Below are 57487 nucleotides of genomic sequence, written 5' to 3'. Positions count from 1 at the left end.
ACGATGCCAGAACGGATTCGCCCTGCGCGGCACATGTCTTCGCCCTGCGTGCGCAGGCTGTCTACATCCTGCGGCAGGGCCGGGCCATAGGCGTCGATAATGTTCAGCAGCCGGTTGCAGTAAGCCTTGGTGTCACTGGTAATGATCACGGGCTTTTCCGATCCATCCCGTGCGGCGATTACGTCCGCCCCGGTGTCTGCCCCGGCCGGGGCCGCGCCACACAGGCAGAAACTCATCACAACAATGGCAGGCGCCATGGCGGGGTGCATGTTCATGGCGTTACTCTACGCTACTGTTCATGTCATGCTGATGGGGGAAAGGTGACCTTTCCGTCATGCCTGATATGTGTGGGGGAGATGGAAAATCCTCCTCGCTTTTCGAAATCGCGCAGGCGGCGATCGGCAGCGCCAGCGAAACCGTAAGTCCGGGGTTATGCGCCGACAGGTGCATCCGCCCCCCATGCAGTTGCACGATGGCCCGCACCATGGACAGCCCCAGCCCCGAACCGGGGGTGTTGCGTGCCTTTTCCGCGCGGAAAAAACGTTCCGTGGCGCGGGCCATGTCGGCCTCGCTCATGCCCACGCCTTCATCACTGACACACAGGTCCAGCATCCCTTCGCCCGTGGGGCCGATAACGCGGCCGGGTGCCAGTTCGCGCACCTGCGCGCGCAGGTGGACGGTGCCACCGGGGGGCGAGAACTTGATGGCGTTGTCCAGCATGTTGGCCACGGCCTGCTGGACCAGCGAACGGTCACCGTAAAAGCTCAGGCTGTCGGGCAGGTCCAGCGCCAGCCTGATGTCATGATCTTCCGCCACGGCTTCATACAGGTCGGCAACATCGCGCAGGACCGGCACCAGATCGAATGTCATGAAGGCGGATCGGCGGGCGCCGGCCTCGATCTGGGCAATGCGCAGCAGGGCCTCGAACACGGCGGTTACGTTGTCCAGATTACCGACCGCGCGTTCGATCGCATCGCGCAGTTCCGCGTCCGATTTCGCGTGCAGGGCCGCATCTTCCAGCTGGGTGCGCGCGCGGGCGATGGGGGTGCGCAGGTCATGGGCGATGGAATTGGATACCTGACGCACGCCATCCATCAGGCGCACGATCCGGTCCAGCATTTCGTTGATGGCTTCGGCCACCTGATCCATTTCATCGCCATTGCCAACCAGTGGCATGCGGCGGCTCAGGTCGCCATGGGCGATGGCCGAGGTCGTGCGGGCCACGGTCTTGACCATGCGGCGGAAAATGCCATGCACCAGCACCGCCCCGCTGACAGCCAGCAGCGTGACCATGACCCATGCCCATAACAGCGAATCGGTCAGCAGGTGGCGCAGGATGCCGCGCGCGCGCACGTCACGTCCCACCAGCAGGCGATAGCCGCTGTCCAGTTGTCCCGCGGTATGGCTCTGCGCCGTGCCAGGCAGGCGGTAGGCATGCAGTTCCGCCATCCCACGCAGTCCCGCCCGCGTATCAGGCAGGGAATACCAGCGGTCCGTGTACTGCACTTTCGCAGGCCATGCCGAGACATTGCCCGTCAGGTAATTTCCCTGTGGGTCGATGACGAGATAGATCGCATCGTCATCCAGGTTCTGTTCCAGCCTGTCCTCGATGGTCAGGGCCAGCGTGGGCAGGCCCCCCATTATCCACCGTTCGGCCAGGGCGTGGGCGTCGGCGTTGATGGCGGTTTCCACCTGGCGTTCCAGAAACCCGATCGTGCCCCACCACATGAAGGACATGAACAGGATGGAGGACAGGGCGAACATCATGCCATACGCCAGCGAAAACCGCAGGCTGGCCGATCGCCATGCCCGCCAGCGTGACGGGCGGGGCATGGCGCGGGGAAAACCGGTGGGCATCAGTGTCCCGCCCACAGGCAGGAATGGGGCCTATTCGGCACGCAGCATGTATCCAGCGTTGCGGATGGTGTGGATCAGCGGCGTGCCGAACGGCTTGTCCACCTTCTGTCGCAGGCGCGAGACATGAACGTCGATCACGTTGGTCTGCGGGTCGAAATGGTAGTCCCATACGCCTTCCAGCAGCATGGTGCGGGTCACGACCTGCCCCGCGTGGCGGGTCAGGTATTCCAGCAGGCGGAATTCACGCGGCTGCAGGTCGATCTTCTGGCCTGCGCGGCGTACAGTGCGCGACAGCAGGTCGATTTCCAGGTCGGCCAGTTCCAGCTTGGTCTGGGGGGCCGTTTCCGTCCGGCCACGCCGGCCCAGGGCCTCGACACGGGCCAGCAGCTCGCTGAAGGCAAATGGCTTGGTGACATAATCATCGCCCCCCGCCTTCAGCCCCTGCACGCGGTCATCCACATCCGCCAGCGCCGACAGCAGCAGCACGGGGGTCGTGTTGTTCTGCGCGCGTATGGTTTCCAGCAGGCGCACGCCATCAATGCCGCCGGGCAGCATGCGGTCGAGTATGATCAGGTCAAATTTCTCGCTTACGGCCATGAACAGGCCGTCCTTGCCGTTATCGGTCAGTTCGACCAGATGCCCGGCTTCCTTCAGGCCCTTGGCCACGAAGTTGCGGACGGTGGGGTCATCTTCAACAACAAGAATATGCACGTTGCCTCACGTCGTTTGGGGCGGGATCAGTCAGTCTTCCATGTCCTCGTCGGGGCGGTGGCCGACACAGGCTGGCAGGCTTAACGCCTCGTGGTGGCGGCGGATGTGCAGCACCACGGTTGATTGGGGTCTTTTTGCCGCGATCGAGCGGATCAGCATGCGTGACGTATCGATCGGTTCATCGTTCACGGCGGTAATGACATCCCCTATATGCAGGTGCGCCTTCATGGCCGGTCCATTCCGGTCGATGCCGACAATCTGCACGCCGTCATGTCCCGTTCCGTCCGTCAGTGTAACACCCAGCCACCCCCGGTCGATATGGCCATTACGGCGCAGTTCTTCCACAATAGGTGCCACGATTTCCGACGGAAGGCCAAATCCGATACCCACCGACCCGCCGGTGGGGGAGACAATGGCCGTATTTACCGCCACCACCTGCCCGCCAAGGTTGAAGGACGGCCCGCCGGAATTGCCGGGATTGATCGGGGCGTCGATCTGGAAGAAATCATCAAACGGGCTGGTGCCGATATCGCGTCCGCGCGCAGACACGATGCCCGCGGTAACGGATGACCCCAGCCCGAACGGGTTGCCTGCCGCCATGATCCAGTCCCCGATATTGACCAGACGGCTGTCCCCCCATGGCACGAAGGGCATGGGATGGGGTGCATGGATCTGGATGACCGCGATATCCGTCAGGTCGTCGCTGCCAACCAGATGGGCGGGGAATTCCGTGCCATCGGCCAGTGACACGGTAATCAGGTCGGCCCCGCCCACTACATGCGCGTTGGTTACGATCACGCCCCCGGGGTCGATCAGGAAGCCCGAGCCGGCCCCCAGCATTTCCTCCCCATGTGCGCGCATGCGCTCGCGGAATTTGTGTTCAAACGGTGTGCCCTTGACGCTGGGGGGCAGGGGCTGGCGGCTGCCGGTGGTGGTGTGGCTGTCCTGCGCCACCGCGATATTGACCACGGCCGGTCCCACCTGGCGCACCAGCGGGGCGAAGGTCAGCGGTCCGGTCGAGACCACCGGCGGCACGGGTGGTGCGAACAGGGAAGGATTGGGTGACACGGCGGGTGAGGGCGTAATCTCCCCGGCGTACGCCACTGTTGCCATTCCGCCCGGTCCGGGCAGGCCCAGCAGCAGCATCGGTAACAGCCGGAAAGCCGGACGACAGACCATGGCAATCCGTTTCATGCAGGGCGGGGCGAAGGAATGTTCATGATGCCCCATGTTATCTGAAAAAAGCGGCAATGCCATGGCTGCATGACAACATCGACGTAAATGCATGCGGTTTTATGGTGTGCGCCGTGGTCCTGGCGGCGGTGGACTGGTCGTGGCGGGATTTTCAGGCCAGTCATGGCGGGGATAACGACCGCGCATGTCACGGCGCATATCCGCCCATGAACCGGCCCAGAATCCGGCCAGGTCGGCGGTGATGGCCTGTGGCCTGCCCGCAGGCGACAGCAGGGCGATACGCAGGTCCACCCGGCCACCGGCAATGCAGGGTGTCTGTGTCACACCATAGAAAGTCTGCGCCCGTGCCGCCGCCACCGGCACGGGTTGCAGGTAGTCGATCGCGGCCCGCCCGCCCGGCAGGTCCAGATGGGTGGGCAGCATGCGATCCAGCCATTTCAGCGTGGCATGGTCCATCGTGGCGCGCAGCATGCCCAGCAGGTCCATTTCCGCCAGCGCCGACAGGCGGTTCACCCCCGCAAGCCATGGGGCCAGCCAGCTTTCTGTTGCCTGGGCCAGCGCCTCATCCGACAGGTCGGGCAGGTCCGGACGGTCCAGACGGGTGCGTGCCAGTTCCACGCGGGCCTGCAACTGCCGGCAGGCGTCGCCCCATGTAAATGTCGCGGCCAGGTTCTGCGCCGCCTGCGCGCATAACAGCGCACGGACTTCATCGGCACCTGCGGTCACGGTGCGGTCACGCAGCACAAGGTTGCCCAGGCGCAGCCTGCGCCGCGCCAGCACGTTGCCCGTTGTCGTATCCAGCGTGGTTTCAACCTGTTCACGTGCCCGCGCCAGCAGGCTGGCAGGCAGCGCATCACGGTCCAGCGGGACGGCAAGACAGATCTCGGCGGCCTTGCGCACATGCATTCCCGCCACCGCCAGCAGGGAACATCGCGCCAGTTCATCCGTCTTGGACAGGCGTGCGCTGCCACCGCCAGCAAGGCGGAAAGACCCTGCATCCCCACGGGACTGCGCCACCCGGTCGGGGAAGGCTGCGGCAATCAGGGCGGCGGGGTCACCACTTGCGGGAATGTCACGTCCCAGCCCCAGCCGCCTGCGATACTGCCGGGCGGCATGGCGGATGCGCGACAGCGCCGCGCGGTCTGCATCGGGATGGTCGCCACCGGCCAGCAGATCCAGACGCAGGCGGATATCCGCAGGGGCCACGGGTGGCGCGCCCCGGCTGCCACCGGCGGGGCGACGGGGACGTAGCGGGTCGCGTTCCTCCAGCAGGGCGGCGATATCGGCGGCCATGGCGCGCTCGGCAGGCGTGCGCGCGGTCAGCATCATGGCGGCAAGGCGGGGATGGGCGCCAAGGACGGCCATGCGCGTGCCCTCCCGCGTGATCCGGGCATCATCATCCAGCGCGCCCAGCGCCTGCAGCAGGCTGCGCCCGGCCTCGAACGCGCCATTGGGGGGCGTGTCGGGAAAGGGCAGGTCGGCGGGCGCCGTGCCCATCGCATCCTGCCATGCCGCCGCATCCAGCCGCAGGCCGGTCAGTTCGGCCTCCATCATTTCGGGCTGATCATGGGGTGGCATGGCGCGGGTGGTCATTTCCGTCCACAGCCGTATGGCGACACCGGGGGCGACACGTCCCGCGCGGCCCGCGCGCTGGCTGGCCGCAGCCCGCGAAATCCGCACCGTATCGAGTCGCGTAAGCCCCGTGCCCACATCCAGCCGGGGTACGCGGCGGAACCCCCCATCCACCACAATGCGCACGCCCGGCACGGTCAGGGAGGTTTCGGCAATGGAGGTGGACAGGATCACCCGCCTGCGCCCGTCGGGGCGGGGGGTAAGGGCGCGATCCTGCTCGGCGGGGGGGAGTTCACCATATAATGGCAGGATATCCGCCGCGATTCCGTCCAGCAGGCCACGTGTGCGGTGGATTTCGGCCACACCGGGCAGGAAGGCCAGCACATCGCCGGGGGCCTGTGTGATGGCGGTGCGAATGGCGGCGGCCATCGCGTCAGGCAGGTCGCGGCGGTGGACAAGGTCGCGGGTGGCGTGGCGGATTTCCACCGGAAACATCCGGCCTTCGCTTTCCACCAGTTCGGCATTCATGCGCTGCGCCAGCGCCGCGCCATCCATGGTGGCGGACATGGCGACCAGCCTTAGCTCGGGCCGCAGGCTGCGTTGCAGGTCCAGGCAGAAGGCGAGGGCTGCGTCCGCATCAACCGAACGTTCGTGGATTTCGTCAAAAATGACGCATGCCACCCCATCCAGTGTGGGATCGGACAGCAGGCGGCGCACAAGCAGACCTTCGGTAATGACCTCTATGCGCGTGCGTTCCGACGTCGCACCATCCAGCCGGGTGCGGTAGCCCACCAGACCGCCCGGCTGTTCATCCATAAGCTCCGACATGCGCGTGGCGGCCGCACGGGTGGCCAGCCTGCGTGGCTCCAGCATCACGATCCGCCCGTCCCCCCGCCACGGGGCATCCAGCAGCGCAAGCGGAACCAGCGTGGTCTTGCCCGCACCCGGTGGTGCGACCAGAACGGCGTTGGACGTGCGCGCCAGCGCGGCCTGCAGCGGTGGCAGGGCTGCGGCGACAGGCAGTGCGTTGCCGTTTTCGGACAGAAGGGTGTTGAGACGGTTTTGCAAGGTGGGGTCTAAGGCCATATCCTGATCTTATGGCGTCCGGCATGGTGGTGGGGCAATCCTTGGCATGGTACACCGGTGCGTTTTTCCTTTACCCGGTTCTTGCGGAGTACTGTCCGTGCCCTTTCTGTGGCTTGTGTCCATCCTGTCCCTGCTGGTGAGCATCCTGCCCACGGCGCGTGCCGCACAGAGTGATGCCGTGATTTCCCCCCGGGCCACCGTAACCCTGGTCACGGATGACGATACTTACATGCCCGGCAGGCCCCTGCATGTGGGGCTGCGCCTGCGGCTTGCGCCGGGGTGGCATACCTACTGGCTCAATCCCGGTGACGCGGGAGATGCGCCGACGCTGGATGTGCGGGCGACAGGCGGGGCAACAGGACAGGCCGGTACCATTGAATGGCCCACGCCACGCGTGCTGCATGACGGGCCGCTGACGTCCTATGCCTATACCGGCGATGTGCTGCTGCCGGTCATGCTGTCCCCGGTGGCCGGGGCAGGGGATGGACCGGTCACACTCAGTGCAAAGGCGGAGTGGCTGGTCTGCGCCGAAGTCTGCGTGCCGGAAAATGGCAGCTTTACCCTGACCCTGCCACGCGGCGATGTACGCCCTTCGGCGGAGGCCGCGGCCTTCGCACGTGCTGCCGCTGACAGGCCGGTGCCGTCGCCCTTTGCCGCCCGCGTCTCGCCTGCTGGTGTCCTGCAACTGGACGGGCGTGGACTGTCACCGGATGCGGTGAAGGATGCGTGGTTTATGCCCGAAGTGGCGGGCGCGATCGATCAGGACGCGCCGCAGGCTGTCACCGTGCGTGACGGGGTCGTGCAACTGGTGCTGAAACCGGGGCCGGTCTTCCATGACGGGGCGGCCCTGTCCGGTATCGTGGTGCTGCGTGATCCCATGGGGCGGGAACGCGGTTTGTCGGTCCTGCCGGTGGTGGGCGAAGTGCGCACGCTCGTGTCGCCGTCCGTGGAAGCCCCCCCCCCCGACGGGATCGTGCATGTCGGCTGGTTGGTGGGTATGGCGTTTGTGGGGGGAATGATCCTGAACCTCATGCCCTGCGTGTTTCCGGTGCTGGCGATGAAGGTACTGTCGCTGGAACGCATGGCGCGTGGCGAACGCAGGGCGGCGCTTGCCGGGGCCGGGGCCTATGCGGCGGGGGTGGTCGGGTCGTTTGTTGTATTGGGGGGGGCGATTGCCGCCCTGCGCGTGGCGGGCCAGCAGGCGGGATGGGGGTTCCAGTTCCAGTCCACCGGCTTTGTCATCGCGATCTGCCTGCTGCTGTTTGCCGTCGCCCTGAACCTGCTGGGTTTCTTTACCATCGGCCTGCGACTCATGGGACTGGGGAATGGGTTGCCTGCACATGCGGGGGATTTCCTGACCGGAGTGCTGGCGGTTGTCCTCGCTTCGCCCTGTACCGCGCCGTTCATGGGGGCGGCGGTGGCGGGTGCGCTGGCGGCACCGCCGGTGGTGGGGCTGCTGGTTTTCGTGTCCCTTGGGTGCGGGCTTGCGGCCCCTTACCTGTTGCTGGCGTGCATGCCGGGGCTTCTGGGCTGGCTGCCACAGCCGGGGCGGTGGATGGAAACCGTGCGCAACCTGCTGGCCCTGCCGGTGCTGGGCACATGCGTGTGGCTGGCATGGGTGGCGAAGCTGGAAGGTGGCATGGATGCGCTGGGCCTGCTGGCCGCAGGGCTGGTTCTGGTGCTGGTGGGGTGCTGGTGCCTGCGCCGTGCCAGCATGATGGACCTGCGTGATGCCATGGAAGGCCGCGCGGGGCTGTATCGTGCCATGGCGATCCTTCTGCTGCTGGTGGCGTTCGTGGGGGGCGGTGTGCTGCCACCCGCCAGCGTGCATGACCGCAGCCGGGGGACCGACCGGGTGACGGATGGCAGTTCCGCCTTTTCCCCCACCCGCCTGGCGGAACTGCGTCGGCAGGGCCGTCCGGTATTCGTGGACATGACGGCGGCATGGTGCATTTCATGTCTGGTCAATGAACGCGTGGCCCTGTCCACCCATGCGGTGCAGGATGCCTTTGCCCGGCGCGGGATCGTTTACATGAAAGGCGACTGGACCCTGCGGGATGCGGCTATTACCGCCTTCCTGCATGAGCATGGACGCGATGGTGTACCGTTTTACATTTATTATCCAGCCCACGGGCCGGAGGTGATCCTGCCTGAAATCCTGACACCCGGCCTTGTCATTCGTATGACCGCGCCGGAAGAGAAATAAGCATAAAGGTTTCTGGTGAAGCTTTTTTCAAAAAGCTCCGGAAGAATACCGCCTTTTTGAAAAAAAAAGGCGGTACCAAAAACTGGGAATGGAAAGATCAGTCGGTGCTGCCCGGCAGCGTCAGGTTCCCCGGTGGAGGGGAACGCAATTGCGGCTTGGCCGCCGGTGTCGCGCTGTCTCCGTCATCGGATGGATAGCCGGTGGGGAAGATGGCGTCCGGTCCCTCATTCGCGGGTTTGGGGGTGGCCTGCGCCGGGGCGGACGTGGAAGGTGCCGCGGCCGGAAGATCGGTCGGTCCGCCGCCAATGGTCATTGTGCTGGTGTCCGGGGTGGTGGGGGTGGCCTGTGTGGTCGGGGCGGGCTGAGACTCTTCGGTTCCATCCAGAGGCTGTGCGACGATGCCGCCGGGCACCTGTCCCTGTCCGGTGACCAGCCAGTTGCCCAGATTGTTGCGGATCTGGTTCTCCAGCTCTTTGTTCATGTCCACCAGCATCATGTTGGTGAGCGTGTTCAGGTTTTCCGGCGTGTCGCTGTTACCGTGCTTGCGCTTCGGGTCATAGGACCGGGTTACCTGGGCTACGGCATAGCCCGTCCGGCGGCCATCGGCCGAAGTCACGTCCAGATGCACGTTCAGTTGCCCGTCCAGTATGCCGCCGGGTTCATGCAGGATGGAGGCCCGGTCGATGGTGAACACACCCTCGCCCCCGCTACCGGCGGCAATCAGCCGGTCATGTGCCATCTGCTTGAGAAGCTGGTCAGGCGGATTGGGCGCACGGCCTGACAGGTCGCCCGGTACCAGCCCCGGCTGCCCCCGGTCCACGATCGAGATGGACGCCACATTCAGGTTCAGCGGCTGGGCATCGCCATATTGCGGTCCCTCGAACGTGGTGGGGGCGTCATTATGATGGCTGCGGCTGTAGGCAGGACCGCACAGCGGCAGCGTCAGGAACGGCAGGCTGGCCACAAGCGCCATGCGCAGGCTGCGGTGCAGGGCAGGGGCGAAAAGCGGCGAACGGTTCGGTCGCATGGATTATATCCCGGTAACGGCAGGCGCTGGCAGCGCAGTAGGTCAGGCTGGCAAGCGTGCCACGTTACGCGCTGGTGGAACAGGGGCAGGGCAGCGTCAGGCCGCCTGGCCGCCGATCTCATCACGCTGGAAGTGGAAGCTGTGGTTGCAGAACGAACAGTTCATGGTGATCGTGCCGTCCTGTGCCATATGGTCCAGGTCATCCAGCGGGAAGGTCTCCAGAATACCCGACAGGCGGGCACGCGAACAGCGGCAGCCAAACGCCAGCGCGCGCGGCTGTCCCGGGATCAGTCCTTCGGCATGAAACAGGCGGTACAGCAGGTCCCCCGATGACAGGTTGTCATCCAGCACCTCACGCGCCGTCAGCGTCGTGGCCAGGGTGACGGCGGTTTCCCATGCATCATCACCTTCTTCGGTCGTGATGTCGTTGTCCACGCCGCCATCCATGGCGATCTTTTCCATCACCAGCGCACCCGAGCGCCAGCCAGCGGGCGTCTTTTCACAGAACAGCCTGACCCAGCAGGCATGCTGTTCACTGGTGGCGAAGTAATGCGCGGCCATTTCCGACAGGCTTTCACCATTCATCTCGACAATACCCTGATGGATGTCGGTGTCTGGCCCCTGATCGACGCTGAACGCAATGTAGCCCTTGCCCAGCAGCTGGCTTGCGGTCGGGTCGGGGATGGTTTTCAGCAGTTCGGCCACCTGTTCATCATCCGAACGGGCATGGAAACGCAGCGCGCCGGAATCGGTGCAGTCGGCCAGCAGCAGGCTGACCGGGCCATCGCCCTTGGCCTGCAGGGAAAATGATCCCTTGAACTTCAGGGACGACGCAAGGGCCGCGACCAGCGCCAGCGCTTCCCCCGCCAGCCGCAGCACGGCGTCGGGATTGTCATGGCGGGTCAGCAGCGTGTCGGTCAGCACGCCGGGGCGGACAAGGCGACCGCGCACCGGTCGGTGGTCCAGATAGAATGGCACCACACCCTGCGGCACGACCAGATCGGGCGTGTCAGGACGGCTGGCGTCGAGAAAGGCGGGGGAGGAATGATTGGCAGTCATGGCAGAAACCCGCAGCATCACGCACCCCGTTGCCGGGGGGCGTGGGTCATCAGAGATTGGCGGTAATGTCCGCCTCCAGCGCGGCGAGGCGCTGGTCGAGGTCTTTCAGCTGGCCCGCAGGCAGCAGGCCGTCCGTTTCCAGCGCGGTCATGGCGCGCAGGCGGCAGCGGTCATGCTCCATATCCAGGTCTTCCGTGCGGCCAGCGCCGGCAATGCAGTCCAGATAGGCATCACGCACCGCATCAATGCGGGTGTCACGGGTGGGCAGGGCGGCAAAGATGTCGCGCACGCTTTTTTCCGCCCAGCCGGGGACTTCCGGCGTATCTTCGGTAGCGGAGGGCAGGGCGGGCTGTTCGGCCGGTCCGGTCATGCCGTGGGTTCCTTTCCATATTGCTGCCAGTCTTCGCCACACAGCGCCCAGACAAGGATGCCCTTCTGCGCATGCAGGCGATTTTCGGCCTCATCGAACACGACGGAATGCGGGCCTTCGAACACGTCTTCCGTCACCTCTTCCCCGATATGGGCAGGCAGGCAGTGCAGGAAAAGGGCATCGGGTGCCGCATGCGCCATTAAGGCTGCATCGACACGGTATGGCTCGAACGCGCTGATGCGCTGTGCCGATTCCTTGTCGGACATGCTGACCCATGTATCGGTAATGACCGCATCTGCCCCCCTGACCGCCGCCAGGGGGTCGGTTGTGACTGTAATCTGCGCCCCATGTTCGCGCGCCCACGCCACGGCAGCACCTGACGGCGCATGCGTCGCGGGGGTTGCCAGACGCAGGTGGAAGCCGAACAGGGCCGCCGCCTCGATGAAGGATGTGGCGACGTTGTTGCCATCGCCCACCCATGCCAGCGTGCGTCCCCGGATCGGGCCGCGATGTTCCTCGAACGTCATGATGTCGGCCATGATCTGCACCGGATGCGAATCCGGCGTCAGGCCGTTGATGACGGGAACGCTGCTCCACCGCGCAAGCTCGCGCAGGTTTTCCGTCCTGCCGGTGCGCAGCACGATGGCGTCAACAAAACGCGACAGCACGCGGGCGGTATCGGCAATGCTTTCCCCCCGGCCCAGCTGCATGTCGGCCGGCGACAGCAGGATCACGTTTCCGCCCAGCTGCTGCATTCCCACTTCGAACGAGACGCGGGTACGCGTGGACGGTTTGGACAGCATAAGGCCAAGCGCGCGTCCATGTACCGGCAGGGCCGGGTGCAGCGGGCGGGCGCGATGGCGCTGCATGCGCTTGATCCCGGCCGCGACATCCAGGATCGCGCGCAGGGTGGCAGCGTCAAGGTCACGCAGGTCAAGGAAATGGCGCGGGGTTACGTGGATGGGGTTCTGCAGCGCATTCATGCCACGTTCTCCGGCTTGGCGGCGGCGACATGGGCGCGCACCCGCTGGGCCGCGCGGTCCAGCATGGACAGGGCATCCACGCAATCGGCCTCGGTCACGGTCAGGGGCGGCAGCATGCGCAGCACGTTGTCCCCCGCCGTGACACTCAGCATGCCTTCAAGGATGGCGGCATTCTGCACCAGCGCCACATCGGCCTTGCATTTCAGGCCGATCAGCAGCCCAAGCCCGCGGCGGCCCGCAAAAACATCGGGATAGGCCGCGCACAGCCGGTCAATGCCCGCATCCAGCTGTGCGGCACGTGCGCGCACGCCTTCGAGGAAACCGGGGGCGAGCAGGATGTCCAGCACCGCATTCGCCGCCGCACATGCCAGCGGGCTGCCGCCAAAGGTCGTGCCATGGCTGCCTGGCGTCATGTGCTTCGCTATGGTTTCGGTGGTCAGTACCGCCCCCATGGGGAAACCGCCGGCAATACCCTTGGCGGTGGACAGGATGTCCGGGGTTATGTCCGACCATTCATACGCGAACAGGCGGCCGGTGCGGCCCATGCCGCACTGGACTTCATCCACGCCCAGAAACAGGCCGAATTCATCGCACACCGCGCGTAATTCCTGCATGAAGCGCGGGGTGGCGACATGGATGCCGCTTTCTCCCTGCACCGGCTCGATCATGATACCGGCCGTCTCCGCCCCGATGGCGTCGCGCACGGCGTTCATGTTGTTGAGCGGTACATGGTCAAATCCCTCCACCCGCGGGCCGAACCCGTCGAGGTACTTTGGATTGCCCGTGGCCGACAGCGTCGCCAGCGTACGCCCGTGGAACGCGCCGTTGAAGCAGATGATGCGCGTGCGTTCGGGGTGACCGGACCTGGCCTGCGCACGGCGGATCATCTTGATCATGCCTTCGTTGGCTTCCGCGCCGGAATTGCAGAAGAACGTGCTGTCGGCAAAGGAGTTGGCCACCAGCCGTTCCGCCAGCCGCTCGGCCTGTGGTACGCGGTACAGGTTGGACACATGCATCACGCGCTGCGCCTGCTGTGTGATGGCACCGACAAGGTGGGGGTTGTTGTGTCCGACCGAGGATGTGGCGATGCCGGACCCGAAATCGAGGAATCGTCGCCCGTCCACCGTGTACAGCCAGGCACCTTCGCCGCGCTCGAAAGCGAGGTCGGCGCGATTGTAATTCGGCATCAGGGCGGAAATCATGGAACAGCCTTGTGATTTCAGGTCAAAGAAAAAGGATCGGGGTTCAGAAACGAAAACGGCCCACCGCCATGGGGGTGGGCATATTCCGTTTTCCGATTTCTCCGGCTACTACGGGGTGGCGCCCCAACGCGCCGTCCTGTCTCCGTATGTCAATCCGGAAAGAAGGAAGAATATGGCCCGCCTGTGCGAAATGCAACCTTCGCGCCATTTCCGCCCCCGATACGGCCATGGCAGCCATACATCCGTGCATAGTGATGGGCGCGGGCGCATGGCTGTGGCACAGTAAGGACTATGGTGGCCCGTCCTTCCCGTTCCGAACCCCGACCGCTTGCCCCCGTGCCGGATGCAGCCCGGCTGCGTGAGGCGGCTCTTGCCTATCTTGCGCGCTTTTCCGCGACCCGCATGGGCGTGGAACGGATGCTTGCGCGTCATATCGACCGCTGGGTACGTCGCGCGGTCAGCAGCGGCATGGATGCAGATGAGGCAGCCCGCGCCGTGCTGCCCGCGCGCGGCGCCATTGCCGGTATCGTGACCGACATGGAGGGGCTGGGCGCTGTGGATGACGCCCGCTTTTCCGAATTCCGCGCCCGCTCCCTTACCCGCGCGGGCCGGTCGCGGCGCATGGTCGCCGCCCATCTGGGCGCGCGCGGCGTGGATGAGGCCACGGTGGGCCACGCGGTGGAGGAAGCCCTTGGCCCCCGTGACGGGGAAGGGCGGGATACCGAACTGGCCGCCGCCCTTGTCTTTGCCCGCAAGCGGCGCGCCGGTCCCTTCGTCCGGCCCGATGCGGATGAAGTCGAGGCGGATAAACGTTACCGCCGTGCGATGGACGCCATGGCGCGGGCAGGTTTTGGCCATGATACGGCGCGCAGGGCGCTGGACATGGAGCTGGAGGAGGCGGAGGACAGGATCATGCGCATGAGGATGGCATGAAGGGCGTGCTGGGGCGGATTGCAGCCGTGGGCGGCCTGCTGTCGCTTGCGGCCTGCGCAGGTGGCGGCAGTGGACATGGCTGGCACGGGGCGGTGCAGTGCGCACCCTATGCAAGGCAGGTTACGCATGTGCAGCTGAGTGGGGCGGCCGCGTCATGGTGGGGGCAGGCGCAGGGCCATTACCCGCGCACCCATGCGCCAAGATCGGGGGCGGTGCTGGTGTTCCGCGCCACGGGCCGCCTGCCCGACGGGCATGTATCCGTCGTGCGTTCGGTACGCAGCCCGCGTGAGGTGCTGGTGGACCAGGCCAACTGGGTGCCCGGACGCATCGGCCGGGGTGAGCCGGTGATCGACGTGTCGGCCCGCAATGACTGGTCGCGGGTGAAGGTATGGTGGTCCCCCATTCACGACATGGGCAAAACCGTCTATCCTGCTTACGGGTTTATCCTGCCGGCGGGCTGACCGGTATTGTGGCGGGGGGGCTTGCATATCACCGGTTCTCCCCTCACATAGGCGGGGAAGGGCAGGCCGCCGCCATATGGGATGGCGGATGGACAATACGGTATTTTGCGTCATGGACGCGGATCGAGGGATGCGATGGGTAGCTTGAGCTGGGGACATTGGCTGATCGTGCTGGCGGTGGTGCTGGTGCTGTTTGGCGGCGGTGGCAAGATCAGTTCGCTCATGGGTGACATGGCGCGCGGGATCAAGTCGTTCAAGAAGAACATGGCGGACGACACGCCGGAAGAGCCGGTGCCGACCGGCCATATCCAGGGGCCGGGCAAGGAAAAGGACGCGTCCTTTTCCGAAGCACCGCAGCATTCGGCCAATAACGTAAAATGATGATGGACCGTGCGCCGGCGGCGCACGGGTGGGCGGCGTAATGGATAAAGCAGTGTTTCCGGCTGGTGCGTACTGCCGCGCGGTGGAACAGGTCATCGCGGCGGGACAGCGCATGGACCGCTTTGGCTGGGTGCCGGCCACGGCTGGCAATATCAGCATCCGCCTGCCCGACGGCAATCTGGCCATCACGCGCTCGGGCGGCCACAAGGGCATGCTGGGGGTGGATGGGGTCATATGCGTTGATGCGACGGGCAGGCCCCTGACCACAGGCGACCGGCCCAGTGCGGAAACCCTGCTGCATTGCCAGATCTATGCCCATGACCCACATGCGGGTGCGGTGCTGCATGGCCATTCCGTGGCCTCCACCGTGCTGTCGCGACTGGGTGGGGATGCGCTGGTGCTGGACGGGTATGAAGTCCAGAAGGTGTTTGCGGGCCAGAGCACCCACGCGGCACAGGTGCGCGTGCCCATATTCGACAATGACCAGGACATTGCCCGCCTGTCCGGTGTCGTGGCCCCGCATCTGGATGGCATGTGCGCAGGCTACATCATTCGTGGTCACGGGGTGTATGTGTGGGGCGCGGACATGGATACCGCGCTGGCCCGGCTGGAAGGCCTGGAATTCCTGCTTGCCTGCGAACTGGAAGAAAGAAAGATCCGATGAGCAGCCTGAACGTCTATGCCGATAACAATCCCGGCACGCCCATCATCCATCTGACCGACCCGAAGCGGATCGCCTCCGAACTGGCGGCGATCAATGTGCGCTTCGAACGCTGGGACAGTCCCGTCGTTCCCGTGCGCACCGCATCCGAAACCGAGGTACTGGATGCCTACCGTCCCTATCTTGACCAGCTGATGGGCGAGACGGGCGCCGGCTCAGCCGATGTGCTGCGGGTCGGCCCCGAAACACAGGGCTGGGCGCAGGCGCGCAGCAAATACCTGTCCGAACACGTCCATAGTGAAGACGAGGTCCGCTTTTTCGTCCATGGGCAGGGGGATTTCATCCTGCATGTGGGCGGGCGCGTGTATGACGTGCGCTGCACGGCGGGTGACCTGATTTCAGTACCCGCCGGTATTCCCCACTGGTTTGATGGGGGGGAGACGCCGGATTTCGTGACCCTGCGCATATTCACCAACCCCGATGGGTGGATCGCGCAATATACTGGCAGTGACATCGCGGCCCGCTTCCCCGTTGAAGCCTGATCCGCACTGAGGGAGATGAGAACGTGACCCAGGCCACGCAGCCGCCAGTACGCGCGGTGCTGCTGGATATTGAGGGAACGACCATACCGGTTTCCTTCGTCCATGACACCTTGTTCCCCTATGCCCGCAAGGCGCTGCCAGTACTGCTGCGCAAACAGGCGGACGACCCGTCCGTCCATGCACAGGTGGAAGAAATCGCACGGCTTGCCCCCGGCGTGCCGCCCCTGCGCCAGCTTGAGACATGGATGGATGCCGATGCCAAGGTAGCCCCCCTGAAGGCGCTGCAGGGCATGGTGTGGGCGCAGGGCTATGCCGATGGCGTGCTCAAGGCCACGCTATACCCCGACGTCACGCCCGCGCTGCGCTGCTGGGCGGCGGCGGGACTGGCGCTGGCGGTCTATTCATCGGGGTCGGTCGCAGCGCAGAAGCTGATCTATGGCCATACGACCGATGGCGACCTGAGCAGCGTGTTCGTCGGCTTCTATGACCTGCAGATGGGTGGCAAGCGCGATGCGCAGAGCTATGCCAGAATCCTGCAGGACGCGCAGTGGCAGGCGGGCGATGTGCTGTTCCTGTCCGATGTGGTGGCCGAACTGGATGCGGCAGCGGCGGCAGGCCTGCGCACCTGCCAGATCGTCCGCCCGCAGGACGGCACGCAGCCCGGCACCGCGCATCCCGTGGCCGCGACGCTGGATGAGGTTGCCGAACGCTTTGGCCTGCCCCGCGCGGGGCAGGCATGAAGGCGCACCTGCATACAGACTGGCGCGATATTCCCGATACCGCGCGGGGGACCGTGGCGGCGCTGGGCAATTTTGACGGCGTGCATCTGGGTCATGCCCACTTGGTACAGGCCCTGCACACGGCGCGTCCTGACCGGAAGCTGGCCGTTGTGACGTTCGAGCCGCACCCGCGTGAACTGTTTCGCCCGCAGGACCCTCCCTTTCGCCTGACATTGCCGCAGGAACGCTTTGCCGCCCTGTCCGCCCTTGGCGTCCAGCACGTGTTCCAGATCGGCTTCGACCGTGAATTCAGCGCAATGAGTGCGGAGGATTTCGTCACTCGCGTGCTGCATGAAGGATTGGGGCTGCATCATGTCGCCTGTGGCATGGATTTCGCCTTTGGCCACCGCAGGCGCGGCAATGTCGCTTTCCTGACCGAACGGACTGCTGAACTGGGCATCGGGCTGAGCGTGGTGCCACCGCTGTCGGATGCGCTGGGGCCGTATTCATCCAGCCGTATCCGCAGGTTGCTGCAGGATGGCTATCCCGAACGCGCGGCGGAGGAACTGGGCCGTCCATGGTCGATTCGTGGCGTGGTCCAGCATGGGGACAAGCGCGGTCGCCTGCTGGGTTTTCCTACCGCCAACATCGCGTTGGGCCGCCATCTGGAACCCGCGCGCGGGGTATATGCCGTCAGCGTGCGCATGGCCGATGGCGGTGTCTATCCCGGCGTTGCCAATATCGGTCGCAGGCCAACCATCAATGACGGACAGGAAAGCCGGCTGGAGGTCCACCTGCTGGGCTTTTCAGGCGATCTGTATGGCCAGACCCTGTCGGTGGCGCTGCATACCCTGCTGCGGGCCGAACGCCGGTTTGACGGTCTTGACGCGCTCAAGGAACAGATCGGGCGGGATTGCACGCAGGCGATGTCGTACCTGTCCACCCACGAATTCGCGCCCATATCCGCCAGAACTTGACCACGCGCCGTCGCGGTCCCCATAACCTTGCCCTGCACGCGGGCCACCGGTCACGCATGCACTTCCCCTTGCCAGAAGAACAGAACAGGCCATGTCCGAGTCAAAACCACAGGATCTCTACCGGGAGACGGTCTTCCTGCCGACCACTTCCTTTCCCATGCGGGGCAACCTGCCCAGGCGGGAGCCGGAGATTCTGGCGGGGTGGGAGAGCGAGAAGCTTGATGACCGCCTGTTCGAACAGGCGCGCGGGCGTGACGTGTTCATGCTGCATGATGGCCCGCCCTATGCCAACGGGCACCTGCACATCGGCCACGCGCTGAACAAGATTCTCAAGGATGTCATCAACCGCGCCCACCGCATGTCGGGCTACGGCATCCATTATGTGCCGGGCTGGGACTGCCACGGCCTGCCGATCGAATGGAAGATCGAGGAAGAATACCGCAAGCGCGGGCAGGACAAGGACAGCGTGCCCGTCCTGCAGTTCCGCGCCGAATGTCGCGCCTATGCCCAGAAATGGCTGGATACGCAGGCCAGTGAGTTCCGCAGGCTGGGCGTGCAGGCGGAATGGGCCAACCGTTACGCCACCATGGATTTTTCATCAGAAGCGGCAATCGCGGGCGAAATCGGTAAATTCCTGCTCAACGGCCTGCTGTACCGTGGCCTGCGCCCGGTCATGTGGAGCCCGGTTGAAAAGACCGCGCTGGCCGAAGCCGAGATCGAATACCGTGATCACGAATCCACCGCCATCCACGTGGCCTTCCCCTTCGTGACCGATCCCACGCCGGCGAAGGCGCTCAAGGACGTGGCGGCAGTGATCTGGACCACCACGCCGTGGACCATTCCCGCCAACCGCGCCATCGCCTATGGTCCCGACATCACTTACGCCGTGGTGCGCGTCGATGGCGTGGGCGACAATGCAACACTGGAGCCCGAAGCCCGCGTGCTGGTGGCCGAAGAACTGATTGCACCGTTCTGTCAGGCGGCGGACGTGACGGCCCATCATGTGCTGTACACACTGCCCGGCAGCGCCCTGGAGGGGGCCATATGCGCCCATCCGCTGCGGGGGCAGGGCTATGATTTTGACGTGCCGCTGCTGCCCGGCGTGCATGTTACGACCGAAGCGGGCACCGGACTGGTTCACACTGCTCCCGCCCATGGCGAGGACGACTTCAACCTCGGCCGTGCCTACGGGCTGGAAATCACTGAAATGGTGATGGATGACGGCCGCTACGCCGACTGGGTGCCGCTGTTTGCCGGTGGCCATGTGTTCAAGGCGGCCGAGCCGGTGTGCCAGGCGCTGCTGGAGGCCATGCAGCGCGCCGTGGTGGCGGGCACGGCACCATGCGGCCTGGTGGCGCGTGCGTCACTGGTTCATTCCTATCCGCATTCATGGCGGTCGCGCGCGCCGATCATCTACCGTGCCACACCGCAGTGGTTCATTAGCATGGACGGTGAAGGTCGCCTGCGTGAACGGGCACTGGCGGCGCTGGAAAAGGTAACGTTTGTCCCTGCGCAGTCGCGCAATCGCCTGACATCCATGGTGGCGGGCCGTCCCGACTGGTGCATCAGCCGCCAGCGCGCATGGGGCGTGCCGATTGCCGTGTTCGTGGAAAAGCGCACGGGTGAGGTCCTGCGTGACGCCGCGGTGATGGACCGCATCGTCACCGCCTTCCGCGCCGAAGGGGCTGATGCGTGGTACAGTTCTCCCGCCTCGCGCTTCCTTGGTGAGGGCCGCAACCCCGACGATTACGAACAGGTGTTCGATATTGTCGATGTGTGGTTCGAAAGCGGTTCGACCCATGCCTTCGTGCTGGGGCATGGCGACATGCCATTTCCCGCCGACCTGTATCTGGAAGGCTCCGACCAGCATCGCGGCTGGTTCCAGTCCTCGCTGCTGGAAAGTGTCGGCACCCGTGGCATCGCCCCCTACAAGGCGCTGGTCACAAATGGTTTCGTGCTGGATGAGCAGGGCCGCAAGATGTCCAAGTCGCTGGGTAATGTCATCGCGCCACAGGACGTGAATGACAGCCTTGGTGCCGACATCCTGCGTCTGTGGGTCATGAATTCGGATACGAATGATGACCTGCGCATAGGCAAGGAAATCCTCAAGCAGCAGGGTGAACTCTACCGTCGCCTGCGTAACACGCTGCGCTGGCTGCTGGGGGCGCTGGACGGCTTTGCCGAAGCCGAGCGCGTACCGTTCGGGGAACTGCCGGAACTTGAACGCTGGGTGCTGCACCGCATGTCCGAACTGGGCAGCCTTGTGGCGCGTGCGGTGGAAACGCATGAATGGGTGGGCGTCTATCCCGCGCTGCATGGGTTCTGTGCCGCCGACCTTTCGGCCTTCTATTTCGACGTGCGCAAGGACACCATCTACTGTGATGGCGCATCCAGCCTGAAGCGCCGTGCTGCGCGCACCGTGCTGGACCATCTGCATCGCTGCCTGTGCGCCTGGCTTGCCCCTGTGCTGGTTTTCACGGCGGAAGAGGCATGGCTGGCCCGTCCGGGCAATACCGAAAGCGTCCACCTGCAGCCCTTCCCCGAACTGCCGACGCAGTGGCATGATCCCGAACTGGGTGAACGCTGGGCCATGCTGCGCGCGGTGCGCCGCGTAATTACGACTGAAATCGAGACAGCGCGCCGCGACGGCATGGTCAAGTCATCGCTTCAGGCGGCACTGGAACTGCCACTGTCGGAAGCGGAAGCCGCACGGTTTGATGGTGTGGACTGGGCGGAACTGACCATCGTCTCGCAGGCGGATGTAAACGTCATCGCGGGTGCCGGTTCGATCTATCTGGGCGAGGACGGGGCGCAGGAAGGCGTGCCGCACGGCATTCCCACCATCAGTGTGGCGGCGGGCCATAAATGCGCGCGCTGCTGGAAGGTGCTGGAGGAAGTAGGTCAGGACAGGGCCCACCCCGAACTGTGCCTGCGCTGTGTCGACGTGGTGCGGGACGGGACGTAACCTTCATGAACAACCGTGTGCTGGGCGGCGCCTGCCTGCTGGGCGCGCTGGCCGCCGATCAGGCCAGCAAGTTCTGGATACTGGATATCTATGACCTGCCGGCGCGTGAAAGCGTGCCGCTGCTGCCGGTGCTGAACCTGACGATGGTATGGAACCATGCCATCACGTTCGGCATGCTGGGTGGGGCCGGTGCCGCCGGGCGCATCATCTTTTCCGTGGCAGCGCTGGCGATCGTGGCGGGTCTGTCGGTATGGCTTGCGCGCACGCCGCGCCGGTGGGTGGCGGTTGCGCTGGGCATGATCATGGGGGGCGCGATCGGCAACGTGATTGACCGGTTGCGCTTTGGCGCGGTGGTTGATTTTATTGACGCCCATGCCTTTGGCTGGTCATGGCCGGTGTTCAACATCGCCGACGCCATGATTGATTGTGGCGTCGCGATCCTGATTATCGACAACATGCGTAATCGCGATGTAAATTAAGGGGGGCGCGGCCTGCACATGCTTGCCGAACCGTTCCACTAACGGTAATAGGCGAGATATGGCGATTTCTGTTCTCAGACCCCTTTCCTGTGCAATGCTCGTGTCGGGTGGCTTCCTGTTGTCAGGCTGCACCGGTGCCGATGTTTCGCGCGCCTTCGGCCTGGAGCGGAGCCTGCCGGATGAATACACGGTCACGACCCGTGCGCCGCTGTCCATGCCGCCGTCCGATGAACTGGGCGCACCCAACAGTAACGCCATCCAGCGCGCGCAGGACACGAACCCGCGGATGCAGGCGCTGGAAACGCTGTCCCCCAATGTGGCGCTGCAGGGCGCGGATGGCACCGGCAGCGCCGGGCAGACCGCGCTGGTGGGTGAGGCGCAGGTTGCCTCCAATGAGGAAGACAAGGGCGAAATGGGCCGCGCCGACACCAGCTTCGTGGACAAGCTGATGTTCTGGCATGGTGGCGGGGCCGGTAACCTTGTGAACGGTAAGGCGGAAAATGCCCGCCTGCGTGAGGATTCGGCCCTTGGGCGCAACCTGACGCAGGGTGCGACACCCACCGTCAGCGGTCCCGGCAAATAAATGGCCTGACCGTGCATCCGGCGGGTGCGCGGCATGTGGCCTGCTGCGTGAAGTCCGGTCCATGATATGAACATGTCTTCTGGTAATGGCCAGCCGGTCATCCGTCGCCTGTCGGAACAGGTCGTCAACCGCATTGCTGCGGGCGAGGTGATTGAACGCCCGGCCGCAGCCCTGAAGGAACTGGTGGAAAACGCCATCGATTCCGGTGCGCGCCGGATCCACGTCCGTCTGGACCGTGGTGGTATCGACCGGATCGATGTCACGGATGATGGCTGTGGCATGTCGCCCGATGACCTGCTTCTTGCGGTGGAGCGGCATTGCACGTCCAAGCTGCGTGACGAGACACTGGTGCGTATTTCCACGCTTGGTTTTCGTGGCGAGGCCCTGCCTTCGATCGGCGCGGCGGCGCGGCTTACGGTCATGTCCCGGCTGCACAACAGCGATTCGGCATGGGCGATCCGTGTGGAAGGTGGCGTGGTGGGGGAAGTGGAACCCTGCGCCGGGCCGCCCGGCACGCGCGTGCTGGTGGAAGACATGTTCTTTGCCACACCCGCGCGGCGTAAATTCCTCAAAAGCCCACGTGTCGAATCCAGCCATGCCGAAAACGTGGTGCGCCGTCTGGCCCTGTCTGCCCCGCATATCGCCTTCCGGCTGGAGTTCGACCAGCGTGTGGTCCTCGACCTTCCGGTGCAGGATATGGCCGCGCGCGTGGCCGCCATTCTGGAGGCGGGCCATGCCGATGGCCTGCTGCCGGTGGAAGGGCAGCGTGGTGATCTGAAGCTGAGTGGTTTTATCTGCGCGCCATCCGTACACCGTGCCACGGCCAACGGGCAGATGCTGATGGTCAATGGCCGCCCCGTGGTGGACCCGGTCCTGCGCACGGCGGTGCGGGTGGCCTATCGCAATGTAATGGAACACGGGCGGCATGCCGTTGTGGCGTTGTCACTGGACATTCCGCCAGAACAGGTGGACGTGAACGTGCATCCGGCCAAGACGGAACTGCGCTATGCCGACTCGGCGGCGGTACGGGCGCTGGTGATCGGATCGCTGGGGCGCGCACTGGGCACGGGGGCAGGGGTCGCAGGTGTCAGGCCCGACCTGCTGCAATCGCGTGGGCCATCGTCCGCGCGGATCTGGTACCCAAGCGAACGCAGTGCTGATGCAGCAGGGGTTTCCGCCCGTCTGGCAGCCCCTCTTGATGCCCCTGGCCAGCCTGATGCGGGCCTGCCGCCGGGCTTTGCCGAATCGACATTGCCCCTGTCCGCCCTGCCTGCCGCGCGCAAGGTGGTGCCCGACGGGCCGGGACAGCCGGCAGCCGATGACATGACGCCTGCCATCGACCACCCGCTGGGTGCTGCGGTGGCGCAGGTTCTGGGTACCTATATCGTGTCCCAGACGGCTGATGGTGCGCTGGTTCTGGTGGACCAGCACGCAGCCCATGAACGTCTGACCCATGAAATCCTGCGTCAGCAGTATCTGGGTGGTGAAATCCGCGCCCAGCGCCTGCTGCTGCCTGAGGTAGTGGATCTGCCGGCACGACAGGTGGAGGCGCTGCTGTCCTTTGGTGCCGCCCTTGCCCGGCTGGGAATCGAGATCGAACCCTTTGGCGGCACGGCCGTTCTGGTCCGGACCATGCCAGCCCTTCTGGGCAAGGAAGACCCGGTGGGCATGTTGCGTGATCTGGCGGAGGAACTGGAAGCTGATGATCTGGCCAACCCCGCACAGGCCGATGCGCTGGATGCGCGCATGGACGCGATCATCGCGCGCATGGCCTGTCATGGCAGCGTACGGGCAGGTCGGAAGCTGACACACGAGGAAATGAACGCCCTGCTGCGTGACATGGAACGTACCCCCCGTTCAGGCACATGCTCACACGGGCGGCCGACATGGCTGAAGCTGGAAAAAGCTGATCTGGAGCGGATGTTCGGCCGCAGGTGATCCCCTGCGGCCAGTACCCGCGCATGCCGGTGACGGGGTGGCTGGACACGGAACGGGGCATGGCCTCTGCATAATGTGAGCGGCGGCTTACTGGATTCCCGGGGCGTAACACCCCTAGGGTCAGCCATTATCCATGGATGATGTGAGACCGAATGTGCATCCGATCCTGCTGTCCCTAGTTACGTATCTGCCCCTTGCCGGGGCCCTGGCCATATTGCTGACGCGCGGCACGACCCAGACGGTCGAGACCGCCGCCCGATGGGTGGCGTTGTGGACCAGCGGCATCGTATTCGCGCTGGCCGTGATCATGTGGGCCGAATTCGACCCCGCCCGGCCCGGCATCCAGTTCGAGCAGCAGGTGGGATGGGCCAGTAATGCCGGCATTTCTTACCATGCCGGGCTTGATGGCATCAGCCTCATGTTCGTGCTGCTGTCCGCGTTCCTGACCCCGCTGTCCATTATTGGTGGCTGGCGTCAGGTGACGGGGCGGGTACGGGATTACATGATCGCCATGCTGGTGCTGGAAACAACGCTGATCGGGCTGTTTTCCGCCCTTGATCTGGTGCTGTTCTACCTGTTTTACGAAGCGACGCTGCTGCCCGCCAGCCTTATGATCGGCGTCTGGGGTGGGCCGAAGCGGGTCTGGGCGTCGCTGCAGTTCTTCCTGTTCACCTTTGGCGGGTCGCTATTCATGCTGCTGGCGTTGCTGGCCATGTGGAACGTTGCAGGCACGACCGACATCGTGGCGCTGCAGCATCATGGTTTTGGCCATGCCATGCAGTGCTGGCTGCTGGCAGGCTTCATTATTGCCTTTGGCGTGAAACTGCCGCTGTTCCCGCTGCATGCATGGCTACCCGATGCCTATACCGAGGCTCCGACCCCTGCATCCGTCATGCTGTCAGGCGTGCTGTCCAAGGCGGGGGCGTATGGCCTGCTGCGTTTTGGCGTGATGATGTTTCCCGACGCCGCGCGGATGTTCGCGCCGGTAGTGCTGACGCTGGGTGTGATTGCAGTGATCTACGCCGCCATGATTGCGCTGGCGCAAACGGACATGAAGCGGGTGATCGCCTATTCCTCGTTCTCGCATATGGGGGTGATCGCCATAGGGCTGTTCACCATGACGCCGGAGGGAATCGACGGCGCGATTTTCCAGATGCTGTCGCATGGCATCGTGATCGCGGCGCTGTTCTTCTGTGTCTCTGCCGTGTCGTGGCGGGCGGAAACGCGTGAAATCAGTGCATTTTCGGGGGTTGCGCACAAAATGCCGGTGCTTGCCACGCTGGCCATGCTGTTTGTCATGGCCAATATCGGCCTGCCAGGCACGGGCGCGTTCGTGGGTGAATTCCTCGTCATGGTCGGCGCGTTGCACGTGTCGTTCTGGCTGGCCTTCCTTGGGGGAACCAGCATGATCCTTGGTGCGGTCTATATGCTGGTGCTGTATCGCCGGGTACTGTTCGGGGCGGATCAGGGTGGGGTTGTGGCCCTGCTGCGTGACCTGACGGGACAGGAACTGGCCGTGCTGGTGCCGCTGGCTGTCGTGACGATCTGGATGGGAGTGCATCCGGGATCGTTCCTGCGGGTGTTTGATCCGGCGGTGACCGGTCTGCTGCATCCGGTAACAACTGTTGCTACGGTTGACCCGCAGCAGGTTGTTCCGCTGAACAGCGCGGGTTGAAACTGACAGAGCATAATAAAAGTTTCTGGGCACCGCCTTTTTTCAAAAAGGCGGCGTTCCGTGAGGCTTTCTGAAACAAAGCCTCGGCAAAAAGCTTCTTATGAAAAAGCCCGGCTACCTTGATGCAGGCAACCGGGCTTTTTTTGTTTCGGATGGTTCAGACGTCGAGGTTATCGACCTGACGGGCATGTTCCTGAATGAAGCGGAAGCGCAGTTCCGCCTTGCGGCCCATCAGGTGTTCCACGCGTTCCAGCGTCAGCGCCCTGTCCTCGGGCGGGGTGATGACCTTCAGAAGGGTGCGGTGTCTGGGGTCCATGGTGGTCTGTTTCAGATCACCCGGCGGCATTTCACCAAGCCCCTTGAAGCGTGAGACCTCAACCTTGCTGTTGGATTTGAAATCCTTCTTCATCTTTCGCTCACGGTCGGCATCGTCCATGGCATAGATGCTCTTTCCGCCCTGTGTCAGGCGGTACAGCGGTGGCTGGGCCAGGTACAGATGCCCGCCCCGGATCAGGCCCGGCAGTTCACGGTAGAAGAACGTCATGAGCAGCGAGGCGATATGCGCCCCGTCCACATCCGCGTCGGTCATGATGATGATGCGGCCATAGCGCAGCTTGGTCGCGTCAAAGCGTTCGCCCATGCCACAGCCCAGTGCCTCCACCAGATCGCGCAGTTCCTGATTGCCACGCAGCTTTTCGGTCGAGGCGCTGGCAACGTTCAGGATCTTGCCACGTAACGGCAGGACCGCCTGCGTTTCACGGTTGCGGGCCTGTTTGGCAGATCCACCCGCCGAGTCTCCCTCGACCAGGAAAATTTCAGTTTCAGCCGCGTTTTCACGCGTGCAGTCCGTAAGCTTGCCCGGCAGGCGCAGGCGGCGGGTCGCGCTTTTGCGCGGGGTTTCCTTCTGCTCCTTGCGGCGCAGGCGTTCCTCGGCGCGTTCCACGACAAAGGCCAGCAGGTTGTCCGCCTGTTGCGGGTTACCCGCCAGCCAGTGGTCAAAGCGATCACGCAAGGCGGTTTCAACCAGCTTGCTGGCCTCGCTGCTGGTCAGCTTTTCCTTGGTCTGGCCCTGAAACTGCGGGTCACGGATGAAGACCGACAGCTTGGCGGCGATGCAGCCAAGGATATCATCGGCGTTGATGCTGGCCGCGCGCTTGTTGGCGCGCTGTTCGCCCCAGTTGCGCAGGCCCTTGAGCAGCGCGTTGCGAAAGCCCGTCTCGTGCGTGCCGCCATTGGGCGTGGGAATGGTGTTGCAGTAGGACGCAAGGGCCGCAGTGCCCTGTTCCAGAAAGGCGATGGCCCATTCCATCCGGCCCGTATCCGCCCCGTCGGGGCCGGTAGGCAGGTCTGCATCCCCCGACCACAGGTCGGTCAGCAGGGCGGCCCTGTCACCAAGTTCGTCACGCAGGCTGTCTGCCAGCCCACCGGGGAAGTGCAGGACCGCTTCCGCCGGGACTTCATCATTCTTGATAAGGGACGGGTCGCATGACCAGCGGATGGTCACGCCCCGGAACAGGAACGCCTTTGACCGGCACAGCCGGTACAGGCGCAGGGGTGAAAAATGCAGCCGCCCGAAAATCTGCGGATCGGGGGTAAAGCGGATCTGTGTTCCGCGCCGGTTGTTGACCGGGCCGATCTTTTCAACGCCGCTCAGCGGGTGGCCGCGTTCATAGATCTGCCGCCACAGTTCGCGGTCGCGGGCGATCTCGACTTCCATACGCGACGCCAGCGCGTTGACCACCGACGATCCTACGCCATGCAGGCCGCCCGACGTGGCATAGGCCTTGCCCGAAAACTTGCCACCCGCATGCAGCGTGGTCAGGATGACTTCCAGCGCCGAACGGTCGGGAAAGCGCGGGTGCGGGTCCACCGGAATGCCGCGCCCGTTGTCGCGTATGGTCAGGCAGTCACCGGCTTCCAGTGTCACATCAATGGTGGTGGCGTGGCCAGCCACCGCTTCATCCATCGCGTTATCAAGGATTTCGGAAGCGAGGTGGTGGTACGCCGTCTCATCCGTGCCGCCGATATACATGCCCGGACGGCGGCGCACGGGTTCCAGCCCTTCCAGCACTTCGATGGCGCTGGCGTCATAGGCATCTGGGCCGTTCTTGGCGTTATCTGGCATGGGGTCAGCGGAAACCTTGCGTCGGGTAGGCTTTGCGGGGCCTGCAGGTGCGGAAAAAAGATCGTCGTTCATGAAGCGTTCTTTTGTTCTGTCAGATCGCGTCCTGTCAAGCCGTAAGGCCCTGCACGCGGCATGGACTATGCCTGCACTTGCGGGCATGAAAAAGGCCGGACACGGGTCCGGCCATATTTTTTCTTCATACCCGTGTGGTGGGTGACAGCCTAGCTGCGGACCGTGCGGCGGGCCGGGGCGCGGCTGCGTGTGCTGGCGGCCGGGCGGTTGGGCGCAGTGCAGGTCAGGTAGGACGCAGGCTGCAGGATATCCTTCGCCTGAGCATAGTTGGACAGGTCGGCGGTGCTGTCGAGTACCTGCACTTCATCAAACATGGACATGCGCTGCTGGCAGAAGGCGGTGCCGGATTTCAGGCCACGTTCGGACTGCACGTTGGCAAGCTGCGTGATGTAGTCGTCATGCTGGCGCTGTGAGTTACGGCCGTAGGTGCTGTTGAAATAGCTGTTGAGGACATGCTCCTCGGATGCCAGCTTGGTGCGGAATTTCATGACAAAGCTGTTGTATCTGTCCTGTGCGCCGCATGACAGGGCTGTCACCATCAGCTCGCTTTTCAGGCCCTGCACATCAAACGCCTCATGCGCGGGGGAGGGGGAGCAGGGGCCGGCAGCCAGTGCCTGCCCACCATTAACCAGCCCCATAAGGGCAAGGGCAGCAGCGCCAGCGCGCCAGATCGACATGGACATCAGGACGGGTTCTCCAGATATTGGGGCAGTTGCCAACGGGGAATGCACGGACCCCGCATATTCCGGCAGGAATGAAATCCGGATCAGGTCTATAGCGCAAACCGGCAGTCGCCAAAAGGGAGGGATATCAACCCACGTTCAAAAAGATGCGTTATGATGGCGGCATGGGATGACAGCGCCACCCGGGGCAGGTATGCCACATGGGCAGGGCTTGTCCGCTTGCGTAAAAGGACCAACGGGTCTTTCCCGCCGGGGTGCGTTGCTCTAGAGCATATGCCAAAGCGGTTAGCCGTTGTGCCGATCCAGACCGTTACGGGACGGCGCGGGCGAAACTGACTGTCCTGATAACGGGTATGTATCAAATACAGCGGAGCTGACGAGTGCGACTGCGACTGTCTGCAATCATGATGACGACGGGCATTCTGCTCGCCGGATGTGACAACAAACCGGCCGTGAACCTTGGTGGTATCGGCGGAACCCCCAATCCCTACAACTACATGAAGGCGTCGGGGCAGTGCCAGGTGACCGGCCCCACCGCTGCGGGCAAGGACACCAGGACCGCCAGCATGCAGGTGCGCAGCGATGACGGGTACTGCGCGATCGAGACGCGTGTTTCTGCAGGCCACCCCTATGCCTCGTTTGGCGTGTCCCCGGCACCTGAGCATGGCAAGGCGTTCATCTACAACTACAACGATCACACTTATGTGACGTATACGCCCAACACCGCCTATTCCGGCGCGGACAGGTTCCGCGTCGTGCTGATTACGGGTGAAAAGCAGCCGCGTGAATACATGGACGTGACGGCCAACGTCACCGCCCCTGCCGTAAGCACTGCGAAATAAGGCCGGTTTTCCGGCCCTGACCGGGCCGGGATACGCGTCAATGCGTATCCCGGCCCAATATCAGATGGAAAAGGTGATGGGTTCGGGTAACGGACGGCGCATGCCGGCATGTTCGGCACGGCGCACCAGGTCATCCAGGCTGATCTTGCGACATTCCTCATCCAGCATGGTGTCGAATTCCTGCCAGCAGGGTTCAACCACCTTCTGGAACAGTCCGCCGATCGGGCCATCATCCGTGTTGTCTTCCGCCGTGATGACGGACAGGATATCCGACAGCAGGATATCACGCCGGGGCCGACCCAACCGGTAGCCCCCGCGCGGCCCCCGCACGCTTTCCAGCAGTCCGGAACGCGACAGCGTCTGCAGCAGCGGTTCAATTCCGCGTCGCGCCAGACCCGCACGTTCTGCAATATCGGCCGCACTGATGGTGCCATTGCGCCCTGCGTGGAAGGCCACATCTAGCATGATCAGGATTGCGATCATGGTCCTGTCCCGCCGGAGCAGCATATCGTTCAGCCTCGCTTTTAATGGATTTGGAAACCAGCCCGCTTCATTTACCAGCAATCCCCCGATTGATCCACGCTTCTGTTAAGGAGGATGGTGGATTATGTACAGACTGTATGCGTGAATAGGCCATTTCCGCAACAAGGAGTGATAACGAATGAAAAAGACCACCCCGCCAGATCGCACGTATGGTTTTGCAGCACCTCGAGGCAGGGTCTACGACTCCATTGTCGATACCGTGGGGGGAACGCCACTGGTGGCGCTGCCGCATCTGACCCGTGAGGATGGGTTGCAGAGCCGGGTGCTGATGAAGCTGGAATTTTTCAATCCACTCGGCTCGGTCAAGGACCGTATTGGCGCGGCCATGATCGAGGATGCGGAAAGCCGGGGGGAAATCCATCCGGGCAAGACCACGCTGGTGGAACCGACTTCGGGCAATACGGGTATTTCACTTGCGTTTGTCGCCGCCGCCCGGGGATATCGCCTGATTGTCACCATGCCCGAAGGGGCATCGATCGAACGGCGCAAGATGCTGCGGCTGCTGGATGCGCAGCTGGAACTGACGCCGTCGCGTCTGGGTATGGCGGGCGCCATCGCACGCGCCGAGGAAATCCTCGAAAAGACTCCGAATGCATGGATGCCGCGCCAGTTTGACAATCCGGCCAACCCGGCCATTCACGCCGCGACCACGGCAGAGGAAATCTGGGCCGATACGGCGGGCGAGGTCGATATCATTGTGGCCGGACTGGGTACGGGTGGCACGGCCAGTGGCATCGCACATGGTCTGAAGCCACGCAAGAAAAGCCTGCAGGTCTATGGTGTCGAACCCATGGAAAGCGCCATCCTGAACGGTGATGAACCGGGGCCGCATGGCATTCAGGGCATCGGGCCGGGATTCTGTCCCCGGACACTCGATCTGGCCGCCCTTGATGGCGTGATCCCCGTATCGGAACGTGAGGCCATTGCGGCCGCGCGCCGCTGTGCACGGCTGGATGGGGTGCCGGTGGGCATTTCATCGGGTGCTGCACTGCATGCGGCCGTGCAACTGGCAGGACGCCCGGAAAACGCGGGCAAGACCATCGTGACTATCGCACCGTCCTTTGCTGAACGTTACCTGTCCACTTCGCTCTTTACCGGGTTGGTCTGATTCATCCCATATGCGCGGCCTGAGGGCCTGCGCATATGGAAAAAGCGGCTGCCCCTAGGGGCGCCGCTTTTTTCTTTTCCATAGTCAGGTCAGATGGGTTGTGGCGGGATCAGTGCAGGATGATCTCGACACGGCGATTCTGCGCTTCGCGTGTGTTGGCCGCAGTCTGGACCAGCGGGTTGCTGTCGCCATAGCCATGGATGTCGATGGCGGGACCAGGCACACCGTCACGTACCAGTTCCGCCTTGATGACCTGCGCCCGCTTCAGGGACAGGGTCTGATTATATTTTTCACCCTGCGGACCGGGATGGGCTGCCGAGTTGTCGGTATAGCCGTTGACCTCGATCCGGGTGGTCTGGGTATTGGTCGATGCCTGTGCCGCGACAGCTACGATGGAACGGGCCCGCTCGGTCAGGTCGCTGCGATCCCAGTCAAAAAACACGAGATAGGTCCGGTTTTCAGCCGGTGCCGGTGCCGCGACGGAAGTGGGCGCAGGCGGCGGCGGGGGGGCGGGGTTGAACTCGTACCGCAGTCCCAGCATCAGCGAATGATTGAAATCGGTCCGGCTGTCGCGGTTGCCATTGCGGAAGCCGTAATCGCTGTTCATGGCTGACAGGGCCGTGGAACTGCCGCTGACAATGGAATGGTGCGACTGCGGGCCAAGCATGGTCCAGAACCGGTATTCCGCCGTGGCTGACAGGCCCACGGCAAACGGCATGGGGAAGGACAGGCCGAAAATACCCTGATAGGCGAAGTTGCCGTATGTGCCCCCGACGTGCTGGCTGTAGTTCTGCCCGCCTACGTTGCCGGTAATGGTGCTGTTCATGTTCTGCCAGCCATAACCGATACCCGCGCCGAAATACGGGAACAGCCAGCTTTTGCCGATATCAAGGTCAAACAGGGCGTTGGCCATAAGCCCCGATGTCTGCTGCCGGCCATCCGCATGGGCATGATAGGCTGCGTTGCCGCCCACCGTCTTCATGTCGTTGCTGCGGTAAAAGCCTTCCAGTTCGACACGGAAACCGTTGCCCAGCCCCCAGCCAAGGCTGCCGATGCCCGTGCCCCCTGTCTTGAACTCATCACGTGCGGAGGAATGACGTATGACCTGTCCCTGATTGAAGCTTGCACCGCCAGCACCTGAAATATACAGGCCCTGAACAGGCTGGGCGAATACCGGAGCGGAGACCAGTACGGAGCCCAGGGTAACCGAGGCAGCCAATAAAGACCCTGCAAGCAATCCGTACCGCAGATTCATACTCTTCTTCTCCCTTCGACGGGCCTCTTCCGGCATATCGGCCCGGTCGGGTGCACGTGCCCTATTCCTTGGAATGATCAGCATCAGCATTCTTTTGCTGAAAGAAACCAGCCCTGACAATCCATTGCCACCACCTTATCGGCCGCTTTGGGCTGCCGTGCCAACTGGCGGACCTGACTGTGTGCAAGATGCCACACCCCTGTCCGGTCCGGTTTCACTGTTTTTCAAACCCGTGGAATCACGTCTTTCATATCAACTTTGCTTCAAACGGTGGCGTCAGATCCGGTGCGTCGAATTCAAGAACCCATAAATCCGGGTCCCGTTCCATCTGTCTTGTAACATAGGCATCCACACCGGCCTGATCTACAGCCGCCTCTCCTGTAGCGCGGAACCATGCCCGCCGTCCATCGGGGGTGCGGGTCTGGGCCAGCACGGACATGTGTCCGCCGCGGCCCAGCAGCACGATCAGAACGCCACCCGCATCGTCATCGCCATGGTGCAGCACCATGCCCGGATTTCCCGTTTGTCCAGCCTGGCGCAGCATTGCCCGGACCCAGATGCCGGTTTTCAGACGTGCTTCTTCCATTGGGGCGGACTTCTCCGGTAATGCAGAAAAACAGCGGGAGGTATGCAGGAATAGCACGGTTTCCCGCATGGTTGTGGCTTACCCGCCACCGGGCGGGGGTGGCCCTTCTTCGGGTATGGTGGACAGGGCGGCATGGTACTCGACCGGGTTATCCAGCAGGGAATGGGCGGCATCAAGATCACCATCCGTGCCGATCGCGGCGGGACAGGCCTTGCGTATGGTCAGGATGCGCGCCAGGTCCACGGGATAGCGGACCTGGCGGGCGGCCGCGATCCATTCCCGGCTGTCGGCCGCGCCTTCGGCCAGGTCCTGCAGCTGGCGTTCCAGTTCGCTTTCCCCAAGGCTGGTGCAGACCTGGGGCATGACGCCCAGTCCCTGCAGGGGCCAGCCCAGCGGCGCCAGCACGCGACTCCATGTCACGAACAGTTCGGCCCCGTTGGGCATCTGCCCGATGGTCTGCACCAGTCCCTTGCCCAGCGTGGCGCTGCCTATGACAACGCCGCGTTTCTGGTCGGCCAGGGCTGCGGCCAGTATCTCGGCGGCGCTGGCGGTCCGGCCATCGACCAGGACAATGATGGGCAGGCCATTGGTCATATCGCCCCCCTGCACGGCCCAGACATGGTTGGCCTGCGGGTCCCGTCCCTGTGTTATGGCCGCCACACCGTGGTCCAGCATCAGGGCAGATGTGGTGACCGCCTGCTGCAGCACGCCACCCCGGTTGCCGCGCAGGTCGATGATCAGGCCCGAAATGCCGGGAACGTTCATCGCTTCGTCCAGGTACTGGCTCATTTCCTCCGCCGTGTTGGCGGAAAAGGCGGTGATGTGCAGGACGACGTGCTTGCCGCTGGTATAGGCGAAGACGGTTTCGGGGGGCGTGGAGGCCCGGTGCAGCGTGACCGTGCTCCGCCGTCCCTTCGACTCGACGGTTATGCGGACAAGGCTGCCATTGGGACCGTTTAGCCATGAGGTCACGGTATCCAGGCTGTGGGACTCGGTGGGACGTCCGTTGATCGCGCGTACGATCTGGCCCGCTGCAAGGCTGGTTGGCCATGCGGGGCCATTCGCGTTGACGGCTGTAATGATGATGGCGTGATGGTCCAGCCCCAGCGTCAGGCCCGCCGTGGCCTCACCCCCGGTGCGGATGCTGCGGTCCGATACGGCCGCCCCCGGCGGGACATAGCGTGAATACGGGTCGAGATGGTTGAACAGTTCATCAAAGAAACCCTGCAGCACGCCATCCTGTCCCGTGCTGCGCATGGCGGGGGAGTGATGCCACGCCACATCCAGTATGCGGGTGATGGCAGCACTCCATCCCGTTACGTCGTCCGGCGCGGGGACAGGCAGGGCGAGTACGGTTTTCTGCGTCGCGGCCAGTTGCAGGAAGCCGTGCTGTTCCTCGATGCTCAGCGACGGGTCCAGCGCGCTCAGCCCGTTCAGGCCCCATAGCGCGAAATCACGGATCTCATGGCTGTCCAGTGTCCGGGGCTGCAGGAATGACAGACTCGCCTGAATGACCGAGGAAATGACCCCAAGGTCCATGCTGGCGGCATCGGTCGTGTCCACGCTGTCTTCATGCATGGGGGGCTGGGGCGTGGGGGTGCGCGGGGTTGTGGGCATGTCATCGGCACAGGCGGCCGTGGTCAGCCGGATGATGACAAGCAGCAGGACAATGGTGTCACGCGGGATATGCCCGAGTGTGGAGATACGGCGACGCCACATGCTGGCGTTTTCCCGTCCCGTGGCCTGCGGGCGCAGGATGATGACCGGAAACCGGCTGCGTTTCATGTCCGCCGCCTGCGGTGGCTGGGTGGGGCATCGGGCAGTGCCAGCAGGACTGTCCCCCGGATGGCGCATGCTTCTTCTATCCGTACGCGCAGGGCCTGACCGGGGCGGAATACCATGGTCGTATCGCGTGCGGTCAGTGTCTGCGTTTTTTCGTCATGATGCCATTGATCTTCCGGCAGGGCAGACATGGGCAGCAGCGCGGAGGTGCCGGTTGCATCCAGCACGGTGAAAATGCCGAATCGGGACAGGCTGGATATATGCGCGTCCATGACCATGCCCACGCGGGCCTGCAGCCATGTGGCGGCGTAGCGTTCCAGTGTTTCGCGTTCGGCCTGTGCCGCGCGGCGTTCGGTGCGGGTAATGGCGATACCCGCTTCCTCCAGTTCGTCATGGCCGGGGGCCGGACCGGGTTCCAGCCCGATGGCCACCAGCAGGGCGCGGTGGGTCAGCAGGTCGGCATAACGGCGGATCGGACTGGTGAAATGGGCATAGGACGCAAGGGACAGGCCAAAATGCCCGACCGGTTCGGGACTGTATTCCGCCTGGTTCTGCGCGCGCAGGATCAGTTCGTTTACCAGTCCGGCCTGGTCGGTATCGCGTACCTGACGCAGCACATGGTCAAGGTCGGCGGCGCGCAGGCTGCCCACAGGCGGCAGCTTCAGGCCCATGGTGTCCAGCGTGCGGCGCAGGCTTTCCAGCCGTTCGGGCGTCGGTGGTGCGTGGATCCGGTACAGGCAGGGCAGGTGCCGTCCTTCAAGGCAGCGGGCGGCGGCGACATTGGCCGCGATCATGAATTCCTCGACCAGCCGGTGGCTGTCGAGGCGGATACGTGGCGCAATGGCCGCAATCCGCCCATGGTCATCCAGCCGCACCAGCCGTTCGGGCAGTTCAAGGTCCAGCGTGCCGCGCTGCGCCCGTGCTGCCGACAGGCATCGCCATGCCCCGAACAGACTGTCCAGCAGTCCGTCGGGCAGGCCGGCGATGGTGGTGTCCGGTGCGCCGTCACGCGCTTCCTGCACCTGTTCATAGGTCAGGCGCGCGGCACTGCGCATGATGCCGCGCCCGAAGCGGGCATTGCTGATGGCGCCATTGGCCGCCACATCCATGTTGACGAACAGACATCCCCGGTCTTCCCCCGGTCGCAGCGAGCACCACCCGTTGGACAGGTCTTCGGGCAGCATGGGGATCACCCGGTCGGGAAAATAGACCGAATTGCCCCGCAGACGGGCTGCGCGGTCCAGTGCGCTGTTCGGTCGCACATACCATGCGACATCCGCGATCGCGACGGTGATGCGGAAACCGTCGCCAACAGGTTCGGCATAGACCGCATCATCAAAATCCCGTGCATCCGCGCCATCAATGGTGACCAGCGGCATGTCACGCAGGTCGGTGCGGTCCTGTGCCGCCACGCTACGGGCGGCCTTTGCCTGTGCCAGCGCCTCGGCCGGGAAGACATGCGGGATTCCCAGCATGGCTACCGAGATCATGCTTATGGTCCGGGCATCCCCCTGCGGGCCAAGGCGTTCAATGATTTGCGCGGGATGCAGCCCCGGTCCGGACTGGGGCAGGGGAGTGGCAATGACGATTTCGTCATCAGGGCTGTCCGCGTCCTCGCCCATGGGAATGACCCATTGCGCCTTCGCCCGCCGGTCGGCGGGGGTCAGCGTGCCGGCCGGGCGGTAGCGGGCGGGTGCGGACGCCATGGGGTCGGTTTCACTCAGGGTGCGGAACAGGCCCACGACCTGCATCGGCGCATCGGTCAGGCGGCGTAGCGTGCGGCCTTCATATTTGCCCGGTCCGATGCGACGCAGGCGGGCGACCACGCGTTCGCCCGGCGCAAGTGCGGCGCGGCCACGCAGTTCCGGGTGCATGAAGACGACGGGGGCATGTCCTTCCCCATCCCACTGCACGGGGCGGGCGATGGGGTCGCCATCGGAATCCGTGCCGGTCACCTGCACGACCATGGATTCGGGCAGGCGGTCCGAAACACGGAACCGTCGCGCGCCCGCAGGGGCCAGTGTGCCATCCAGCGCCATGTCGCGCAGCATCTGCCGCAGGGCCTGCCTGTGTTCCGGTCCCAGCCCGAATTCCCGGCAGATTTCGCGCTTGCCGATCCGCCCGGTTGCGTTTTCGATAAACGCGCGAAGCTGTTCACGATCCGGCAGGCTGCCCGCACGGGCCTGTGGCGTGCCCGTGGGCAGGGGGTCCGGCATCTCGGAAGTTGCTGGACGCTGCCGTTTCATGATCAGTCAGTCTCGCTTTCAGTCTTGGCCGGACTGGCCTTCTTGCGGGTCGTGGTCTTGCGCGTGGTCGTTTTGGCTGCCGTTTTGGCTGCCGTTTTGGTCGCTGTCTTGCGTGGGGCTGCCTTCTTTTTGGGGGCGGCTTTCGCCTCGTCCGCGCCCTCTGCTCCCTCTGCCGTCTTGGCCCTGGTCTTGCGGGCGGCGGGCTTGCGGGTGGTGGTCGTCTTCTTGCCCTTGGCTTTCAGCGGCTTGCCCTTTTCGGTCAGCAGCGTCAGCGCCTCGTCCATGGTCACATCGTTCATGTCCTGCCCGCGCGGCACGGTGGCCACGATCGAGCCATGCTGCACATAGGGACCAAAGCGGCCCTTGCGCACCATGACCGGCTCGCCATCCCTGGGATGGGGACCAATGGTGCGGATGGATGCCAGCTTTTTCGCCAGCGCATCCACCGCGCGGTTCAGGCCTACGGTCAGGACATCATCGTCCTTGTCCAGCGACCCGTAGACCGCGCCCATTTTCACATACGGCCCGAAGCGGCCCAGACCGGCCTCGATCGGTTCACCCAGTTCGGGGTGGATACCCACGATGCGCGGCAGGGACAGCAGGCCCACGGCCTGTTCCAGCGTGATCTTGTCCCCATCCAGCCCACGCGGGATGGTGGCGCGCTTCGGCTTGGCCTTCTTGTCCTCGGGGTCGGGTTCGCCCTGCTGCACATACAGGCCCCACGGGCCACGGCGCACGGTGACTTCCTCGCCCGTGGGGGCATTGCCCAGCACGCGCATGCCATCTTTCAGCGCCGCTGCGTCCTCGCCTTCCTTGGAAGGGTCAACCACCAGTTTGCGGGTGTACTGGCAGGTGGGATAGTTGGAACACCCGATGAATGCGCCATAACGCCCCAGCTTCAGCCCCAGACGCCCGGTGTGGCAGGCGGTGCAGACGCGCGGGTCCTGCCCGTCCTCGCGCTGCGGGAAGAAATAGGGGGCAAGGTCCGCATCCAGCGCCGTGATGACGTCTGAGATTTTCAGGTCCTTGGTCTGGTCCACCGCGTGGGAGAAATCGGACCAGAACGCGGACATGACATCGCGCCAGTTGGCGCGGCCGCCGGAAATGTCATCAAGCTGTTCTTCCAGCCCCGCCGTGAACTGCGTATCGACATAGCGTTCAAAGAAGGAGGTGAGGAAGGCCGTGACCAGCCGCCCCCTATCCTCAGGCACGAATCGCCGGTTTTCCAGCTGCACGTAATTGCGGTCGCGCAGTACGGTCAGGATCGAGGCGTAGGTGGAGGGACGGCCAATGCCGATTTCCTCCATCTTCTTTACCAGCGATGCTTCCGAATAACGCGGCGGCGGCTGGGTGAAGTGCTGTTCCGCCGCGACATCACCCCGCCCGATGGCGTCGCGTTCCTTCATGGCGGGCAGCATGCGGTCCTGATCGTCATCCGCCCTGGCGGGGGAATCGTCGCGGCCTTCGCTGTACAGGCGCAGGAAACCATCAAATGCAATCATGGAGCCGGTGGCGCGCAGGGTCACGCGCTGCTGGCGGTCCACGATATCGACGGCGACCTGATCCAGTTCGGCCGACTGCATCTGGCTGGCGACCGAGCGTTTCCACACCAGATCATACAGCTTCTTCTGCTCGGGTGAGAGGTAGCGCGCCATGTCGGCTGGCGTGCGGCGCACGTCGGTCGGGCGGATGGCTTCATGCGCTTCCTGCGCATTCTTGGCCTTGGTGGAATAGATGCGGGCTTTTTCCGGCACGTATTCCGGGCCGAAGCTGTGGCCGATATGGCCACGGATGGCCCCGATGGCCTCGCCCGCCATCTGCACGCCATCGGTTCGCATATAGGTGATCAGGCCGACCGTCTCACCACCGATGTCAATGCCTTCATACAGCTGCTGGGCCGTACGCATGGCCACCTGCGCGCCCATGCCCAGCTTGCGTGATGCTTCCTGCTGCATGGTCGATGTGGTGAAGGGCGGTGGCGGGTTGCGGCGGACCTTGCGGCGTTCAACCTTTTCAACGCTGAAGTCGCCTGCCTCCACCGCCGCCTTCGCGTCCATGGCGCGGGCTTCGTTGTTCAGGTCGAACTGGTCCAGCTTGTGCCCGTCCAGATGGGTCAGCCGTGCGGAGAATGCAGCCCCGCCCGGTGTGGTCATGCGCGCGATGACCGACCAGTATTCACGTGGCTTGAAGACCTCGATCTCCGCCTCGCGCTCGCAGATCAGGCGCAGGGCGACCGACTGCACGCGCCCCGCGCTGCGCGATCCGGGCAGCTTGCGCCACAGCACGGGCGACAGCGTAAAGCCCACGAGGTAGTCCAGCGCGCGGCGGGCGAGATACGCCTCGATCAGCGGGAAATCCAGTCCGCGCGGGTGGGCCATCGCGGTCTTGATGGCGCTTTTGGTGATTTCATTGAAGGTAACGCGTTGTACGTCGATCCCCCTGAGGAGGTTCTTCTCCTCCAGGATCGCGCGTACGTGCCACGAAATGGCCTCGCCCTCACGGTCGGGGTCAGTGGCGAGGTAAAGGTGTTTTGCCCCACGCAGCGCCTTGGCAATGGCCGCAATCTGGCGGCTGCCGCGCTCGTCGGTTTCCCACACCATGGCAAAGCCTTCGTCGGGCTTGACGCTGCCATCCTTGGGCGGCAGGTCGCGTACATGCCCGAACGAGGCAAGAACCGTGTAGTTATCACCCAGATACTTATTGATCGTTTTCGCCTTGGCTGGCGATTCGACCACCACGACGTCAGTCATTCTGTCTCCGGATCACGATTCTAAAACCTTGTATAATCCCGGCTGTCAGGCGGGGGGTGGACGCCGCACGACCATATCCCCCGCAAGGAATTCGATCGTGCCCGCAATCTCCATTTCCGACAGGACGGTCAGGACTGCTGCTGTCGAGAACTGGCAGCGCCGTACGAGATCGTCAACAGGTGATGGCGTGAAAGATAGAAAACCCTCTATCATTTCATGTAGGTCGCCCGTTCCCTCCGGGGGGGCGGCAGGCGGCGGCGCGGGCATGGCCCGTGGCCGGGATTCATGGCGGGGAGCGGGACCACGCGCCGTTGCAACCGATGGCGGTGCCTGTAGGGGAAATAGCGTGGTTTCTTCCATGAATTCAGGTAGTTCACGCAGAATGTCACGTTCGTTTTCCGTCAGCACCGCGCCCTGGCGCAACAGGTCGTTGCTGCCATGGCAGCGCGGGTCCAGCGGCGATCCGGGCACGGCAAATATGGTGCGGTCATATTCCAGCGCCATGCGTGCGGTAATCAGGCTGCCTGAACGCAGTGCCGCCTCGATCACAACGCAACCCAGCCCCAGACCGGCAATCAACCGGTTGCGGCGCGGGAAATGCCGGGCCTGCGGTACAGTGCCCAGCGGGGCTTCGGTCACAACCGCGCCAGTACGTGCGATCTGGTCCTGCAGGGCGTCATGTTCGGGCGGATAGGGACAGTCCAGTCCCCCTGCAATGGCCGCCACCGTGCGGCCTGCCGTCATGGCACCACGATGGGCTGCGGCGTCGATCCCACGCGCCAGCCCCGACACGGTGTCCACACCGTGGGCGGCCAGTAATGCTGCCAGGCTTTCCGCCATGCGGATTCCGCCCGATGAGGCATTGCGCCCGCCTACGATTCCTACCATGCGATTCGCCAGCAATGCGGGATCACCCAGAACGCTTAATACCGGTGGCGCGTCATGCAGGCGGGCCAGCAGGGGCGGATAGCCGGGCTGTCCATGTACCAGCAGGTGCGCGCCCATATCCTGCAGACGGTCGATTTCGCGTAATGCATCATCGCGCGGACAGACAGGCCCCACGCTGCGGCTTATGCGCGTTGCCCCGCGTTCGAGCATGTCGAGTGCTGCATGCACGCTGCCATGCGTGCGGACAAGGCGGCGGTAGGCGACCGGGCCGATGCCGTCCGTCCGCGCCAGCCGCAGGCAGGCCAGCACCGTTGCGGCATCGGGTAAGGTCATGCGCTTTTCTGGCCGATCCTGGGTTCCGTGCCTTTCAGCAGGCGCATGATGTTGGCGTGATGGCGGATCAGGATCATCATCGCGATCAGGCCACCCGCGACATAGGCGGGAGAGGAAAAGTCGATCCGTCCCGGCCGGATCATGAGCAGCGGCAGGGCCGCGAAGGCAATGATCGCCCCTGCCGATGAAATGCGCGTGACCTTGGCAAAGATCAGCCACAGAGCGCAGCAGCACAGACCGACACCGGGCATGAGGGCAAGTATGCAGCCCAGCCCGGTCGCAACTCCCTTGCCGCCACGGAATTTCAGCCATACGGGAAAGCAGTGTCCCGCCACGGCAAAGACGGCAGCCAGGGATTCGGCAGCCAGCGTATGGAACGGGCACAGCACGAAAGCGCAGAAAACCGCGAAAGCCCCCTTTGTGCCATCCAGCGCCAGCGTGCCTGCCGCCAGCCCCTTGCGCCCGGTGCGCAGCACGTTGGTGGCCCCGATATTGCCCGACCCGATCTTACGGATATCCCCGTTGCCCGACAGTGCCGTCAGTACCAGCCCGAAGGGGATGCTGCCGATCAGGTAGGACAGGAACGCAACCGCCGCCATAAGCGGCAGGTCGTAAGTGGGAATGCCGTAAATCATGCGGCGGTAGTCCCGAATACGCGTCGTCCGTTTTTCCATGTGCCCAGCACGCGGCCTTCCAGCGCCCGGCCGTCAAACGGGGTATTCTGGGCCTTGCCCGGCACTTCGCCCGCCCGCACGATCCACCCGGTATCGGGGTTGAACAGGCACAGGTCGGCAGGTCGGCCCGCAACCAGCGTCCCGGCCCCGCTGCGCAGCACGCCAGCAGGGCGATGGGTCAGCAGGCCAAGGGCGTCCATCATGCTGATCGTGCCTGAATGTACCTGTGCCATGGTTACGGCCAGCAACGTGTACAGGCCCGTTCCCCCGGCGGCGGCTACGGCAAAGGGCTGGCGTTTATCATCCGCGTCGCAGGGCATGTGGTCGGATGCGACAGCATCGATCGTGCCATCTGCCAGCGCCGCGCAGACCGCCTGCCTGTCTGCTTCCGTACGCAGCGGCGGCGACAGCTTGGCATAGGTGCGGAAGTCCCCGATCACGGTTTCATTCAGGTCAAAATACGGCGGCGCGGTATCGCATGTCACCCTGATGCCATCTGCCCTGGCCGCCCGGATCAGGTCCAGCCCCTCGGCGGTGGAGACATGGCCGAAATGCAGCCGTCCCCCCGTCATGCGCGCAAGGCGCAGGTCGCGCGCGATCAGGATGGCCTCGGCCGCCGCCGGTATGCCCGGCAGCCCAAGGCGGGTGGCCAGTTCGCCATCGGTCGCACACCCGCCGCGCGCCAGTGACGGGTCTTCGGGATGCTGGACGATCAGCGCGTCGAATCCGCGCGCATAGGTCAGCATCTGCCGCATGGTGCGGCTGTCGGCAATGGCGTGGGGACCGTCGGTAAACGCAATGGCGCCCGCTTCGGCCAGCAGGCCGATTTCCGCCATTTCCTTACCCGCGCATTCCCGTGTCAGCGCGCCATAGGGCAGGATGTCGATCATGCCCGTTTCCTCGCCGCGCGCACGCAGCAGGCGGGCAAGGGCGGGGTTGTCTATGGTCGGGCTGGTATTGGGCAGCACGGCGATGGTGGTGATGCCCCCGGCAACCGCAGCCTTTGCCGCGGACAGCACCGTTTCACGGTATTCATAACCGGGTTCGCCAATTGTGACCCGCATGTCCACCAAGCCGGGGCACAGGACAAGCTGGCCGCCGCCATCCACGATTTCGGCCCCTTCCGGCACGCCTTCGGCCTGCGGCAGGTCGGTGCCGGCAATCACGCCGTCCTTCACCAGCAGGCGACCGGGGCGGTCAAGGGCGTTTGCGGGATCGATCAGGCGGACATTTTCAAACAGGACCGGCTTCATGCGCCATCTCCCCCACGGGAGAGGATGTCCAGAACCGCCATGCGCACGGCAACCCCCATTTCCACCTGTTCACGGATTACGCTCTGGTCGGAATCGGCAACACGGCTGTCAATTTCCACGCCCCGGTTCATCGGGCCGGGATGCATGACCAGCGCATGCGGCTTCGCCAGTGCGAGGCGTTTGTTGTCCAGTCCGTAGAAACGGAAATACTCGCGCGCACTGGGCACCTGCGTACCTTTCATGCGTTCGCGCTGCACACGTAGCATCATCACCACATCCACCCCGCGCAGGCCGTCTTCCATCGTATGGTGGATGCTGACCCCCAGCGCCCCGATGGCGCCGGGAACCAGTGTTGGCGGCCCCACCACGCGCACCTGACAGCCCATGGCGGTCAGCAGGTGGATGTTGGAGCGTGCGACACGGCTGTGGCTGACATCACCGCAGATGGCGATGGTCAGCCCTTCGAACATGCCGAAATGACGGCGGATGGTCAGCGCATCGAGCAGCGCCTGTGTCGGATGTTCATGCGTGCCGTCACCGGCATTGACCACGCTGGCCTGTACCTTCTGCGCCAGCAGGGCGGGCGCGCCGGACTGCGAATGGCGCACCACCAGCAGGTCGGTATGCATGGCGTTCAGGGTGGCTGCCGTATCCAGCAGGGTCTCCCCCTTGTTGACCGAGGAACTGGCAACCGTCATGTTCACCACATCCGCGCCCAGCCGCTTGCCCGCCAGTTCGAATGAGGTGCGCGTGCGGGTACTGTCCTCGAAAAACAGGTTGATCAGCGTGCGCCCGCGCAGCAGGTCACGCGGGGTTTTGCGCGAGCGGTTGAGCAGCGCGTAATGTTCCGCCAGATCAAGGAAGGGCGTGATCCGGGCGGGATGCATGCCCTGCACGCCCAGCAGGTGGCGCGCCGGGTGGGTCAGGAAGACATTGCTGCCATGGCTGCCGCGCTCACTCATGGGCGGCAACCGCGTTGATGCGCGCCAGCACTTCGTCACGGCCAAGGGCCGCCAGCGTATCATCGATGCCGGGCGACATGGTGCTGCCGGTCACGGCGGCGCGCAGTGGCTGCGCCACCTTGCCCAGCTTCATTTCGTGCGTTTCGGCAAACTGGCGCAGGGTCGCGTCGATGGCGTCCTTGTCAAACGGCGCCGTCGCCTTCAGGGCTTCGGCCAGCCTGCCCAGCATGACGCGGTTCTCAGGCGTCAGCTGCTTTTCGGCCTTGGGATCGAACGAAAGCGGCAGTGAACGACCAAGAAAGGCGGCGTTATCCGCCAGTTCCACCAGCGTCTTCGCACGTTCCTTCAGTCCCGGCATAAGGGCCAGCACCTTTGCGCGTGTTGCGTCGGAGGTATCAACGCCCTCCATCCTGCCCAGGCGTTCCATCACGTCATTGGTCAGACGCGTGTCATCGGCCTGACGCAGCCATACGCCATTGATGTGCAGCAGCTTGGCGTAATCCATGCGCGATGGCGAGCGGCCCACGCCATCGAGGTCGAACAGTTTGATCTGTTCTTCACGTGACAGGATCTCGGCATCGCCGTGGCCCCAGCCAAGACGCAGCAGGTAGTTGTTCAGGGCTTCGGGCAGGTAGCCCATGTCACGGAATTCAACCACCGACTGCGCCCCGTGCCGCTTGGACAGCTTGGCGCCGTCCGGCCCGTGGATCAGCGGCAGGTGGGCGAAATGCGGCAGGTCCCAGCCCATGGCGCGGTAGATCATGGCCTGGCGGAAGGTGTTGGTCAGGTGGTCATCGCCACGGATTACGTGGGTGATGTCCATGTCATGGTCATCCACCACCACCGCAAGCTGGTAAACCGGGGTGCCGTCGGCGCGCAGGATGATCATGTCATCCAGTTCGGCATTGGCCACGCGCACGTCGCCCTGCACCAGGTCGTGGATGGTGGTTTCCCCCTCACGCGGGGCCTTGATGCGGATGGTGTAAGGGGTATTGGCGGGGGCTTCGGACGGGTCGCGGTCGCGCCACATGCCGTTGTAGCGGGGAGGACGGCCCTCGGCCATCGCCTTCTCACGCATTTCCTTCAGTTCATCCGCCGTGCAGTAACAGCGGTAGGCCAGCCCTTTTGCCAGCAGTTCATGCGCCACTTCGGTATGGCGCGCCTGCCGGGTGGACTGGAATACCGGTTTTTCGTCTGAGTGGATATCCATCCACGCCAGCCCGTCGAACAGCACATCGACCGCTTTCTGGGTCGAGCGTTCTCGGTCGGTATCCTCGATCCTGAGCAGGAACTGGCCACCGTGATGGCGGGCATAGAGGAAATTGAAAAGGGCGGCACGGGCGTTGCCGATATGCAGCAGGCCGGTGGGGCTGGGAGCAAAACGCGTACGGACAGTCATGAGCCGGTTCTTTATCATGTTTTCGCCCTGCTGACAGGGGGCAGTCTGGCCTGTGTGCCATCTCCACCGGTAGGGTGTGCATTCCGGCCACGCATGGGCATGGTCGTGTCACGGGTGCAGATCATTACGGGGGTTGTCCTGCCGCGCCAGCATATTGACCGCATCAGGGCCGGACTTTCGCACGTGAATGCGGGCGTCAGTGCATGGCTGTGGGGGCAGCATGCCCGTTTCGCGCTGTGGCTGCCTGTCCTGCTGGCGGCGGGTGCTGCCGTGTATTTCATGCTGTCATGGGAACCTTCGGTCACATGGGCGTGGGGGGCTGGCATGGTGGTCGTGGCGTGTGTGACCGCGCGGCTGGTATGGGGCACGGGGCTGCTGGTACGCATCGGTAGCGGTATGGCGGGCGCATGTGCGGCGGGGGCATTGCTGGCATGGGTGCAGGCGCACCACATGCCGCCGTTTCCCGACCTGCCCCGCCGGGCGGTGCATCTGTCGGGTCAGGTGCTGGATGTGGACGCGCAGGTCCTGCGCGATGGCACGCAGGCATGGCGGGTGCGGCTGGCGGATGTCCGCTTTCTTGATGGCATCAATATCGGTATGCCGCCGCTGCGCCGTGCCCTTCTGCTGCGGCTGCGGCCTGATAACGCCTGCATGCCCGTGCCGGGTGATACCGTTCTGGCGCGGGTGATGCTGTCACCGCCTGCCTTTCCCGCCCTGCCGGGTGGCTATGATGCCCAGCGCCGTGCATGGTTTGACGGGCGGGCGGGCAGTGCGCGTGCGCTGGATGGAGTGATATGTCTGCATGGGCAGGCTCCGATCGGCATGTCCAGCCGCATCGCCAGTGTGCGGCAGGCCGTGGCCCGACGGATTCGCACGGCCCTGCCGGGCGTGCGCGGCGATATCGCGGCAACCGTTCTTGTGGGGGCGGATGGCGTGATTGCACCTGGCGTGCGGGATGCCTTTGCCGATGCGGGGCTGGCCCACCTGCTGGCGGTGGCGGGGCTGCACCTTGCCATTGTCATGGGGCTGGTCATGGCGGTGGTGCGCATGGGGCTGGCGCTGTCCGAACGCGCGGCCCTGTTCTGGCCATGCAGGCAGATTGCGGCGGTATGTGCGCTGCTGGCCGGCGGAGGATATGTCATCATCACCGGCGCGCACCTGCCGGCACAGCGCAGCCTGTTCATGGCGGGCCTTGCGGTCATGGCGTTAATGGCGGGCAGGCGGGTGATGTCGATGCGGGCCCTGGCGATGGCGGTGACCGTCCTGTTGTGCCTGAATGCGGAAAATGTGGTCGAACTGCCCCTGCAGATGTCGGCTGCGGCGGTAATGGCACTGATCGCCGGTTTCGATGCGCTGCGCCCGTACCTGTCGGCATGGGAACATGACATGACGTGGTGGCGCAGGGCTGGCGCGTGGCTTGCTCACCCCCTGCTGGCCAGCGTGCTGGCGGGTAGTGCGTGCATTCCCATCGGCATGGCGCATTTTGGCACGGTGCAGCCATGGTTCGTGCTGGCCAACCTGCTGGCGGTGCCGCTCATGTCGGTGTGGATCATGCCATGGGGACTGGCGGCTTTCATGCTGTTGCCGCTGGGGTGGGAAAAACTGGCGCTGCTTCCCATGGGGTGGGGGATCGGGCTGGTGGCATGGCTGGCGCGGCAGGTGGCCTGCCTGCCGGTAGCGCATATCAGGATGCCTGCCATCAGCAATGGCGGGCTGGCATTGTTTTTTGCCGGGTTGTGCTGGCTGTGCCTGTGGGGTGGGCGCGGACGGCTGCCGGGATTCGTCCCGGTTGTGCTGGCGCTGCTGTCGCCGTGGTGGGTGGCACGCCCGGCGGTGATGGTGTCACCCGACGCGCGGATGGCGGGTATTGCCGCGGGCCATATGATCCTGACCGGTCCCGGGGGGCATCCCGATCCGTTCGTTTTGCAGGAATGGCAGCGGGTGACGGGGCAGGATGCAGGGCTGTTGCCGGATTACGGCAGGCAGGGACCGGTATCCTGTCAGGCAGGTGCGTGCCGCGTCCGGGGACGGGTGGGGGATATTGTGCTGCTGTTATCCGTGTCGCGGCCGGGACAGGCGTTATGTCGTGATGCCCGCATGGTGGTGAACCTGTCAGGTCAGGCTGGCTGTCCCGATGTCCCGGTAATCGGGCGTTTCGACATATGGCGCAATGGGGCGCATGCCCTGTTTGCCCCTTATGATGGCGGTGTAACGGTGTGGGCTGACCGGCAGGTGCGCGGGACACGGCCATGGGTCATGCGACCCGGAGGGGCAGGCATGCCTGACCTGCCGCTGGCCCGCACGGAATAGGGGCCGTGCCATCCATCGTTTGCGGCCGTGACCGCAGGACATTGTGCATGCATGAGATCTGTCGGGGGCAGGGCGGAAAAAACCTGCGCCTGTCAGATATCCTGAAAATCAGAAGTTGTTGTGGGCTCATCGTTCCCGGACCGCCATGCCTGTCCATTCATTCCGGCGAAGGGGGCGGGATTCTGTCCGGGCCTGTCGCACGCAGGTCGTTCTTCATGCGGTACTGGCACGGGTCAAAGGCGGGACAGCGCCAGCATTCGGGCTTGCGGGCCTTGCAGACATACCGCCCGTGCAGGATCAGCCAGTGATGCGCGGGGCGCAGCATGTCGGAGGGAATACGGCGGACAAGCTGGTCCTCCACCGCGCGCGGTGTCGTGCCGGGCGCCAGGCCCGTGCGATTGCCAATACGGAAAATGTGGGTATCGACCGCCATGGTGCTGTCGCCAAACGCCACGTTCATGACCACGTTCGCGGTCTTGCGTCCCACGCCGGGCAGCGATTCAAGGGCCGCGCGGTCATAGGGCACCCTGCCGTCAAAGCGTTCGAGCAGCTGCTGCGACAGGGCCACGACATTACGCGCCTTGGTCCGCCACAGCCCGATGGTGCGGATATGTGCGCCGACCTTTTCTTCCCCCAGTTCCACCATGGCCCGTGGCGTGGGCGCATCACGGAACAGTGCCTTTGTCGCCCTGTTGACCGAGGCATCGGTCGCCTGCGCCGACAGGACCACGGCAACCAGCAGGGTATAGTCGTCCACGAAATCAAGTTCGCTTTCGGCATTCGGGTTGGCAGAGGCCAACCGGGTAATGAAGGCGCGTACTTCCGCCAGTGTCATGGCGCGGCGCGCGGGTTTCTTCGGGGCTCTGGCTGTTGTCATCTGATACTCGCAGGCATTGGATCGCCCGGCATTGTGCGGCGTTGCAGGGGGCGGTGTAAATCACCCGGCCCTCTGGCCGCGGCCATTATCCTTGCGCATGGCTGCTGCGGAGGCTAGTCGTTCCGGCCCCGGCGGTGCATGTGTCCTGAACGCATGGTCGTGCGGTTTCCTGCATCAGGGCGTGTTGGCAATGGCATCCTTTTTCTCCCGCCCGGCATCGGGACGACATGAGTTTTCCGCCGTGCTGGGCTTTGTCTGGCGCAGGTGGTGCGCGCATCCCGGCTTTCTTGCATGGACACTGGTAGGGATTGCATCTGCCACCGTGGCTGATGTGATGATGCCACTGGTGGCGGGCTGGCTGGTCAATGATGTGTCTCAGCCCGCGCGCCATGCTGCGGTCCATCGCGCCATATGGGATGTGGTCGGCCTGGCCGTGCTGGGTCTGGGTGGCATCATTGCGCGGCGCACGGCCTATATCGGCATTACCCACCTGACATCGCGCGTCATGGCCGGCATCGTGACCGAGGTGTTCGCACGCGTGCAGCGGTTTTCCAGTGAATGGCATGCCTCCAACTTCGCCGGGTCAACCGTAAGGCGCATCACGCGCGGGATGGGGGCGGTCGATACGCTGGGCGATACGCTGCTGCTCATGCTGGTGCCGGAGGGGATCGTGCTGTGCGCCACCACTGCCGTACTGGCCTTTCACTGGCCGCTTATGGGGATGGTGCTGGCGGTGGGATCGGCGGCCCTGGTAGTGCTGTCGGTCATGCTGACGCTGCGTTACGTGGCACCGTCCGCGCGTCTTGCCAATGCTTGGGATACGCGCATGGGCGCGACCCTGTCGGATGCGGTAACATGCAATGCCGTGGTAAAGGCATGCGGGGCGGAAGCGCGGGAGGATGCGCGTCTTGCATGGGTCGCGGGCCGCTGGCGGCAGCGCACGGTGCGGTCATGGCTGCGCGGGACGGACAGCGCCAATCTGCAGAACCTCGCCGCCCTCATCATGCGCATGGTGCTGATCGCAGGGGTGGCGCTGTTATGGATGCATGGTCGCGCGGGACCGGGGGACGTGGCCTATGTGCTGACGATGATGTTCGTGATCCAGGGATACCTGCGTGACATCGGCCAGCAGATTTCTGTCGTGCAGCGTTCGGTCAATGAAATGGAGGAACTGGTTACCCTGTTCCACACGCAGCCTGCAGTGGCCGATTGTCCCGGTGCTGCGACATTGCGCGTGATGCAGGGCCATATCCGTTTCGAGCATGTGCGCTTTGGCTATGAACGCCAGCATGGCAGGCTGCTGTTTGATGACCTGAACCTTGATATCGCGCCGGGCAGCAAGGTGGCCCTTGTCGGCCCGTCAGGTTCGGGCAAGACCACACTGACCCGGCTGCTGCAGCGCCTGTATGACGTGCAGGGGGGACAGATCACGATTGACGGGACGGATATCGCCACCGTCACGCAGTCCAGCCTGCGCGGGCAGATCGCCATCGTGCCGCAGGAACCATTGCTGTTCCATCGTTCTCTGGCGGAAAACATTGCCTATGGCCGACCCGATGCCACGCTGGCTGAAATCGAACATGCGGCCCGGCAGGCCAATGCAGCGGACTTCATCGCCCGCCTGCCGCGCGGTTACGCCACCATGGTGGGGGAACGCGGCGTCAAGCTGTCGGGCGGGGAGCGCCAGCGCATCGCCATCGCGCGCGCGTTCTTAAGCCATGCCCGCATCGTCATCATGGACGAGGCGACATCCAGCCTTGATTCCCGCTCCGAAATGCTGGTCCAGCAGGCTATGGAACGGCTGATGGCCGGGCGCACGGTGCTGGTCATCGCCCACCGGCTGTCCACCGTGATGGGGCTGGACCGCATTATCGTCTTCCGCCGTGGGCATGTGTGCGAGGACGGCCCCCACGCGGTGCTGATGGCGCGTGAGGGCGGACTCTATCGCGGACTGTTTGAACTTCAGTCCTTATAGGTATCACTGGAAAACACCCAGTAATCATAAGGCCGTTTTTTGGTGGGGATTTTTTCAAAAAAGCCGCACCAAAAAACGTTTATTTCCTGATCAGAAGGTTGTTTTTAAAGAACCATTTAGCCCGGCAGCATGGCGCCTAGCGCCCTGCCGCCAAACAGGTGGACATGGAAATGCGGCACTTCCTGTCCGCCCTCCACGCCCACATTGGACAACAGGCGGTAGCCGGGCGTTTCCAGCTTCAGGTCACGTGCAACCTTGCCAACCGCGCGGGTGAAACCGGTGATTTCGGCATCCGTCGCATTGCTGCTGAAATCGGCAAAGGAGACAAAAGGTCCTTTGGGAATGACCAGCACATGCACCGGCGCCTTGGGGGCGATGTCATGGAAGGCGAGGGCGTATTCGTCCTCATAGACTTTCTTGCACGGCAGTTCGCCACGCAGGATACGGGCGAATACATTCTGCGGGTCGTAGGGTCCGGTGCCGTTGACGGCCATGGGTATTCTCCTGTTTGCGGGGGATCAGGCCAGCGGGTCGTGCGGGCGCGACGCCTTTTCCGCGACGCCGCTGGTGCCTTCGCGGCGCAGCAGTTCCGTCCAGACTTCCGCCGGTTTCACCCCGGCATCCACCCACATCACGATCAGATGGTACAGCACGTCGGCACTTTCGCTGACCAGTTCACCCCGGTTGCCGGCCACGGCCTCGATCAGGCATTCAACGGCTTCCTCGCCAAATTTCTGCGCGATCTTGCGGCGACCGCGCGCCAGCAGGCGGGCGGAATGGCTGACCGACGGATCCGTTCCGCGCCGGGATTCCACAACATCGAACAGGCGGTCCAGCACATCAGGGGTGGCAGGCCCCACCGCTTCCAGCTTAAGGCTGGCGGCGGCTTTTGCCGGGGCGTTCTTGCGGGATTTTTCTGGCTTGGCCATCACAATGCTCCGATAGGCAGGAAATAAGGAATCAGTCGCTAAGGCGGACCGGCAGGCCCGCTGCCGCCAGCGTCTGCTTGACCTGTGGAATGGTGAACTGGCCGAAATGGAACACGCTGGCGGCCAGCAGGCCGGTCGCACCCGCGCGCGCGCCTTCGACAAAATGTTCCAGCTCTCCCACCCCGCCAGAGGCCACGATGGGAATGCGCACCGCCCTGTTGGCCGCGCGCAGCAGGTCAAGGTCGAACCCCTTGCCCGTGCCGTCGCGGTCCATGCTGGTCAGCAGGATTTCGCCAGCACCCCGTTCGGCCACTTCGCGGCACCAGTCGATGACGTTGCGCCCGGTAGGGGTGCGGCCACCATGGGTGTAGACTTCCCATGATCCATGGCCGTCACTGCGTGCATCAATGGCGACGACCACGCACTGGCTGCCGAATTTCCGTGCTGCCTCACTGACCAGTTCGGGGCGCGAGACGGCGGCCGAGTTCATGGCGCATTTATCAGCACCTGCCAGCAGCAGGCGGCGCATGTCATCCGTAGTGCGCACGCCGCCGCCCACCGTCAGCGGCAGGAAGATACGTTCCGCCGTGCGGCTGACGACATCAAGGATGGTGTCGCGGTTTTCATTGCTGGCGGTGATGTCGAGAAAGGTCAGTTCGTCCGCCCCTGCTGCATCATACACGGCCGCCTGTTCCACCGGATCGCCCGCGTCACGCAGCGAGACGAAGTTGACGCCCTTGACCACGCGGCCATTCTTGACATCCAGGCAGGGGATGACACGCAGCTTCAGCATCAGGACAGGACCCGCAGGGCTTCGCCCAGATCGATGCGTCCGTCATACAGCGCGCGCCCTACGATCACGCCCTCGATGCCCGGCGCCCGTGCAGTCGCGGCGCGCAGGGCTTCAAGGTGTTCAAGGTTGCCGACCCCGCCGCTGGCGATGACGGGAATGGACAGGGCATTGGCCATGTCGGCGGTCTGTTCGATATCAATGCCCGTCAGCATGCCATCGCGGCTGATTTCGGTAAAAATGACGGCGGCGACGCCTGCATCCTGCATGCGCTGGCCCAGTTCCACGGCCTTCATTTCCGATGTCTCGGCCCAGCCTTCGGTCGCGACCTGCCCGCTGCGCGCGTCAATGCCCGCCACGACCCGTCCGGGGAACAGGCGGCAGGCCTCACGCACCAGTTCGGGGTTCTTGACCGCGATGGACCCCAGGATCACACGGCTGATTCCGGCATTGAGCCATTTGCCGATGCTGTCCAGATCACGCAGCCCGCCACCCAGCTGCACCGGGACGGAGGCATTGGCGATGATGGACTCGATTGCTTCTGTATTGGCTGAACGCCCCGCGAAGGCGCCGTTCAGGTCCACGACATGCAGCCAGCCGCATCCGGCATCGATCCATGCCCGCGCCTGTGCGCCGGGGTCATCGGAATAGACGGTGGCGTTATCCATTTCCCCCCGGCGCAGGCGCACGCATGTGCCGTCCTTGAGGTCTATTGCGGGATAGAGTGTCAGGCTGTGTCCGGTCACGGGGGCATGTCCTGCTGCAGGAATGGGGGTTGAAGCCGCCTGCGGGTGGGCGGGTACGATCCGCTCGTCATCCTGCAGGCGCTTGGTGAAGAACAGGCCGCGCACGGTGCGGCCGTCGGTGCGGGCGTAGCTGGGGTGGGTGCCCCAGTGGTGGAAACCGCTGCTGCGGAACAGGCGCACCGCGTCGGTCTGGGTTTCGCGCACATCAAGGTTGATGATCTGGTATCCCATGCTACGCGCGCAGCTTTCCACTTCGTTCAGAAGCAGGCGGCCCAGCCCCAGCCCGCGGGCATAGGGGGCGATATAGAAATGCATGAGTGTCGCACTCATGGCCTGTGCTTCGTTATTGCGCGGCGGGCGGACAAGCTGGGCCGATCCCACGATCATGTCATCCAGCCGCGCAACAAACATCTGGCGTTCGGGCACCAGCAGGACGCCACGGAAATACCGTTCCAGTGTTTCACGCGGCGGCGGGGCCAACCAGCCAAACCCGCCACCTTCCAGAATGGCGGCGTTGGTCGCATCACACAGGGCATGCAGGTCATCTTCATGCATCCGCTGCACGCGTTCGGCATGGATCGTGCCGGCAGTAGGGGCCTGCCGTGTCATGTCATGCGGTCCGGCACGGGCGTCCAGCGCAGGAAATTGGACAGGATGCGCAGGCCCACCTTCTGGCTTTTTTCCACATGGAACTGCGTGCCCGCCCGGTTGCCGCGCGCGACGATGGCGGGCACCGTGCCGCCGTAATCGGTGGTTGCCACCATGTCGGCCGGGTCATATCCACGCAGGGCGAAGGAATGGACGAAATAGCCATGGGCTTCCACCGGCAGGCCTTCGGTCAGCGGGTGGATGCCGGGCGTGAACTCAAGCTGGTTCCACCCCATCTGCGGCAGGCGCAGGTCCGGGGCGTCCATCAGGGCGATTTCGCCCGCGATCCAGCCAAAACCGGATGTTACCCCATGTTCGCGCCCGCGTTCGGCCATAAGTTGCATGCCGACACATATGCCAAGGAAGGGCGTGCCGTTATCGGTCGCGGCTACAATGGCGTCATGCAGGCCGGGCCGGGCGGCAAGGCCCGCCGCGCAGTCAGCAAATGCGCCCTGTCCGGGCAGGACGATCCGGTCGGCCTGCATTACGGCCTGCGGATCGGCGGTGATGGTGACGGTGGCGTCAATGCCACTGTCGGCCGCCGCGCGGGACAGGGCGCGGGCCGCGGAGGCAAGGTTGCCACCGTTATAGTCGACCACCACGATGGATTGTGCGGAAGAATGCGCGGACGTGGGCATGGGATGCCTCATGATACGGGGGAAAGGGGACGGGACCGGTCATGGTCCATCCAGCGCAGCACGGCTGCCTTGGGGTCGGTGGCGTAAACGCCGCGCACGGGCCGGTAGCCACGCAGGCGCAGTTCCCACTGCCGCAGGTCCGGAGCGTTCAGCGCCAGGATAAGGTGCAGTCCGCCCAGAATCGGCAGGGCGACCGGCAGTGGCAGCAGTTGTTCGATCAGAATGGCCGCTCCCCCTGCGATCAGTCCGCTGATCCAGCAGCCACGCAGCAACAGCCCGACCCATCCGCACAGCAGCACCAGCCACGACATGCGCCACGCCACCATGACCGGCCATGCGGCAGGTCCTGTTGCGCGGGCAGGGGGCAGCAGGGCGGAATGGAATGTCACAGGCTGCCCTTGGTGGACGGGATGATCCCGCCCGAGCGTGGGTCGGCCTCGCCTGCGGTGCGCAGCGCGCGGGCCAGCGCCTTGAAGGCGGCTTCGGCGATATGGTGGCAGTTATGCCCCGCGCGCTGGATGACATGTAGTGTGACCAGCGCGCTCATGGCGAAGGCGCGGAAGAATTCCTCGAACAGTTCGGTATCCATTTCCCCGATCTTGTCGCGTCCGAAGGTGACGGACCATGCCAGGAAGGGGCGGCCAGAAATATCCACCACCGCTTCGCACAATGCCTCGTCCAGTGGCACGGTGGCGCTGCCGTAACGGCGGATACCACGCTTGTCGCCTATGGCTTTGGCAAAGGCCTTGCCCAGTGCGATGCCGGTATCCTCCACCGTGTGGTGGTAATCGATATGCAGGTCGCCCTTGGCGGTAATGTCCAGATCGCACATGCTGTGACGGCCGAGGGCTGTCAGCATGTGGTCAAAGAAGCCAATGCCGGTATCGATATGGGTCTGTCCCGTGCCATCAAGGTTGATGGTGACGGTAATGTCGGTCTCGCTGGTGGCGCGGTGGACCGTGGCTGTGCGCGGGGTGTTCATGCCTCCCCTTCTATAGAAGCCCGTAGCCGGAATCCATACCGATCCCATGGCGTTGGCCACGCATGGCGGGGTGGATATTGGCAGGACGGGATACTTGCTGCATGGTGTCGTGTCATGACACCCGCCATCAGGCCATGGACTGTCAGCGGGCGCCCAGTTTATCAGGGAATGACCATATGACATCGCTCGATCTTCTTCTGTCGCGCTTTTCCACCGACGCGCTGATGGAACCAGCACCCGCGGGGGACGTGCTGCACGCCATCCTGTCTACCGCCATGCGCGCGCCCGACCATGGCAAGCTGCGGCCGTGGCGTTATGTGCTGGTGGAAGGAGATGCCCGGCCCGGACTGGCACAGCGCGTGGTGGCCAGCATGAAGCGTCTGGACCCGAATGTTGAACCCGCCAAGATCGAGAAGCGCCTGTCGCGTTTTTCCACCATGCCGCTGACCATCGTGCTGGGCATGCACCTGTGCCCCGAACACAAGATTCCCCTGATCGAGCAGGAACTGGCGGTAGGTGCCGCGGCGATGAATATCCTCAATGCCCTGCATGCCACGGGTTTTGGCGGGGTGTGGGTCAGTGGCGATGTGGCCTATGATCCGGAGTTCGCGGCCGAACTGGGTTTTCCCGCCCCACACAAACTGGCGGGTTTTCTGTTTGTCGGCACGCCAAAGCCGGATGCGACCGCGCCGAAACGTCGTCCGGTTGACGGATATGTGGCCAATTGGACGGGAAGCCCCGTGCATTTCGGCGCAGATGCATGATCTGGAAAAGCCTTCTTGAAATAACCGGTTGATAGATAAAGTAAAAGTTTTCAGGTGCCGTCTTTTTGAAAAAAGGCGGCGTTCTTCGAAGTGTTTTGAAAAGGGCTTCTCCGGAAACTTCTTTATAACTGGCAGGATACCTCAGGGGCAGGCTTTTCAGACAACCTCATCAGGGCGGCAGATGGACAGGAAACAGGCAGGCAATGGCATATTGTGATGTAACCATAATGGGTGGCGGTCCGGCAGGGCTGGCTGCGGCCCTGTCGCTGGAGGCCTGTGGCCTGTCCGTCGCGGTGCTGGAACGTGCCCCGCAGCCGCGCTGGGCCGAGCCTGCCTTTGATGGGCGCGAAATCGCCCTGACCCATCATTCGGTTTCGGTGCTGAAGGAACTGGGGGCGTGGGAACACATCCCGCAGGTCGCCATTTCTCCCCTGCGGGAAGCGCGGGTGGAAACCGGGCGCAGCAATCATCCCCTTACATTCGATACGCAGGGGCGCGGCGTTGATGCGCTGGGTTATCTTGTGTCCAACCACTGCATCCGGCGCGGGCTGTACCTTGCAGCCAGCCAGCGTCCCGGTATCCGCCTGCTTGGCGGCACTTCCACCCAGCATATCCGGCGCATAGGGGAGGATATGACGGTCGTGCATGACGGGGGCGAGATCACATCCCGCCTTGCAGTAGGGGCGGATGGACGCTTTTCCCAGATCCGCCGCCTGCAGCGCATTGGTGCGGTCATGCATGATTTCAAACGTGCCATGCTGGTCTGTCGTATGGCGCACGATCTGCCCCATCACCATGTGGCGACCCAATGGTTTGATGAAGGGCAGACAATCGCATTGCTGCCTGTCAATGGTGGCGCGTCCTCTATTGTCCTGACACTGCCGGTGGAGGAGATCGAACGCCTGCGTAAGCTGGAACGCGATGCCTTCAATGCCGAAATCATGCAACGCGTGGGTGGACGGCTGGGCAATATGCGTCTGGTCAGCACGCGGCATGCCTATCCCCTGCGTGGGGTCTATGCCCATCGCTTTGCATCTCCCGGCTTTGCGCTGATTGGGGACGCGGCTGTGGGCATGCACCCTATTACCGCCCATGGATTCAATCTTGGCCTGAAAGGTCAGGAAGCACTGGCACAGGAAATCCAGGCAGGTCTGGCACGCGGTGAATCGCCGGGCAGTCTATCCGTCCTGCGGCGTTTTGAACGCAGACACCGTCTTGCAACCGCACCCCTGTTCGCCGCCACCAATGGAATCGCCACGATTTATACCCGTGATGAGCCTGCTTTCCGTGTTTTACGCCAGGCTGGGCTGCGAGTGGCCGATGCCCTGTCCCCTTTCAAATCAGTTGTCACGAATATGCTGATGGATCGTGATCGCGCGGCCTAGTGCGGTTTTTTGCCTATTGGCCTGAAAAAGCGCGGTGATTTTTTTAGGCTGCATGCATTTTTATGATTGACGGTAGTGAGAGTGGGTCCTATATCCCCAATCACCGGCGGCGCTGAGGAAACTTCTTGAGCCTTTCCGGTGGATTTGCTAGGTTATTCGGCCCTGTTGGGTTTTGGTCTTTGACAAGAGAATAGAGAGAGTATCTGGAAGGGATATGCTGGCGGCGCGGTTGTTGCTCTTTAGGGGGTAATGACTGGCGGTCTGGACTGGGTGAGACTGGTCTGGGTAGCTTTGCGTATCTTTTTAGGAATATGCGTTGAGTGTTTTGAAGCTGTATGCGGGTTTATCCTGTTTTATGGTT

The 57487-nt window shown here is 63.9% G+C and carries 50 protein-coding genes (1 of these 50 cut by a window edge); 19 read left to right on the top strand and 31 right to left on the bottom strand.

What is annotated here, in order from left to right:
• The 5 genes in view from MSKU9_RS08815 to hrpB are tightly spaced (at most 36 nt apart) and all read right to left on the bottom strand, a layout consistent with a single transcriptional unit that may run on beyond the window.
• Nucleotides 1–275 carry the 5' portion of a hypothetical protein gene (locus MSKU9_RS08815; protein WP_141260989.1) on the bottom strand. Its footprint begins 49 nt before the window's first position, so 275 of the gene's 324 nt are visible here — the first part of the coding sequence; its start codon is at nucleotides 273–275; its stop codon lies off the left edge, out of view.
• A 4-nt stretch (nucleotides 276–279) separates the two neighbouring features.
• Entirely contained in the window at nucleotides 280–1857 is a 1578-nt protein-coding gene (locus MSKU9_RS08810) for a sensor histidine kinase (RefSeq protein WP_193557668.1), read from the bottom strand.
• A gap of 30 nt (nucleotides 1858–1887) precedes the next feature.
• Nucleotides 1888–2568, bottom strand: a complete 681-nt coding sequence (locus MSKU9_RS08805; protein WP_010508133.1) for a response regulator — start codon at nucleotides 2566–2568, stop codon at nucleotides 1888–1890.
• 30 nt (nucleotides 2569–2598) lie between these two features.
• Entirely contained in the window at nucleotides 2599–3825 is a 1227-nt protein-coding gene (locus MSKU9_RS08800) for a S1C family serine protease (protein WP_141260986.1), read from the bottom strand.
• A 36-nt stretch (nucleotides 3826–3861) separates the two neighbouring features.
• The gene (hrpB, locus tag MSKU9_RS08795; protein ID WP_227002433.1) at nucleotides 3862–6420 is read right to left on the bottom strand and encodes an ATP-dependent helicase HrpB; all 2559 of its coding nucleotides are present in this window, start codon (nucleotides 6418–6420) and stop codon (nucleotides 3862–3864) included.
• A gap of 91 nt (nucleotides 6421–6511) precedes the next feature.
• On the opposite strand from hrpB, the gene MSKU9_RS08790 reads away from it, so the two are divergent.
• The gene (locus MSKU9_RS08790) at nucleotides 6512–8626 is read left to right on the top strand and encodes a protein-disulfide reductase DsbD family protein (protein ID WP_141261188.1); all 2115 of its coding nucleotides are present in this window, start codon (nucleotides 6512–6514) and stop codon (nucleotides 8624–8626) included.
• A gap of 97 nt (nucleotides 8627–8723) precedes the next feature.
• On the opposite strand, the gene MSKU9_RS08785 is transcribed toward MSKU9_RS08790, so the two are convergent.
• The 5 genes from MSKU9_RS08785 to MSKU9_RS08765 all read right to left on the bottom strand — a co-directional run bounded on the left by MSKU9_RS08785 (nucleotide 8724) and on the right by MSKU9_RS08765 (nucleotide 13267).
• Nucleotides 8724–9653 (bottom strand): hypothetical protein, encoded by a 930-nt coding sequence (locus tag MSKU9_RS08785; protein WP_141260984.1) that lies wholly within the window; start codon nucleotides 9651–9653, stop codon nucleotides 8724–8726.
• A gap of 96 nt (nucleotides 9654–9749) precedes the next feature.
• Complete coding sequence (gene hslO / locus MSKU9_RS08780; RefSeq protein ID WP_141260982.1) at nucleotides 9750–10730, bottom strand: Hsp33 family molecular chaperone HslO; 981 nt, start codon at nucleotides 10728–10730, stop codon at nucleotides 9750–9752.
• A 31-nt stretch (nucleotides 10731–10761) separates the two neighbouring features.
• Entirely contained in the window at nucleotides 10762–11082 is a 321-nt protein-coding gene (locus MSKU9_RS08775) for a hypothetical protein (protein WP_141260980.1), read from the bottom strand.
• Nucleotides 11079–12065 carry an ornithine carbamoyltransferase gene (argF, locus tag MSKU9_RS08770; protein ID WP_141260978.1) on the bottom strand — a complete coding sequence of 329 codons (987 nt, stop codon included), beginning with the start codon at nucleotides 12063–12065 and terminating at the stop codon, nucleotides 11079–11081. Before argF ends, MSKU9_RS08775 begins: the two co-directional genes overlap by 4 nt.
• Nucleotides 12062–13267 (bottom strand): aspartate aminotransferase family protein, encoded by a 1206-nt coding sequence (locus MSKU9_RS08765; RefSeq protein WP_141260976.1) that lies wholly within the window; start codon nucleotides 13265–13267, stop codon nucleotides 12062–12064. Before MSKU9_RS08765 ends, argF begins: the two co-directional genes overlap by 4 nt.
• Nucleotides 13268–13558: 291 nt before the next feature.
• Between MSKU9_RS08765 and MSKU9_RS08760 the strand changes: the two genes are divergently transcribed.
• The 12 genes from MSKU9_RS08760 (at nucleotide 13559) to MSKU9_RS08705 (ending at nucleotide 25581) form a co-directional block, all read left to right on the top strand.
• Complete coding sequence (locus MSKU9_RS08760; protein ID WP_141260974.1) at nucleotides 13559–14200, top strand: regulatory protein RecX; 642 nt, start codon at nucleotides 13559–13561, stop codon at nucleotides 14198–14200.
• Nucleotides 14197–14661 (top strand): CHAP domain-containing protein, encoded by a 465-nt coding sequence (locus tag MSKU9_RS08755; protein ID WP_141260972.1) that lies wholly within the window; start codon nucleotides 14197–14199, stop codon nucleotides 14659–14661. The genes MSKU9_RS08760 and MSKU9_RS08755 overlap by 4 nt, the downstream gene beginning before the upstream one ends.
• Before the next feature lie 135 nt (nucleotides 14662–14796).
• A complete protein-coding gene (locus MSKU9_RS08750) occupies nucleotides 14797–15042 on the top strand; it encodes a twin-arginine translocase TatA/TatE family subunit (protein ID WP_141260970.1) in 246 nt (81 codons plus the stop codon).
• A 40-nt stretch (nucleotides 15043–15082) separates the two neighbouring features.
• A complete protein-coding gene (locus MSKU9_RS08745) occupies nucleotides 15083–15706 on the top strand; it encodes a methylthioribulose 1-phosphate dehydratase (RefSeq protein WP_193557667.1) in 624 nt (207 codons plus the stop codon).
• A complete protein-coding gene (locus tag MSKU9_RS08740) occupies nucleotides 15703–16245 on the top strand; it encodes a 1,2-dihydroxy-3-keto-5-methylthiopentene dioxygenase (RefSeq protein WP_141260966.1) in 543 nt (180 codons plus the stop codon). Before MSKU9_RS08745 ends, MSKU9_RS08740 begins: the two co-directional genes overlap by 4 nt.
• A gap of 23 nt (nucleotides 16246–16268) precedes the next feature.
• Nucleotides 16269–16985, top strand: a complete 717-nt coding sequence (gene mtnC / locus MSKU9_RS08735) for an acireductone synthase (protein ID WP_141260964.1) — start codon at nucleotides 16269–16271, stop codon at nucleotides 16983–16985.
• Complete coding sequence (locus MSKU9_RS08730; protein WP_141260962.1) at nucleotides 16982–17941, top strand: bifunctional riboflavin kinase/FAD synthetase; 960 nt, start codon at nucleotides 16982–16984, stop codon at nucleotides 17939–17941. The genes mtnC and MSKU9_RS08730 overlap by 4 nt, the downstream gene beginning before the upstream one ends.
• A 91-nt stretch (nucleotides 17942–18032) precedes the next feature.
• Nucleotides 18033–20906: an isoleucine--tRNA ligase gene (ileS, locus tag MSKU9_RS08725; RefSeq protein ID WP_141260961.1), complete on the top strand. Its 2874-nt coding sequence runs from the start codon at nucleotides 18033–18035 to the stop codon at nucleotides 20904–20906.
• A 5-nt stretch (nucleotides 20907–20911) separates the two neighbouring features.
• Nucleotides 20912–21385: a signal peptidase II gene (lspA, locus tag MSKU9_RS08720; RefSeq protein WP_141260959.1), complete on the top strand. Its 474-nt coding sequence runs from the start codon at nucleotides 20912–20914 to the stop codon at nucleotides 21383–21385.
• Nucleotides 21386–21479: 94 nt separating this feature from the next.
• Nucleotides 21480–21968: a DUF3035 domain-containing protein gene (locus tag MSKU9_RS08715; protein WP_141261186.1), complete on the top strand. Its 489-nt coding sequence runs from the start codon at nucleotides 21480–21482 to the stop codon at nucleotides 21966–21968.
• Nucleotides 21969–22034: 66 nt separating this feature from the next.
• Nucleotides 22035–23906 (top strand): DNA mismatch repair endonuclease MutL, encoded by a 1872-nt coding sequence (gene mutL / locus MSKU9_RS08710; protein WP_141260957.1) that lies wholly within the window; start codon nucleotides 22035–22037, stop codon nucleotides 23904–23906.
• A gap of 133 nt (nucleotides 23907–24039) precedes the next feature.
• Nucleotides 24040–25581, top strand: coding sequence for an NADH-quinone oxidoreductase subunit M (locus MSKU9_RS08705; RefSeq protein ID WP_141260955.1), 1542 nt, complete (start codon nucleotides 24040–24042; stop codon nucleotides 25579–25581).
• Between the two features lie 157 nt (nucleotides 25582–25738).
• On the opposite strand, the gene parE is transcribed toward MSKU9_RS08705, so the two are convergent.
• Complete coding sequence (parE, locus tag MSKU9_RS08700; RefSeq protein ID WP_141260953.1) at nucleotides 25739–27778, bottom strand: DNA topoisomerase IV subunit B; 2040 nt, start codon at nucleotides 27776–27778, stop codon at nucleotides 25739–25741.
• A gap of 149 nt (nucleotides 27779–27927) precedes the next feature.
• Entirely contained in the window at nucleotides 27928–28461 is a 534-nt protein-coding gene (locus MSKU9_RS08695) for a hypothetical protein (protein WP_141260951.1), read from the bottom strand.
• 404 nt (nucleotides 28462–28865) lie between these two features.
• On the opposite strand from MSKU9_RS08695, the gene MSKU9_RS08690 reads away from it, so the two are divergent.
• Nucleotides 28866–29303, top strand: a complete 438-nt coding sequence (locus tag MSKU9_RS08690) for a hypothetical protein (protein WP_141260949.1) — start codon at nucleotides 28866–28868, stop codon at nucleotides 29301–29303.
• 60 nt (nucleotides 29304–29363) lie between these two features.
• Here the strand turns inward: MSKU9_RS08690 and MSKU9_RS08685 are convergent, their stop codons facing one another.
• Nucleotides 29364–29810 carry an RrF2 family transcriptional regulator gene (locus MSKU9_RS08685; protein WP_026018474.1) on the bottom strand — a complete coding sequence of 149 codons (447 nt, stop codon included), beginning with the start codon at nucleotides 29808–29810 and terminating at the stop codon, nucleotides 29364–29366.
• Nucleotides 29811–29964: 154 nt separating this feature from the next.
• Between MSKU9_RS08685 and cysK the strand changes: the two genes are divergently transcribed.
• Complete coding sequence (gene cysK / locus MSKU9_RS08680) at nucleotides 29965–30954, top strand: cysteine synthase A (RefSeq protein ID WP_141260948.1); 990 nt, start codon at nucleotides 29965–29967, stop codon at nucleotides 30952–30954.
• A gap of 109 nt (nucleotides 30955–31063) precedes the next feature.
• Here the strand turns inward: cysK and MSKU9_RS08675 are convergent, their stop codons facing one another.
• The 10 genes from MSKU9_RS08675 to gltX all read right to left on the bottom strand — a co-directional run bounded on the left by MSKU9_RS08675 (nucleotide 31064) and on the right by gltX (nucleotide 45082).
• Entirely contained in the window at nucleotides 31064–32209 is a 1146-nt protein-coding gene (locus tag MSKU9_RS08675; RefSeq protein WP_162851932.1) for an OmpA family protein, read from the bottom strand.
• A 247-nt stretch (nucleotides 32210–32456) separates the two neighbouring features.
• Nucleotides 32457–32795, bottom strand: a complete 339-nt coding sequence (locus tag MSKU9_RS08670) for a DUF1491 family protein (protein WP_141260945.1) — start codon at nucleotides 32793–32795, stop codon at nucleotides 32457–32459.
• A 78-nt stretch (nucleotides 32796–32873) separates the two neighbouring features.
• Nucleotides 32874–34580, bottom strand: coding sequence for a S41 family peptidase (locus MSKU9_RS08665; RefSeq protein WP_141260943.1), 1707 nt, complete (start codon nucleotides 34578–34580; stop codon nucleotides 32874–32876).
• A complete protein-coding gene (locus MSKU9_RS08660; RefSeq protein ID WP_141260942.1) occupies nucleotides 34577–36793 on the bottom strand; it encodes a ribonuclease R family protein in 2217 nt (738 codons plus the stop codon). Before MSKU9_RS08660 ends, MSKU9_RS08665 begins: the two co-directional genes overlap by 4 nt.
• Nucleotides 36794–36825: 32 nt before the next feature.
• Nucleotides 36826–39573 (bottom strand): type I DNA topoisomerase, encoded by a 2748-nt coding sequence (gene topA, locus MSKU9_RS08655; RefSeq protein WP_141260940.1) that lies wholly within the window; start codon nucleotides 39571–39573, stop codon nucleotides 36826–36828.
• Nucleotides 39574–39618: 45 nt separating this feature from the next.
• Nucleotides 39619–40794: a DNA-processing protein DprA gene (dprA, locus tag MSKU9_RS08650; protein ID WP_141260938.1), complete on the bottom strand. Its 1176-nt coding sequence runs from the start codon at nucleotides 40792–40794 to the stop codon at nucleotides 39619–39621.
• Nucleotides 40791–41429 carry a glycerol-3-phosphate 1-O-acyltransferase PlsY gene (plsY, locus tag MSKU9_RS08645; RefSeq protein WP_141260936.1) on the bottom strand — a complete coding sequence of 213 codons (639 nt, stop codon included), beginning with the start codon at nucleotides 41427–41429 and terminating at the stop codon, nucleotides 40791–40793. Before plsY ends, dprA begins: the two co-directional genes overlap by 4 nt.
• The gene (locus tag MSKU9_RS08640) at nucleotides 41426–42721 is read right to left on the bottom strand and encodes a dihydroorotase (protein WP_141260934.1); all 1296 of its coding nucleotides are present in this window, start codon (nucleotides 42719–42721) and stop codon (nucleotides 41426–41428) included. The genes plsY and MSKU9_RS08640 overlap by 4 nt, the downstream gene beginning before the upstream one ends.
• Nucleotides 42718–43683, bottom strand: coding sequence for an aspartate carbamoyltransferase catalytic subunit (locus tag MSKU9_RS08635; protein WP_141260932.1), 966 nt, complete (start codon nucleotides 43681–43683; stop codon nucleotides 42718–42720). Before MSKU9_RS08635 ends, MSKU9_RS08640 begins: the two co-directional genes overlap by 4 nt.
• Entirely contained in the window at nucleotides 43676–45082 is a 1407-nt protein-coding gene (gltX, locus tag MSKU9_RS08630) for a glutamate--tRNA ligase (RefSeq protein WP_141260930.1), read from the bottom strand. The genes MSKU9_RS08635 and gltX overlap by 8 nt, the downstream gene beginning before the upstream one ends.
• A 114-nt stretch (nucleotides 45083–45196) precedes the next feature.
• Between gltX and MSKU9_RS08625 the strand changes: the two genes are divergently transcribed.
• Nucleotides 45197–47392, top strand: coding sequence for a ComEC/Rec2 family competence protein (locus MSKU9_RS08625; protein WP_141261183.1), 2196 nt, complete (start codon nucleotides 45197–45199; stop codon nucleotides 47390–47392).
• Nucleotides 47393–47549: 157 nt separating this feature from the next.
• Here MSKU9_RS08625 and nth read toward each other — a convergent pair whose 3' ends face one another.
• Nucleotides 47550–48269 (bottom strand): endonuclease III, encoded by a 720-nt coding sequence (gene nth, locus MSKU9_RS08620; RefSeq protein WP_141260928.1) that lies wholly within the window; start codon nucleotides 48267–48269, stop codon nucleotides 47550–47552.
• Nucleotides 48270–48459: 190 nt separating this feature from the next.
• Between nth and MSKU9_RS08615 the strand changes: the two genes are divergently transcribed.
• The gene (locus MSKU9_RS08615) at nucleotides 48460–50244 is read left to right on the top strand and encodes an ABC transporter ATP-binding protein (RefSeq protein WP_227002431.1); all 1785 of its coding nucleotides are present in this window, start codon (nucleotides 48460–48462) and stop codon (nucleotides 50242–50244) included.
• Between the two features lie 116 nt (nucleotides 50245–50360).
• Here MSKU9_RS08615 and MSKU9_RS08610 read toward each other — a convergent pair whose 3' ends face one another.
• From MSKU9_RS08610 to hisB, 7 genes are read right to left on the bottom strand one after another with little or no spacing between them, the layout of a single operon-like run.
• Nucleotides 50361–50738 (bottom strand): histidine triad nucleotide-binding protein, encoded by a 378-nt coding sequence (locus MSKU9_RS08610; protein ID WP_141260924.1) that lies wholly within the window; start codon nucleotides 50736–50738, stop codon nucleotides 50361–50363.
• A 24-nt stretch (nucleotides 50739–50762) separates the two neighbouring features.
• Nucleotides 50763–51173 carry a phosphoribosyl-ATP diphosphatase gene (locus MSKU9_RS08605; protein WP_141260922.1) on the bottom strand — a complete coding sequence of 137 codons (411 nt, stop codon included), beginning with the start codon at nucleotides 51171–51173 and terminating at the stop codon, nucleotides 50763–50765.
• Nucleotides 51174–51204: 31 nt separating this feature from the next.
• A complete protein-coding gene (gene hisF, locus MSKU9_RS08600; protein WP_141260921.1) occupies nucleotides 51205–51966 on the bottom strand; it encodes an imidazole glycerol phosphate synthase subunit HisF in 762 nt (253 codons plus the stop codon).
• Nucleotides 51966–53318 carry a 1-(5-phosphoribosyl)-5-[(5-phosphoribosylamino)methylideneamino]imidazole-4-carboxamide isomerase gene (gene hisA, locus MSKU9_RS08595; protein ID WP_141260919.1) on the bottom strand — a complete coding sequence of 451 codons (1353 nt, stop codon included), beginning with the start codon at nucleotides 53316–53318 and terminating at the stop codon, nucleotides 51966–51968. The genes hisF and hisA overlap by 1 nt, the downstream gene beginning before the upstream one ends.
• Nucleotides 53315–53995 carry an imidazole glycerol phosphate synthase subunit HisH gene (gene hisH, locus MSKU9_RS08590; RefSeq protein WP_141260917.1) on the bottom strand — a complete coding sequence of 227 codons (681 nt, stop codon included), beginning with the start codon at nucleotides 53993–53995 and terminating at the stop codon, nucleotides 53315–53317. Before hisH ends, hisA begins: the two co-directional genes overlap by 4 nt.
• Before the next feature lie 8 nt (nucleotides 53996–54003).
• Nucleotides 54004–54384, bottom strand: a complete 381-nt coding sequence (locus tag MSKU9_RS08585) for a hypothetical protein (RefSeq protein WP_141260915.1) — start codon at nucleotides 54382–54384, stop codon at nucleotides 54004–54006.
• Nucleotides 54381–54977, bottom strand: coding sequence for an imidazoleglycerol-phosphate dehydratase HisB (hisB, locus tag MSKU9_RS08580; RefSeq protein ID WP_141260913.1), 597 nt, complete (start codon nucleotides 54975–54977; stop codon nucleotides 54381–54383). Before hisB ends, MSKU9_RS08585 begins: the two co-directional genes overlap by 4 nt.
• A gap of 176 nt (nucleotides 54978–55153) precedes the next feature.
• On the opposite strand from hisB, the gene MSKU9_RS08575 reads away from it, so the two are divergent.
• Nucleotides 55154–55741 (top strand): nitroreductase family protein, encoded by a 588-nt coding sequence (locus MSKU9_RS08575; RefSeq protein ID WP_141260911.1) that lies wholly within the window; start codon nucleotides 55154–55156, stop codon nucleotides 55739–55741.
• A 203-nt stretch (nucleotides 55742–55944) separates the two neighbouring features.
• Entirely contained in the window at nucleotides 55945–57126 is a 1182-nt protein-coding gene (ubiM, locus tag MSKU9_RS08570) for a 5-demethoxyubiquinol-8 5-hydroxylase UbiM (protein ID WP_141260909.1), read from the top strand.
• Nucleotides 57127–57487: the final 361 nt, after the last annotated feature.

It is taken from the genome of Komagataeibacter diospyri (genome assembly GCF_006538165.1).
GTDB classification, from domain to species: Bacteria; Pseudomonadota; Alphaproteobacteria; order Acetobacterales; family Acetobacteraceae; genus Komagataeibacter; species Komagataeibacter diospyri.
Note: the sequence above shows the minus strand (reverse complement) of the source record. Positions and strands in the feature narration are given on the sequence as shown.

Excerpts from the sequence above, each read along its gene's own strand:
- MSKU9_RS08575 (WP_141260911.1), top strand. The coding sequence starts at position 55,154 with ATGACATCGCTCGATCTTCTTCTGTCGCGCTTTTCCACCGACGCGCTG.
- hisF (WP_141260921.1), bottom strand. The coding sequence starts at position 51,966 with ATGCTGAAGCTGCGTGTCATCCCCTGCCTGGATGTCAAGAATGGCCGC.
- MSKU9_RS08615 (WP_227002431.1), top strand. The coding sequence starts at position 48,460 with ATGGCATCCTTTTTCTCCCGCCCGGCATCGGGACGACATGAGTTTTCC.
- plsY (WP_141260936.1), bottom strand. The coding sequence starts at position 41,429 with ATGATTTACGGCATTCCCACTTACGACCTGCCGCTTATGGCGGCGGTT.
- MSKU9_RS08660 (WP_141260942.1), bottom strand. The coding sequence starts at position 36,793 with ATGCCGGACCCCCTGCCCACGGGCACGCCACAGGCCCGTGCGGGCAGC.
- MSKU9_RS08750 (WP_141260970.1), top strand. The coding sequence starts at position 14,797 with ATGGGTAGCTTGAGCTGGGGACATTGGCTGATCGTGCTGGCGGTGGTG.
- MSKU9_RS08640 (WP_141260934.1), bottom strand. The coding sequence starts at position 42,721 with ATGAAGCCGGTCCTGTTTGAAAATGTCCGCCTGATCGATCCCGCAAAC.
- parE (WP_141260953.1), bottom strand. The coding sequence starts at position 27,778 with ATGAACGACGATCTTTTTTCCGCACCTGCAGGCCCCGCAAAGCCTACC.
- MSKU9_RS08745 (WP_193557667.1), top strand. The coding sequence starts at position 15,083 with ATGGATAAAGCAGTGTTTCCGGCTGGTGCGTACTGCCGCGCGGTGGAA.
- hslO (WP_141260982.1), bottom strand. The coding sequence starts at position 10,730 with ATGCTGCGGGTTTCTGCCATGACTGCCAATCATTCCTCCCCCGCCTTT.
- MSKU9_RS08765 (WP_141260976.1), bottom strand. The coding sequence starts at position 13,267 with ATGATTTCCGCCCTGATGCCGAATTACAATCGCGCCGACCTCGCTTTC.
- mutL (WP_141260957.1), top strand. The coding sequence starts at position 22,035 with ATGAACATGTCTTCTGGTAATGGCCAGCCGGTCATCCGTCGCCTGTCG.
- MSKU9_RS08690 (WP_141260949.1), top strand. The coding sequence starts at position 28,866 with ATGATGACGACGGGCATTCTGCTCGCCGGATGTGACAACAAACCGGCC.
- gltX (WP_141260930.1), bottom strand. The coding sequence starts at position 45,082 with ATGACTGTCCGTACGCGTTTTGCTCCCAGCCCCACCGGCCTGCTGCAT.
- MSKU9_RS08760 (WP_141260974.1), top strand. The coding sequence starts at position 13,559 with ATGGTGGCCCGTCCTTCCCGTTCCGAACCCCGACCGCTTGCCCCCGTG.
- hrpB (WP_227002433.1), bottom strand. The coding sequence starts at position 6,420 with ATGGCCTTAGACCCCACCTTGCAAAACCGTCTCAACACCCTTCTGTCC.
- hisB (WP_141260913.1), bottom strand. The coding sequence starts at position 54,977 with ATGAACACCCCGCGCACAGCCACGGTCCACCGCGCCACCAGCGAGACC.
- dprA (WP_141260938.1), bottom strand. The coding sequence starts at position 40,794 with ATGACCTTACCCGATGCCGCAACGGTGCTGGCCTGCCTGCGGCTGGCG.
- hisH (WP_141260917.1), bottom strand. The coding sequence starts at position 53,995 with ATGCCCACGTCCGCGCATTCTTCCGCACAATCCATCGTGGTGGTCGAC.
- MSKU9_RS08785 (WP_141260984.1), bottom strand. The coding sequence starts at position 9,653 with ATGCGACCGAACCGTTCGCCGCTTTTCGCCCCTGCCCTGCACCGCAGC.
- MSKU9_RS08610 (WP_141260924.1), bottom strand. The coding sequence starts at position 50,738 with ATGGCCGTCAACGGCACCGGACCCTACGACCCGCAGAATGTATTCGCC.
- MSKU9_RS08755 (WP_141260972.1), top strand. The coding sequence starts at position 14,197 with ATGAAGGGCGTGCTGGGGCGGATTGCAGCCGTGGGCGGCCTGCTGTCG.
- MSKU9_RS08675 (WP_162851932.1), bottom strand. The coding sequence starts at position 32,209 with ATGAATCTGCGGTACGGATTGCTTGCAGGGTCTTTATTGGCTGCCTCG.
- ubiM (WP_141260909.1), top strand. The coding sequence starts at position 55,945 with ATGGCATATTGTGATGTAACCATAATGGGTGGCGGTCCGGCAGGGCTG.
- MSKU9_RS08715 (WP_141261186.1), top strand. The coding sequence starts at position 21,480 with ATGCTCGTGTCGGGTGGCTTCCTGTTGTCAGGCTGCACCGGTGCCGAT.
- MSKU9_RS08705 (WP_141260955.1), top strand. The coding sequence starts at position 24,040 with ATGGATGATGTGAGACCGAATGTGCATCCGATCCTGCTGTCCCTAGTT.
- MSKU9_RS08605 (WP_141260922.1), bottom strand. The coding sequence starts at position 51,173 with ATGGCCAAGCCAGAAAAATCCCGCAAGAACGCCCCGGCAAAAGCCGCC.
- MSKU9_RS08665 (WP_141260943.1), bottom strand. The coding sequence starts at position 34,580 with ATGAAACGCAGCCGGTTTCCGGTCATCATCCTGCGCCCGCAGGCCACG.
- lspA (WP_141260959.1), top strand. The coding sequence starts at position 20,912 with ATGAACAACCGTGTGCTGGGCGGCGCCTGCCTGCTGGGCGCGCTGGCC.
- nth (WP_141260928.1), bottom strand. The coding sequence starts at position 48,269 with ATGACAACAGCCAGAGCCCCGAAGAAACCCGCGCGCCGCGCCATGACA.
- MSKU9_RS08670 (WP_141260945.1), bottom strand. The coding sequence starts at position 32,795 with ATGGAAGAAGCACGTCTGAAAACCGGCATCTGGGTCCGGGCAATGCTG.
- ileS (WP_141260961.1), top strand. The coding sequence starts at position 18,033 with ATGTCCGAGTCAAAACCACAGGATCTCTACCGGGAGACGGTCTTCCTG.
- MSKU9_RS08695 (WP_141260951.1), bottom strand. The coding sequence starts at position 28,461 with ATGTCCATGTCGATCTGGCGCGCTGGCGCTGCTGCCCTTGCCCTTATG.
- MSKU9_RS08775 (WP_141260980.1), bottom strand. The coding sequence starts at position 11,082 with ATGACCGGACCGGCCGAACAGCCCGCCCTGCCCTCCGCTACCGAAGAT.
- MSKU9_RS08635 (WP_141260932.1), bottom strand. The coding sequence starts at position 43,683 with ATGAGTGAGCGCGGCAGCCATGGCAGCAATGTCTTCCTGACCCACCCG.
- MSKU9_RS08800 (WP_141260986.1), bottom strand. The coding sequence starts at position 3,825 with ATGGCATTGCCGCTTTTTTCAGATAACATGGGGCATCATGAACATTCC.
- MSKU9_RS08740 (WP_141260966.1), top strand. The coding sequence starts at position 15,703 with ATGAGCAGCCTGAACGTCTATGCCGATAACAATCCCGGCACGCCCATC.
- MSKU9_RS08810 (WP_193557668.1), bottom strand. The coding sequence starts at position 1,857 with ATGCCCACCGGTTTTCCCCGCGCCATGCCCCGCCCGTCACGCTGGCGG.
- cysK (WP_141260948.1), top strand. The coding sequence starts at position 29,965 with ATGAAAAAGACCACCCCGCCAGATCGCACGTATGGTTTTGCAGCACCT.
- hisA (WP_141260919.1), bottom strand. The coding sequence starts at position 53,318 with ATGACACGGCAGGCCCCTACTGCCGGCACGATCCATGCCGAACGCGTG.
- topA (WP_141260940.1), bottom strand. The coding sequence starts at position 39,573 with ATGACTGACGTCGTGGTGGTCGAATCGCCAGCCAAGGCGAAAACGATC.
- argF (WP_141260978.1), bottom strand. The coding sequence starts at position 12,065 with ATGAATGCGCTGCAGAACCCCATCCACGTAACCCCGCGCCATTTCCTT.
- MSKU9_RS08685 (WP_026018474.1), bottom strand. The coding sequence starts at position 29,810 with ATGCTGCTCCGGCGGGACAGGACCATGATCGCAATCCTGATCATGCTA.
- MSKU9_RS08730 (WP_141260962.1), top strand. The coding sequence starts at position 16,982 with ATGAAGGCGCACCTGCATACAGACTGGCGCGATATTCCCGATACCGCG.